This is a genomic window from Stratiformator vulcanicus, from assembly GCF_007744515.1.
GTDB classification, from domain to species: domain Bacteria; phylum Planctomycetota; class Planctomycetia; order Planctomycetales; family Planctomycetaceae; genus Stratiformator; species Stratiformator vulcanicus.
Map to the genome: position 1 here is coordinate 4,295,814 of NZ_CP036268.1, position 57,671 is coordinate 4,353,484.

45 protein-coding genes (1 of these 45 only partly in view) are annotated in these 57,671 nt (G+C 59.9%); 34 read left to right on the plus strand and 11 right to left on the minus strand.

Features of this window, described 5'->3' with window-relative positions:
• Nucleotides 1-725: 725 nt before the first annotated feature.
• The gene (locus Pan189_RS17105) at nt 726-1,937 is read left to right on the plus strand and encodes a CvpA family protein (RefSeq protein ID WP_310820694.1); all 1,212 of its coding nucleotides are present in this window, start codon (nt 726-728) and stop codon (nt 1,935-1,937) included.
• 18 nt (nt 1,938-1,955) lie between these two features.
• Here Pan189_RS17105 and Pan189_RS17110 read toward each other — a convergent pair whose 3' ends face one another.
• From Pan189_RS17110 to Pan189_RS17125, 4 genes are all read right to left on the minus strand, one after another.
• Nucleotides 1,956-2,405: a hypothetical protein gene (locus Pan189_RS17110; protein ID WP_145365305.1), complete on the minus strand. Its 450-nt coding sequence runs from the start codon at nt 2,403-2,405 to the stop codon at nt 1,956-1,958.
• Between the two features lie 41 nt (nt 2,406-2,446).
• Complete coding sequence (locus Pan189_RS17115; RefSeq protein WP_145365306.1) at nt 2,447-3,547, minus strand: acetyl-CoA carboxylase carboxyltransferase subunit alpha; 1,101 nt, start codon at nt 3,545-3,547, stop codon at nt 2,447-2,449.
• Nucleotides 3,548-3,725: 178 nt separating this feature from the next.
• Nucleotides 3,726-5,147, minus strand: a complete 1,422-nt coding sequence (locus Pan189_RS17120) for a serine/threonine protein kinase (RefSeq protein WP_145365307.1) — start codon at nt 5,145-5,147, stop codon at nt 3,726-3,728.
• A gap of 323 nt (nt 5,148-5,470) precedes the next feature.
• Nucleotides 5,471-6,238 (minus strand): YiiX/YebB-like N1pC/P60 family cysteine hydrolase, encoded by a 768-nt coding sequence (locus Pan189_RS17125; RefSeq protein ID WP_310820695.1) that lies wholly within the window; start codon nt 6,236-6,238, stop codon nt 5,471-5,473.
• 611 nt (nt 6,239-6,849) lie between these two features.
• Between Pan189_RS17125 and Pan189_RS17130 the strand changes: the two genes are divergently transcribed.
• From Pan189_RS17130 to Pan189_RS17225, 20 genes are all read left to right on the plus strand, one after another.
• Nucleotides 6,850-7,485: a hypothetical protein gene (locus Pan189_RS17130; protein ID WP_145365309.1), complete on the plus strand. Its 636-nt coding sequence runs from the start codon at nt 6,850-6,852 to the stop codon at nt 7,483-7,485.
• A gap of 355 nt (nt 7,486-7,840) precedes the next feature.
• Entirely contained in the window at nt 7,841-11,443 is a 3,603-nt protein-coding gene (locus Pan189_RS17135; RefSeq protein WP_145365310.1) for a hypothetical protein, read from the plus strand.
• A 98-nt stretch (nt 11,444-11,541) separates the two neighbouring features.
• On the plus strand, nt 11,542-12,594 hold the full coding sequence (locus tag Pan189_RS17140; protein ID WP_145365311.1) for a tetratricopeptide repeat protein: 1,053 nt from the start codon (nt 11,542-11,544) through the stop codon (nt 12,592-12,594).
• Between the two features lie 229 nt (nt 12,595-12,823).
• Entirely contained in the window at nt 12,824-13,705 is an 882-nt protein-coding gene (locus Pan189_RS17145; protein WP_310820697.1) for a MotA/TolQ/ExbB proton channel family protein, read from the plus strand.
• Nucleotides 13,706-13,783: 78 nt separating this feature from the next.
• Nucleotides 13,784-14,254, plus strand: a complete 471-nt coding sequence (locus tag Pan189_RS17150; RefSeq protein ID WP_145365312.1) for an ExbD/TolR family protein — start codon at nt 13,784-13,786, stop codon at nt 14,252-14,254.
• Nucleotides 14,255-14,366: 112 nt separating this feature from the next.
• Nucleotides 14,367-14,873: an ExbD/TolR family protein gene (locus tag Pan189_RS17155; RefSeq protein ID WP_145365313.1), complete on the plus strand. Its 507-nt coding sequence runs from the start codon at nt 14,367-14,369 to the stop codon at nt 14,871-14,873.
• 396 nt (nt 14,874-15,269) lie between these two features.
• A complete protein-coding gene (locus Pan189_RS17160; protein ID WP_145365314.1) occupies nt 15,270-16,259 on the plus strand; it encodes a 3'-5' exoribonuclease YhaM family protein in 990 nt (329 codons plus the stop codon).
• 96 nt (nt 16,260-16,355) lie between these two features.
• Nucleotides 16,356-16,613, plus strand: a complete 258-nt coding sequence (locus Pan189_RS17165) for a hypothetical protein (protein ID WP_145365315.1) — start codon at nt 16,356-16,358, stop codon at nt 16,611-16,613.
• Between the two features lie 6 nt (nt 16,614-16,619).
• Nucleotides 16,620-17,045, plus strand: coding sequence for an HNH endonuclease (locus Pan189_RS17170; protein ID WP_145365316.1), 426 nt, complete (start codon nt 16,620-16,622; stop codon nt 17,043-17,045).
• A 118-nt stretch (nt 17,046-17,163) separates the two neighbouring features.
• Nucleotides 17,164-19,419, plus strand: coding sequence for a ribonuclease R (gene rnr / locus Pan189_RS17175; protein ID WP_145365317.1), 2,256 nt, complete (start codon nt 17,164-17,166; stop codon nt 19,417-19,419).
• 87 nt (nt 19,420-19,506) lie between these two features.
• Nucleotides 19,507-20,082: a Uma2 family endonuclease gene (locus Pan189_RS17180; RefSeq protein ID WP_310820699.1), complete on the plus strand. Its 576-nt coding sequence runs from the start codon at nt 19,507-19,509 to the stop codon at nt 20,080-20,082.
• A gap of 106 nt (nt 20,083-20,188) precedes the next feature.
• Nucleotides 20,189-21,067 carry a succinate dehydrogenase cytochrome b subunit gene (locus Pan189_RS17185; RefSeq protein ID WP_145365319.1) on the plus strand — a complete coding sequence of 293 codons (879 nt, stop codon included), beginning with the start codon at nt 20,189-20,191 and terminating at the stop codon, nt 21,065-21,067.
• Nucleotides 21,068-21,164: 97 nt separating this feature from the next.
• The gene (locus Pan189_RS17190; RefSeq protein ID WP_145365320.1) at nt 21,165-23,111 is read left to right on the plus strand and encodes a fumarate reductase/succinate dehydrogenase flavoprotein subunit; all 1,947 of its coding nucleotides are present in this window, start codon (nt 21,165-21,167) and stop codon (nt 23,109-23,111) included.
• 134 nt (nt 23,112-23,245) lie between these two features.
• Nucleotides 23,246-23,995: a succinate dehydrogenase/fumarate reductase iron-sulfur subunit gene (locus tag Pan189_RS17195; protein WP_145366237.1), complete on the plus strand. Its 750-nt coding sequence runs from the start codon at nt 23,246-23,248 to the stop codon at nt 23,993-23,995.
• A gap of 177 nt (nt 23,996-24,172) precedes the next feature.
• Nucleotides 24,173-25,255 (plus strand): glycine cleavage system aminomethyltransferase GcvT, encoded by a 1,083-nt coding sequence (gene gcvT, locus Pan189_RS17200; protein ID WP_145365321.1) that lies wholly within the window; start codon nt 24,173-24,175, stop codon nt 25,253-25,255.
• Between the two features lie 68 nt (nt 25,256-25,323).
• Complete coding sequence (locus Pan189_RS17205; protein ID WP_145365322.1) at nt 25,324-26,016, plus strand: metallophosphoesterase; 693 nt, start codon at nt 25,324-25,326, stop codon at nt 26,014-26,016.
• A gap of 60 nt (nt 26,017-26,076) precedes the next feature.
• A complete protein-coding gene (locus Pan189_RS17210) occupies nt 26,077-26,439 on the plus strand; it encodes a cupin domain-containing protein (RefSeq protein WP_145365323.1) in 363 nt (120 codons plus the stop codon).
• 631 nt (nt 26,440-27,070) lie between these two features.
• On the plus strand, nt 27,071-27,868 hold the full coding sequence (gene dapB, locus Pan189_RS17215) for a 4-hydroxy-tetrahydrodipicolinate reductase (RefSeq protein WP_145365324.1): 798 nt from the start codon (nt 27,071-27,073) through the stop codon (nt 27,866-27,868).
• 224 nt (nt 27,869-28,092) lie between these two features.
• Nucleotides 28,093-28,542, plus strand: a complete 450-nt coding sequence (locus Pan189_RS17220) for a hypothetical protein (protein WP_145365325.1) — start codon at nt 28,093-28,095, stop codon at nt 28,540-28,542.
• Between the two features lie 60 nt (nt 28,543-28,602).
• Nucleotides 28,603-29,412, plus strand: coding sequence for an ExeA family protein (locus Pan189_RS17225; protein ID WP_145365326.1), 810 nt, complete (start codon nt 28,603-28,605; stop codon nt 29,410-29,412).
• 218 nt (nt 29,413-29,630) lie between these two features.
• On the opposite strand, the gene Pan189_RS17230 is transcribed toward Pan189_RS17225, so the two are convergent.
• From Pan189_RS17230 to Pan189_RS17240, 3 genes are all read right to left on the minus strand, one after another.
• On the minus strand, nt 29,631-30,026 hold the full coding sequence (locus tag Pan189_RS17230; protein ID WP_145365327.1) for a hypothetical protein: 396 nt from the start codon (nt 30,024-30,026) through the stop codon (nt 29,631-29,633).
• A gap of 193 nt (nt 30,027-30,219) precedes the next feature.
• Nucleotides 30,220-31,644, minus strand: a complete 1,425-nt coding sequence (locus tag Pan189_RS17235; RefSeq protein WP_145365328.1) for an SH3 domain-containing protein — start codon at nt 31,642-31,644, stop codon at nt 30,220-30,222.
• Between the two features lie 1,073 nt (nt 31,645-32,717).
• Nucleotides 32,718-34,022, minus strand: coding sequence for an outer membrane protein assembly factor BamB family protein (locus tag Pan189_RS17240; protein ID WP_145365329.1), 1,305 nt, complete (start codon nt 34,020-34,022; stop codon nt 32,718-32,720).
• Nucleotides 34,023-34,173: 151 nt separating this feature from the next.
• Between Pan189_RS17240 and Pan189_RS17245 the strand changes: the two genes are divergently transcribed.
• The 3 genes from Pan189_RS17245 to Pan189_RS17255 all read left to right on the plus strand — a co-directional run bounded on the left by Pan189_RS17245 (nt 34,174) and on the right by Pan189_RS17255 (nt 38,442).
• The gene (locus Pan189_RS17245) at nt 34,174-35,586 is read left to right on the plus strand and encodes an aldehyde dehydrogenase family protein (protein WP_145365330.1); all 1,413 of its coding nucleotides are present in this window, start codon (nt 34,174-34,176) and stop codon (nt 35,584-35,586) included.
• Nucleotides 35,587-35,867: 281 nt separating this feature from the next.
• A complete protein-coding gene (locus Pan189_RS17250; protein ID WP_145365331.1) occupies nt 35,868-36,566 on the plus strand; it encodes a PH domain-containing protein in 699 nt (232 codons plus the stop codon).
• Nucleotides 36,567-36,774: 208 nt separating this feature from the next.
• Nucleotides 36,775-38,442, plus strand: coding sequence for a hypothetical protein (locus Pan189_RS17255; RefSeq protein WP_145365332.1), 1,668 nt, complete (start codon nt 36,775-36,777; stop codon nt 38,440-38,442).
• A gap of 270 nt (nt 38,443-38,712) precedes the next feature.
• Here Pan189_RS17255 and queG read toward each other — a convergent pair whose 3' ends face one another.
• On the minus strand, nt 38,713-39,846 hold the full coding sequence (queG, locus tag Pan189_RS17260) for a tRNA epoxyqueuosine(34) reductase QueG (RefSeq protein ID WP_145365333.1): 1,134 nt from the start codon (nt 39,844-39,846) through the stop codon (nt 38,713-38,715).
• Between the two features lie 200 nt (nt 39,847-40,046).
• Nucleotides 40,047-40,832: a peroxide stress protein YaaA gene (yaaA, locus tag Pan189_RS17265; protein WP_145365334.1), complete on the minus strand. Its 786-nt coding sequence runs from the start codon at nt 40,830-40,832 to the stop codon at nt 40,047-40,049.
• Between the two features lie 158 nt (nt 40,833-40,990).
• Here yaaA and Pan189_RS17270 point away from each other — a divergent pair, with 158 nt between their 5' ends.
• The gene (locus Pan189_RS17270; protein WP_145365335.1) at nt 40,991-42,211 is read left to right on the plus strand and encodes a PP2C family protein-serine/threonine phosphatase; all 1,221 of its coding nucleotides are present in this window, start codon (nt 40,991-40,993) and stop codon (nt 42,209-42,211) included.
• 482 nt (nt 42,212-42,693) lie between these two features.
• On the opposite strand, the gene Pan189_RS17275 is transcribed toward Pan189_RS17270, so the two are convergent.
• Entirely contained in the window at nt 42,694-43,236 is a 543-nt protein-coding gene (locus tag Pan189_RS17275; RefSeq protein WP_145365336.1) for a hypothetical protein, read from the minus strand.
• A 386-nt stretch (nt 43,237-43,622) separates the two neighbouring features.
• Here Pan189_RS17275 and Pan189_RS17280 point away from each other — a divergent pair, with 386 nt between their 5' ends.
• The 9 genes from Pan189_RS17280 to alaS all read left to right on the plus strand — a co-directional run bounded on the left by Pan189_RS17280 (nt 43,623) and on the right by alaS (nt 57,176).
• Nucleotides 43,623-45,173, plus strand: coding sequence for a sulfatase family protein (locus Pan189_RS17280; RefSeq protein WP_145365337.1), 1,551 nt, complete (start codon nt 43,623-43,625; stop codon nt 45,171-45,173).
• A 141-nt stretch (nt 45,174-45,314) separates the two neighbouring features.
• On the plus strand, nt 45,315-46,457 hold the full coding sequence (locus tag Pan189_RS17285; RefSeq protein ID WP_145365338.1) for an MraY family glycosyltransferase: 1,143 nt from the start codon (nt 45,315-45,317) through the stop codon (nt 46,455-46,457).
• A 37-nt stretch (nt 46,458-46,494) separates the two neighbouring features.
• Nucleotides 46,495-48,828 carry an O-antigen ligase family protein gene (locus Pan189_RS17290; protein ID WP_145365339.1) on the plus strand — a complete coding sequence of 778 codons (2,334 nt, stop codon included), beginning with the start codon at nt 46,495-46,497 and terminating at the stop codon, nt 48,826-48,828.
• A 107-nt stretch (nt 48,829-48,935) separates the two neighbouring features.
• The gene (locus Pan189_RS17295) at nt 48,936-50,150 is read left to right on the plus strand and encodes a DUF1573 domain-containing protein (RefSeq protein WP_310820705.1); all 1,215 of its coding nucleotides are present in this window, start codon (nt 48,936-48,938) and stop codon (nt 50,148-50,150) included.
• A gap of 243 nt (nt 50,151-50,393) precedes the next feature.
• Entirely contained in the window at nt 50,394-52,010 is a 1,617-nt protein-coding gene (locus Pan189_RS17300) for a multiheme c-type cytochrome (protein ID WP_145365341.1), read from the plus strand.
• A 52-nt stretch (nt 52,011-52,062) separates the two neighbouring features.
• Nucleotides 52,063-52,371: a DUF971 domain-containing protein gene (locus Pan189_RS17305; protein WP_145365342.1), complete on the plus strand. Its 309-nt coding sequence runs from the start codon at nt 52,063-52,065 to the stop codon at nt 52,369-52,371.
• A gap of 19 nt (nt 52,372-52,390) precedes the next feature.
• A complete protein-coding gene (gene cyaB / locus Pan189_RS17310; RefSeq protein WP_145365343.1) occupies nt 52,391-52,939 on the plus strand; it encodes a class IV adenylate cyclase in 549 nt (182 codons plus the stop codon).
• A gap of 345 nt (nt 52,940-53,284) precedes the next feature.
• Nucleotides 53,285-54,370 (plus strand): recombinase RecA, encoded by a 1,086-nt coding sequence (gene recA / locus Pan189_RS17315; protein WP_145366238.1) that lies wholly within the window; start codon nt 53,285-53,287, stop codon nt 54,368-54,370.
• A gap of 175 nt (nt 54,371-54,545) precedes the next feature.
• A complete protein-coding gene (alaS, locus tag Pan189_RS17320) occupies nt 54,546-57,176 on the plus strand; it encodes an alanine--tRNA ligase (RefSeq protein ID WP_145365344.1) in 2,631 nt (876 codons plus the stop codon).
• Between the two features lie 365 nt (nt 57,177-57,541).
• Here the strand turns inward: alaS and Pan189_RS17325 are convergent, their stop codons facing one another.
• On the minus strand, nt 57,542-57,671 hold the final stretch of the coding sequence (locus Pan189_RS17325) for a TerD family protein (protein WP_145365345.1). Its footprint extends 1,988 nt past the window's final position; the window shows 130 of its 2,118 coding nt (coding positions 1,989-2,118); its start codon lies off the right edge, out of view; the stop codon is at nt 57,542-57,544.

Consider the following 57,671-nt stretch of genomic DNA (forward strand, 5'->3'; position numbering starts at 1 on the left):
GCATCTTGTGCCTGTCGGCACCCGGCCATGAAAGGCCGGGCTACTCGTGTCTTGCTAATAGCTGACAGCCGATAGCCGACAGCCGACAGCTTTAAAAAAATCGGACGCGCGCCCGGCAGTTTTGCCGCGGCAACATCCGCCGCATGGGAAGCTGCAATTAGGTAACTGCACCCACCGGCGGGGCGAACAGAGGCGGTGCGCACCGTGTGTTCCTCCAACCGAGGAAAGATGGTTGCGCCGGACAAAAAATGGGTGGCTGGGGACGGTCTCGAAGAGCCGCCCCCAGCGAGCGCGGGGCGACGCCGACCTGCTGTTATCTATTCGATCGCCCCAGCACTGGGGGCGGGCAATCGGCTATCGGGTACGCCTGCAGAGTTCGAGGAGGACAACTTTCGATCTCGCGCCCGTCCCCAGCCACCCTTCATAGTTCGTGGCACCGATGTTCGGGTGCCGGGGTGCGTCTCGCCCCCGCATCTGAGAGCCCGTCAGGTTCTTGCATCGTTTCGATCGGCCACAGCGCCTGCGAGCAATCGCGGCGACTGAAAAAAAGTGGGCGATCTGACTCCCGCGTGGGCGACACGCCCCGCGCACCGAGTGACCGGAATCCCCTTCAATTGAAGGTCGCCAAAATCGCTCTTTAGCCCGCCCGCCGATTTGTTCTACAACCCACACACCCGGGAACGCTGCTGCGCTCCCATTCCGAATTTCGTGTGCGGATGCGTTCCATGTGGTACGACCTCGTCATTCTCGGCCTGCTTGCGTTCTGCACCATTCGCGGGATGCGGCGGGGTTTCGTGTGGCAGCTCGCTGGCATTGCCGGCTTAGTTCTCGCTTTCCTGTTCGCCGAAACGCTATCCCCTGTGATCGCTCCGATCATCGGTGTGGAGCCGCCGCTGAATCGGTGGATCGCGATGTTCATCATTTACATCGGGGCATCGTTTGTCTCGTTCGCAATCGCGCGATCGATGCACTCGGCTTTGGAAAAGGCGAAGTTCGTCGAGTTTGATCGCCATCTCGGCGGGATATTCGGCTTCGTCAAAGGGACGGCGTTCGCACTCCTGATCACCTTCTTCGCTGTGACCCTTTCGGAAGCGGCACGACCGACGGTTCTCAACAGTAGGGCCGGCTACGTGGCGGCCGTCGTCATGTGGCAGTTGCAGCCGATCATGCCGGAGGGCCTCGCGAACATTCTCGATCCCTATCTCGAAAACTTCGACCGCCCTCCCCGTGCGACCGAGACCGACGGTGAAACGATCATCGCGGACGGAAGCGGTTCGGGCACGCCGGGGAGCGGCTCCTCCGGCGACAACTTCGGCACGCCACCGCAGACTCCGATCGACCGAATACCGGGCGGCAAAGATTCCGATTTCGGAGCATTGCCGGAGGCCAAGCCGTCGCCGGCGAAAAATGATTTGCGGCGCGAGTTCGAATCATACCTCGCGGCGTCGGCGTCTCGCTTCGGCGTGAGAGTTCTTGAAGATTTCCGTGACCGATTCGCACGCAGCGCTCCGACGGAACGTGAGCGACTCGTCCGGGACCTTCGTGCGACGCCGGCGAACGTCGGCTCGGTCGAGTCGATCTTCCGCGCGTGGGCAGGGGTGTCGGAATCGGTCGCTCCGCCGGCGAAGCCGAACTCTGCCTCGATCGCCGAGCAAAACCGAAAGCTGCTCGGCGAAATTGCGGCGGTCTATTCCGACAGTCCGAAGATTCGAGACTCGATCATCAACGAAGCGCAGCAGCGATTCTCTGGCGTCGATCCGTCGGTCGCGCAGACGGTGCTGAAGGACTGGAAATCGGACTTGCTCGACATCCGCCCCGATCCCGATCCGGGAACCGATTTGGCGACGCCGTTGGAAGCCCGGATCACCCGTCACGGCAGGGCAGTGGAGTCGGCCTCGCCGAAGGTCGCCGATGGGAAGCGGAAGCGCCGCACTTAATTCAAAAATCGGGCGCACTCAGGCCGGCAGCAATTGCGCAAGATCGGCCGGATCGTCCACCTCGATTCCAATAACCTCGGTCGTCGGCGCCGCGGTTCTCAGGCACGCGATCGCTGATCGAACGGCTTCATCGAAAGACTCCGCGTCGCGATCGAATGCGACCTCCTCGCGACGGAATCCGCCCCCGACAGAAGCATCGTCGCCCCCGGCTTCGAACACGGCATCAACGAACGCCGGGGAGGAGGTATCGACGCCTCGCAGCGTCAGGATGAACCCGTACGTCCTCGCCATATGCGTCGCCTCATCGCATCGGAATTCGGTGCTTCGCGAAGGATCGATCGGCGTCCCGAAGTCCGCCTCCGAAGCTTCGCCCGCAGCCGGTTCAGGGGACCGGGCTGCCAAACGGGCCGAACCGGAAATCGCAGTATTTCCTGCCTTTTTGACCCGCGAGTTGAACATAAGGGGCATTATCGGACGTTGGAGCGGCCCCTCGAACGGGTGGGCCTGCTCTACGTCGTGCTGCTCGCGGAGGCCGGTTCGGTCGCCTTGTCAGACGTGGACGACGAACCGTTGGAAGGCGAAGTGTCCGTAGCAGCCTCGCCCGCTTCGTCGGCGGCCGAAGCATCGCCCGCAGCAGCGATCTCGGAGGTCGCCCGTTCTTCAAACACACCCATCCGGCGGAAGCGATCGTAGCGTCGATCGACGAGGTCATCCCCCTCTATCGATGCGAGATTATCGAGCGCCGAAATGATCGAGGCGGTCAGCGCATCGGCCGTCGCGCGATGGTCACGGTGCGCTCCGCCGAGAGGCTCTTCGATGACCTCATCGACGACCTTCAAACGCTTAAGATCCTTGCTCGTAAATTTGAGCGCGACGGCGGCCTTGTCGGCGTGCCGAACGTGCTTCCAAAGGATGCCCGCACAGCCCTCGGGACTGATGACCGAGTAGTAGCTGAATTCGAGCATCGCGACGTGGTCGCCGATCCCGATCCCGAGTGCCCCGCCGGAGCCACCTTCGCCGATCACGATGCAGACGATCGGCACTTTGAGCTGGGCCATCTCGCGGAGGTTCAGCGCGATCGTATAGGCTTGGCCGCGCTCCTCGGCTTCGATCCCCGGAAAGGCTCCCGGGGTATCGATGAACGTGACGATCGGCAGGCCGTACTTTTCGGCGAGCTTCATCTTCGCGATCGCCTTGCGATATCCTTCCGGATGAGCGCAGCCGTAGTTGCACTCGTTTCGCTCCTTCAGATTGCGTCCCTTTTTCTGGCCGACGAACATCAACTTGCGGCCGTCGATCTTCGCCAACGCGGTGACGATCGCGCGATCGTCGCCGAAGCCCTTGTCGCCGTGCAGCTCGACGAATTCGTCGAACAGCAACTCGATGTAGTCGGCGGTCTGAGGGCGTTCTTCGTGGCGAGCGACCTTGACGATCTGCCACGCGTCGAGGTTCTTGAAGATCTCGCGGCGCTTCCGCTTGATCTCGACGCGGAGATTGCGGATCGCCTGCTTGATGTTCGACGAGGGCTTCGGCTGCTGCTCGAGTTCGGCGAGCTGCAATTCGAGCTGATGAACGTCGCGTTCGAACGGAAGATGTGGGATGGCGCTCATGACGGGCGGTGCGATCGGTCTTCGTGACCTTCACCGATGCGCGATCGGCTTCGGAAGGAGCCGCCCGTTTCGCAGAAACCACGGTCGGCGATCGGGCGATCGGACTACGCTATAGTAAACCACGCGTCAGTGATCCGAATCAACCGCAACACCGCGTCGGCCCGAGTGTCGACCGCCCCTAAAGTACTTCGGGCAGTTCGTCCATCACCGGCAAATCTTCCTCGGCTTCCTCGCCGCGGCTGGGGTGAACCTCTTGCGGAATCTGCCCCCGCCCAGGCGAAACATGCCCCTGGCCTGGAATGTGAACCGTATGCGACGGCTGCTCGGCTGCCGGTTTTGATTGCGTTTGTGGCTGCGGTGGTGACTGAGGTGGCGGCGCCGATTGCTGGGCCGGAGGACTCTGCGGAGCAGGCGGAGCCGCCGGTGGTTGGGCCGACGCCGCGGGCGCGACCGGTGGCGCGGGAGCCGGTTGTTGCTGCTGCGCCGCCGGGGCCGCCTGAGGTGGTGCGGCAGGCGGCGGAGCCGTCGGTTGCGCTGGTGCGGGAGCGGGTGGCTGACTGGCGACCGCCGGAGGTGTCGGTGGAGCCGCCGGAGGAGGAACCGGTCGGGGTTTCGGCTTCGACTTGGCCCGGGCCGAAGGTGGCGCATTCTTTCCGCCTCGGGCGGCGTCGGTTCGGCTGTCGAGACGAACGCCCAGGTTCTCTCCACCTTCGGCATCCTTGGCGTCTTTCTTGTCCCGCTCGGCGATCAGTTCCGTCGGGTCCTGCAGGAAGACCTTCATGGAGCGGAATTCTGAAGCGACTTCATCCATATCACGCGGACGGTGATCCCGCTTCTTCGCCATCATCTTGACGAGGTAACGGTCGACGTCACCGGTCACGTTGCTGTTGAATTGCGAGGCCATCGGCGGAGCTGAGGCCAGATGCTTTTTCAATAACTCATTCGGATTGTCGGCCGTGAACGGGACCTGGCCGGTCAGCAATTCGTACAGCAATACGCCGAGGCTGTAGATGTCGGTCTGCGGGTTCGGATATTCTTTACGAATCGTCTCCGGTGCGATATATGTCCGCGTTCCACGGATTGCTTTGAGCTTTCCGGCGAACAATGCTCCGACGCCACTCGCTTTTTTCATCGCCAGTGAGAAGTCGACCAGTCTTAACTCGCCCGCTTTGGAGAACAGGATGTTGTCCGGCTTGATATCGTTGTGGATCCAACCCTTGCTATGCACGTAGCCCAAGGCGGGAAACAACTGCTCGCACAGCCGATCGAATCGCGGGTGAAGTTCAAGAACATCCCCCTGCACCGCGATTTTCAGCGACGGAGCGCGAAACAAGTCCATCACGGCGTAGACGTGCTCCTTAGTCTTGACGAACTTGTGAGCGCGCACGAGGTTCGGGTGCTCCATCGACTGCGAGACCTTCACCTCCTGCTTCAGCATCGCGACGACATCCGACTTCTTCGCGGCCTCAGTCGTCAGGCGCTTGATGACATAGGTCTTCGTGCCCTCACGGACTTCGTAGAGTTCGGAGACGGCACTTTTGGCAAGCTGGCCGACGACGTCGTAGTCATCGATCTTCGTCAAGCTTTCGCTTTCAGCCACGATATCCTCGCTAAATCCGAAGTGAGATAGAGATGATCAGAAGATGGGACGGAGTTCTACTTACTATACGTCGCCACCCGACCCTGATGAAGGGTAACCCATCAAGAACCGTGAATTGGTCGCACATAGCTCTCTTGCGATCGGCTACGTAGAGCACCGATCAGCTCGACCGAAGCTGTACGGCGATGCGGAGAAAGTCACCCATGCGCCGGGTTCGAAACTGCTTCAAAAACGCGTCGATCCTTGTGTGGATCAAACGCGAACGATACGCCTCGATCAACACCGTACCGAACAACGGAGTAGATGTCGCGGCCTCGCTCCGCTCATTTGCACAGCACGCAGGAGCGAATTGTTTTCCAGCAGTTTTTCGTGCAGACGACGGTGTCGAGCCACATTTGGTCGCACCAATTTTGACCTTCCACCGCCACCGGTTCGATCTCGGACACGAACACGCTTTGCGCCGCGTCGTAGAGTCCGGTTTCAATCGCCCCCTGCCTCAGGCTTGCCGGCGACACCTTGGGCGGCTTCCGAGCGTGCAGCAGTTTCGCAGACATCAACGCGTCGGTCATGTACTCGGCGCAATGAATGCCGTGCGCTCGATTCCCCGTTAGATGGTGTCGAACGAGATAAGGTCGGCCGAGTTGCGATTCCAGATGCTCGACAAACTCGACCCGCTGCTTGACGTCCATGACACGCGCGGGACGGCAGATCGACAAATCGCAGCCCTCCTGGATTCGCAGGTAAGCTCGCAACGGCATTTTGCGAACACCGACACCGTTCTGACTTTCGTAGACTAAAACCTCGCCGTCATCACCGACGACCAGACCCGCCACATGGGTGAAGGAACTGGCCGAGAACACCTTCACGGCCAGACAATCGCCTTGGGTGAATATCAAGGTGCCGGTGCGGGGCTCACTTTCGATACTGTCTGCGAGTTCGGTCGAAGACACGACGTGCGGCGTGATCTCGTCGTGCTGCACCGTCGCGTTGAGCGATGAATCGTGGGCCGCGGCGGTCTGTATTCCGCCGACCGAGATCACGATTCCAAGTGAGGCGGCAATCACACCGCTGAGGAATTCACTTTTTCGCATCTGCTCCTCCTTACTTTGCCTCGCCGACCCCGATGGCATCCTTACGTTCTCCAGAATGCTTTCTCGATGTCACGAACGCGTCGTGGCGACAGGCGGATTATTCCCTTTCACAAACTGAAAGGTGAGTTGCGCCGGGCCTGCTTTCTGGTCGACACTCCCCCTCCAATTCTCCGCGGGTCGGAATAGTAAGCCTCGAACCTTCGCGAGTCGATGATATTTGTCAGTCGAATCCAGCGTATGAGTACAACGTGGCGCTGGGCCAAGTTCGACCGCGCGGGACCCGACTTCATGCGAACGGAAGCTGGTCGAATATCTTCCATACTTCGCCCGCGAACAATCGCGACGCGAAGTGCCGCTCCGAATGCTCACCTTGGTGAGGCTCGGATGCCGAGAACTTCGCAGAAAACTCAAAGAATTACCGGTTGAGGACCGGTCGGAAGCCGATTAGAGTCACGCAAACTACGCGTTGTGTATGCGTTCGGCATGTCCGAAGTAAAGCTGCGTAGAATGGGCCGAAGAATCTGAGGAATCGCCGTCGTTCGCCGCTGCATGGTCGTCCTGTCCAGCGGCGCGGCAAATCCTTCCGGCCATCAACGTGGGGACGAAGTCTGGTGACCACTTCGCAAACTGAATCGCTTCGCGATTCCGACCTGCATCCGGGGGCCGTCGCGGTTGTGCCGATGCACTCCGTAACCTGCCTAACGCTCGACGAACTTGTCGCCGAAACAGGACCGTTGCCTTGGGATGCCGGTTTGGAGTTGGTGCAGAAACTCGCCGTGCTGCTGGCGAAGGTCGATGCTTCTGAATTAGAGGAACTCGATCTGAGTGAGGCGTCCCGCGTGCTGATCGACGACGACGGAGAAGTTCATCTGGCCGCACCGGCGGTTCGACGGTCGCTCGGCCTCAAGCCTTCGGCGGATCTGTCGGCCATCCTGCGTTACGCCACCGGCGACGAACCGGCACCGACACCCGAGTACCATACACTCGGACGGCTTCTTGAAGAGCGATTTCGTGAGCCGGCTGCCTCCTCTGTTTACATGGGGCTCGCAGAACGCATCGAATCGCACCTGCAGGCGGATGATCGAGGCCATGGAGTGGACGGTCGATCGGTCGTCGCTGAAAACGGTGCCGGACCTCAAAGTCGCCCGGCTCAATCGGGCTTGCCGACCACGATCAAATGGGGTGCGGTGATTGCCGTGCTCGGTTTGGCCGCACTTGCGGCCGTTGCGTTTCTGCAGTTGAACTAAGTGCTGAATTCCGCCCGGCGACAGAATTGTCGGCGGAGGTTGATCTCCGTTTACGGGATTAGCCGTCTGCCTGCTGTCGGATATCTCGACGACATTGCGATTTCGGTCGCAGCATCGATATCGAGCGCGCCCCGGAATCCGATGCTTGCATTTGCTTCTGGTGCGTCCCGCTACGGCACCGCCCTGCCCTGCCCGAACTCGCTCGTTCGGTCTTCCGCAGTCCTCTCGCTCTGAGCCGCTTTGTCACGCGGGCGTTTGCAGTCTCAGACGCCGTGCGTAGACTGAGGACGTTTCGGAGTTCGTCGATTTGTTCGATCGAGTTGTCCGATCGACTTTCTAGTGTTGCAGGCCCCCGATGAGCACTTTGGTCCGAGATCGCCGAACGGCGGATCGTACGAAATCCCACCCGCAGTTCGTGATGCGGGCCGCCCTTGCCCTTGTCGCGCTGATCGTCGGATGGGCGACGTGCGGTTCGATCGCACTGGCCGATCCTCCCTACCTGGAGTTCGTCGACGGACTCCGCGATCGCGGGTATTACGACTACGCCCTGATCTATCTCGATCAGTTGGAGGACGACCGCAGCGTCCCGACCGATATCTCCGTTCTCATCCCTTACGAGAGAGCGACGACGCTTATCCAAAGCGCGCGGTCGAAGCGTGATTTTCAAACACAATTGCGGGAGTTGGAGCAGGCTTCCGAGTCGCTGCAATTGTTTGTCAGCAGGAACCCTGATCATCCCAAAGTGGCGCAAGCCAATTCGGAGCGGGGAAAAATCCTGATGGGGAAGGCGGAAGCTTTACTCCTTCAGGCCAAGAGTCCGTCGAATCGAAGCAAAGCGAAGGAACTCAGGACCGACGCCCGTGACTCTATTCTCGAAGCGCGGCGAATCTTCACCGACGCGAAGGATCGCTACGAGCAGGAGTGGAAGTCATTCGGATTGAACATTCCGGCCGAGGAAAAGGAGAAGCGAGCCGAACGCGATCGAGCAGAGACCCGCTTCATGAGTTCTCAGCTTGATCTGGCTCAGACGATATATCTCGAAGCACAAACCTATCCGGACGACGACGAGAAACGGCGGGGACTTCTGAAAGAGGCGGCCGAGGCGTACGCGGACATCACCGAACGCTATCGCACGATGATCGCCGGTCTGTACGCGAAGCTGTGGCGGGCGAAAGCGTTTGAAGAGATGTCGGCCCGGCCTGACGAGTCGCAACGACTCGACGACAAGATTGCTGAGGAGAGCCGTTCGAACCTGCGACGGGCAGAAGCCCTGTATCGCGAGCTGCTGGAAAACGACGTCAGCCGGTCGTCGACCGCGCAGCAGATTAAAGACACGGCCCGCATGTTCTATCTGATCGTGCGAAACCACCCGCTCAACGGCGACCATGCGATCGTCGTGCAGGAAGCCTCCGACTGGCTCAGCCTGCGTCGCGGCAAAGCGGCCGCCACCAAGACGGCGCTTGGGGTCCGGTGGCAGCGGGCGATCGCATTTGAACGGCTCGCCGAGTCGGCTGAGATATCGCCTTCCGAAAGAACATCTTACCTTCGCAGCGCCCTGCAGGATGCGAGTTTCATCAACTCCTATCCCGGAGAGTACCGCGACGTCTCACGCGAGATGATTCAGCGACTCAAAGCGCTGCTGGGTGATTCCGAAAAGGATCCGGAAGACTTCGACGAGGCCTACGGACTGGCCAACAGTCTCATTAAACAAATCGATCCGCTGCGAAATCAGGTCTCACAGGCGAAGAACAAACAGGATCGCAGCCGATTTCAGGCCTCGTTTCAGGCGCATCTCGATGAGACGGCCCGCATCTTGAAGCTCGCTCTGCTTTTGGCGGGCGAGTCGGTCGACGCGGTGCTGGTCGATCGCACTCGCTATCTGCTCGCCTACGTCGAGTACCTGTCGGGCCGACCGTACGATGCCGCGGTATTGGGCGAGTACGTCGGTCGGCATACGACCGCCGACAAAACGAAGACCGATCTCCCCGCCGATGCGGCCTACCTCGCCCTGCTGGCGTTCGTCAAATTGCTCGATGATGTGCCGAATGGGCAATCCGATGATTTTGAAATCCGGCAGGTCCGCCGCGTCGCCGACTTGATCGTCAGCGAATATCCCACAACGCCCAAAGCCGATGACGCCCGCATGACGCTCGGCGTGTTGTTCAATCAACGCGATGATTCTGTCGAGGCCGCCAAGTGGTTTTCATCGATCCCGAGTTCGTCCGACCGCTTCGCCGAAGGACAGCTCTCCGCCGGGCAGGCCTTCTGGAATGCCTATCTCGACGCACTGGCCGCGCCGAATGAACAACGCATCCCGCAAGGCGAGCTCGATCAACTGCGGCAGAACGCCCGCGATCGATTAACCCGCGGGATCGAAGAGTTGGACAAAACGCTCCCGGCGGGCCGCACCGCGCCGGACAACTTTGTGGCCGCTCAGCTCTCGCTGGTGCAGATCGAAAACTCTGACGGCAACTATCAAAAAGCAGTCGATATATTGACGAAGGGACCGCGACCGATCACCGATGCCGTGGCGATTGAGAAAGGCAAAGATCGGCCGGACAAGGGCATCAAGAGTGTCGCCTTCGCCTCGCTGGCCTACCGGCAGCTCTTGCGAGCGTACGTCGGGCTGCAGCAGATCGACCCGGCCCTCACGGCGATGCGCGAGTTGGAACGCATCGGCGGAGAAGGCAATACCGAAGTATTCGTCGACCTCGGGCGTCAGATCAAAGAAGAGGTCGAACGGCTTCCAGAAGGCGCCGAGCGCGACAGCGTGCTATCGGCCTTCGACCGGTTCCTGTCGAAGTTGTCCGAACTGAAGCAGGGGCAGACTTATTCCTCGCTGATCTGGATCGCCGAGACGTACTTCGGGCTGGCCCGCGCCGTCGAAGGTGACAAGAAGTCTCGCTACTTCGATCAGGCCGCCTCGGCGTATCAGGAGATTCTCACGAAGAGCGGGACCGGAGGCTTTATGCCCGCCGACCGAGAACCGGGCATTCGATTGCGACTGGCCGAAGTCGAACGCGTCCGCAAAAACTATGACATCGCTTACGGACACGCGAAAGCGGTGCTCAAAGCCAATCCGAACGCCCTCAACGGGCAGGTCGAAGCGGCGACGATTCTAATGAACTGGGGCTCGGACAAGGCGTCCGAAAAACTGACTCTCGCGATCCGCGGGGATGACAGCGATCCGCAGGCTGTGGTGTGGGGTTGGGGCCAGATCGCCTCGCGATTGCAGCGAATGATCGAAAGCGGTCGCGGTACGCCCGATTTCGAAGATCAATACTTAGATGCGAGATACAACCTCACCGAGTCGGCCCGACTGGCGGCGACCGCTGCCGGCGATCCGCAGGCCCGCCAGAAGGGCTTGAATCGGGCCAAGCAGCAGCTCCTCACTTTCGTGGCGACCACGCCGCGGTCTGAGATCAGCGACGAATGGTGGGGGAAGCTCGATTCGCTTTACGGATCGATTCAACGAAACCTCGCGGGTGATCCGCCGAACTATCGACCGGAACCTCTGGTCCCCGCACAAGACTTCGCACCGGTCGCCACGACGACTCGCGAGCCGACGGAGTCGGCAACCGGGGCGGCAAACAATCCGCAGACTCCGACCGAGCCAACGGTCGCTCCGATCCCGGAAGGACCGAACTGGCTGCTGGTCAGCTTGGGCGTCCTCGTGGCGTTCGGCGTGACCGGCGGCGTGGTCTTCTCATCGATGAAAGGCGGAAGGCGCGGGCGACGTCGTCGATCGACCGTCGCTTCTGCAGCCAGCACCGTCTCCTCGGGAGCCGGTTCGAAGTCGAAACCGTCACCGAAAAAGCAGGCTCCGCAAAGCGGTCGACCGGCAGGCAAGACTCAACGCCCGGCGAAGCCTTCCGCATCGAAAACCGAAAAGCCGACCGGGCGAACGCAATCCCCCAAACAGGGACGCCCCAAACGGAAGCCCCGGCCCGAATCCTGAAAAATATCTTTCATACGCGAGTTGCGATCGCTTCCGATCGAACAGACGCGAAAAGCATTCGTCGAACATCCATCACCCTGCCCCGCAGGTAAAAACCAATGCGAAATCACATTTTCCCACAGACTCTGCTGCTGACCCTCCTCGCGACCTGTGTCACGTTCGGCCCGGCCTCCTCGGCTTGGGCACTCGACGAGGTCCTTCTTCTCGGCGACAAAGACTCGGTCCGCGGCGAGATCGAAGAAATGTCGGCCGATAAGGTCGTGTTGAAATCGGGGATTCGGACCAAAGAGGTACCGACGAGTGAAATCGAGGTCATCCGCTTCGACGCGGCACCACCGCGACTGAATCTGGTCCGCGTGCGAGAGGAGAACGGCGACCTGGCCGCAGCACTCACCGATTACCTGCAGATGCAAAGCGAAGTCACCGACCGGAACGTGAAGACCGAATTGGAATTTCTGATCGGCCGAACGCTCGCCCGCCAAGGCTTGAGCGATGCGGCCAAGCGGAAGGAAGCGATCGGCAAGTTGGAGACTTTTCGCGTCTCTTACCCCGACTTTTACCGCTATTACGATTCGCTGAACTGGCTCGGCAAGATGTACGAGGCGGACGGCAACTCGACTCAGTTGCAGTCCACGTATGAAGAATTGGGCAAGTCGCCGCTGCCGGAATTCCAACTCTCGGCGAAGCTCGCACTGGCGCGAGCGGCGTTGAAGGCCGGACAACTCGACAAGGCCGTCGCCGATTTCCAATCGGTCGCCCAAGCCCCGGCCGATACCCCGGCCCTAAAGCAGCGCAAATATGAGGCGATGCTCGGCCAGGCCGCCGTCCTGCAGCAGCAGTCGAAACATGACGAAGCCATTGCGAAGGTCGATGAAGTCGTCAGCGCATCATCTCCCAGCGACACGGCGATTCAGGCCGAAGCCTTACTGCGCAAGGGGGACAGCCTGCGATTGATGAACCAGCCGAAGGATGCGTTGCTCGCCTATTTACACGTCGACGTGCTGTTCGCCAAAGAAGCGACGTTTCACTCTGAGGCGTTGTATCGACTGGCCGAACTTTGGAACGCGGTCGGCAATACCGACCGGGCCGTCGAAGCACGGACGCAGTTGGCCGCGCTCTACCCCGACAGCAAATGGCTGAAGCAGCCGTAATTCGGACGGAGCGGAAGGTGGTAAGCGTGGTGACCGTCCGGTTAGACTTCGTTGATGCGTTGGAGAGTCAGTCAATTGTCGCGAACGGGCAATTATCACGAATGTTCGCGCCGATTGGCGGGTTATTGGCTGAATCTCTTCCGACTTTCGCGTTTGAACTACATCCTTCGAATTGTCCTTCACACCTACGAACAGCAAATCGCCTCGCGATTCCTACGGAGTTTCGTCCATGTCGCTGATGTCTCGCCTCTCGGCCGTGTCCTGGCTCGTCCTCCTTGCGACGGTGATCGCTGTCGGCTTCAACGATTTCGCTTGGGCCCAGGACGCCGATGGCGGTGCTGATCCCGGAGCCGCGGCTCCGGCTGAACCTGCCGCGCCGGCAGCCGTTCCTGCCGATGACGGAGCTGGCGGCGAGACGGAAGAAATCACGCAGGAGAGTTTTCTCTCTTGGATGATTCGGGCGTCGGGCGCGTTCGGCTTGGTGCTGCTGATCCTCTCGTTTGTGATGGTGGCCCTCATCATGATGAACATTCTGCAGGTCCGCCGGGCCAACATGCTGCCCGTCGATTTCATTGAAGACTTCGAAGGCAAATTGCAGGGCAAAGACTTTCAGGGCGCCTATGAGCTCGCCCGCACCGATGATTCGGTCATCGCCCGCGTCCTGGCAGCCGGTTTGGGCAAGCTGAACCGCGGCTACGCCGAAGCGGTCGAGGGGATGCAGGAGGTGGGTGAAGACGAGGGCATGGCGATGGAACACCGCTTGAGCTATCTCGCTCTGATTAGCGCGATCGCCCCGATGATCGGCCTGATGGGAACGGTCTGGGGGATGATTCAAAGTTTCCAGACGATCGCCCGCTCGACGACGCAACCAAAACCGGCCGAACTGGCCGACGGTATTTCGACGGCCCTGTTCACAACGCTTGAAGGTCTGATGGTGGCAATCCCCGCGATGGTCGCTTACAGCCTGCTCCGCAACCGCGTGAATCGATTTATGCTCGAGGTCGGAATCGTCAGTGAAGGACTGATGCAGCGGTTGAGCATGGCCGGCAAGGGCCGCCCTGCCTCCGGCGGCACGGCGGCAGCAACGTCGCCCGCAGCACCGCAGTCTTAACCGAGCCGGACAGAGCGTCGTCGACGAGGTCACCCGTCAGAGCATCAGCAATTCCACGTTCGCAAGCCGAATCGATCCATGAGAATTAAGAAGAAAGAAGCCGCGATCGCCGATGTCGATATGACACCGATGATCGACATCGTGTTTCAGTTGATCGCGTTCTTCATGGTGATCACGAACTTCGAAAACACGCGGGCCGATGAACGGGTGAAACTGCCGAAGGACGAACTGGCGAAGCCCCCGGAAATTGCCCGCGAAGATGACCTGTTGCTCAACATCGGATACATCCGCAATCAGCAGGGGGAGAAGCAGTCAGACGCCCTGCTCTTTTACGGCGATGGCGAAACCTACCCGGTGCTCGAAATCGGCCCCGTGTTGGAACGCGAGGTGAAGTACTTTAAAGACCTCGGGACGGAAGCGGACGACGTGACGATCGTGATCCGTTCCGACGCGGAGATTCCGACCGGCCTCGTTCAAGAGACGATTAAATTTTCGCAGGAAGCGGGCTTCTCCAAATTCGCGTTGAAGGCCACGCAAAAAGTCGAGTGACAATCTGACTTAAAACGTAGGGCGGGCTGTGCCCGCCACGTGTTACTTATTAACGGATCGATTCAACCCATCTGATCTCGGCGGGCACAGCCCGCCCTACCAATGCCGCAACATGAAGTTTCGACACTCCAATAAGAAGGCGGAGAAAATCGAGCCGCAGATGGCTCCGATGATCGACGTCGTCTTTCAGCTACTGATTTTCTTCATGCTCACGCTGAAAATCATTGAGCCGGAGGGAGACTTCAATATCAACATGCCGATCGGTCAGTCACAGGAATCGGCGAGCGAGCCGTTGCTGCCCGATATCAAGGTCCGCATGGTCGCGACACCCGACGGTGACTTGGCGAGCCTCGAATTGAACCGCCGGAAGCTGGGCAATGGTCCGGAGGCGTTCGAGCGACTCAACGGCGAAATTCTGCGGATTCTCGGCAATCCGAATGACCCGGCCAATGCCGATATCGAGGTCGAACTCGACGCGGATTATAACCTGAATTACCGCTACACGGTCGAAGCGATTTCCGCCGTGAGGGGCCGGCTCGACCCGTCGTCCGGGCAGGTTGTCTCGTACGTCGAGAAAATCAAATTCGCCCCGCCCCGTCGCCCCGAAGCCGGCGGCTAACGCGCGCCGCGATGACGCTCACCCCATCTCCAAAGCCCACGGGCCACGCCCCGTGGGTCCCACGATTGTGCTCACGCTGCGCGACTCTCCCGTCACGCCGCCCACAGCGCAACCGCATTGCCCACAATCACGACGATCAGCCCGAGCATCAACGCCGGCGTCGCCGTTGAAGCGGACTCGTCCTGCAAAAACCGTTGAAGCATCGAGAAGCGGTGGTCCGGTGGCAATGGTCACTCCGGCAGTGCTGGTTCGTGGGATGCGATCGATTACCGCGATCGAAATGATCGTAAGGGGGAGTCGTACCATTCGCCAGCACTGATCCTGTCGTCTTGTGAGATGGTTTCTCCGGCGTTAAGGTCGCCCGATTCGCTCACCTGTCTGACGATCTGACCTGTCATGTCACGTATCAACGTTACGGACCTCAAGGACGGCGACAACGTCGAAGAGGTCTACCTTCTGGCTGAAAAGTCTCTGCGAGCCAATCGCAATGCGAATCTCTATCTACTCGCTCAACTGCGCGATAAGACCGGCACAATCAGCGGTCTGCAGTGGAACGTGACGGAGGGGTCGACGGACGATTTCTCCGCGGGTGACTTCGTGCGGGCCAAAGGCAAGGTGCAGGTCTATCAGGGCGGCCTGCAGATGATCGTCACGGGGCTTAAGAAGTTCCCGGCCGACGGGCTTGACCCCGCCGACTTCCAACCGGAGCCCGGCGCGGATGTCACCAAGCTGCTGGAACGACTTCGGGAGATCATGCTGGGCGTCGGCGATCCGAACTTGAAGGCGGTGATGGAAGCCTTCCTGGCGGATGAAGAACTGGTCGCGTCGCTGTGCGCTGCGCCCGCGGGTATCAAGGCCCATCATGCCTACACCGGGGGACTGATCGAGCACATGGTCAACATGCTCGAAGTGGCCACGTTGATCGAGCCACGCTACCCAATGCTCAATCACGACGTCCTCAAGCTCGGCGTGTTTCTGCACGATCTCGGCAAAGTTCGGGAACTCGAATACGAAACGTCGTTCGCTTACACCGACGAGGGGCAACTCCTCGGCCATATGCAGATCGGCTGCGAGCTGCTCGATGAGAAGATCGCCGCTGCGGAAACGGCGACCGGCGAATCGTTCCCGAAGCCGCTGCGGCTGCACTTGAAGCATCTGATCCTCAGCCATCACGGCACCGAAGAGTTCGGCAGCCCCAAAGTGCCGATGACCCCCGAAGCCGTCGCCCTGCACCACCTCGACGCGCTCGACGCCAAGGTGAACGAATTCAGCCGAACAATCGAAGAGGACCCCAACTCCGATTCCAACTGGACGCCGTTCAACCCGCGGATGGGTCGGAAGCTTTACAAGGGGTCGAGGGGCGAGAGTCAAGAGTCGAGTACGTAAGCTCATGTCGCGCCGGAAGGGGCGTGTCCGCTGACTCTTGCTGACGAGAGCGATCTTCGGCTTCCATCGACCTGAATCCGGCCATAAGATTCCGGTATGCCAACTGTCTCAGAAGCGGACATCTTGAGTGAAGTCGTCAATCTTGGCGATGACGCTCTGACTCCGGACGCTGCCCGAGCCATCTTGGGCTGGAAGTTCAGCGATAAGGCCACGGGGCGGATGAGGGACCTCGTGCTTAAGGCCAATGCTGGCGATCTGAATGACGAAGAGTCCATGGAACTCGATCGTTACCGTCGCGTCGGCTTGCTGGTCGACATCGCACGCGCGAAAGCGGCATCGACGCTGGCCGAATAGGACGCCATGAATTTGCCTGCGGCAATTCGGCAGCAGGTTGTAGAGCGAGCGAATCAGCAATGCGAGTATTGCGGTATTCCGCAAGAGCAGACAATCGCACCGCATGAGGTCGATCATATCCGCTCGCTGAAGCACGGCGGACGCTCCGAGACCGAAAACTTGTGCCTCGCATGCTTCTACTGCAACTCATTTAAGGGCAGCGATATTGCCACGATTGATCCGTCAACGGATGAATTGGTTCGACTATTCAGTCCACGGCTCGATCGCCGGGATGAACACTTCCGCTGGGAAATGACCGAGTTAGTCGGTCGAACTCCCGTCAGGCGAGGAACCGTCACTCTGCTGCAAATTAATTTGCCAGAGCGTCGCGAGCATCGACGACTTCTCGCTCGATTCGGTGCGTTTCCTTTCTCGCCGCGACCGTCCCTGTAACGATTTCCTATTCTTTTCGTCAATCTTAAGCGTAGAGTGTGCTCAAGACCGCCAATTTGCACTGTGACAAACGCACCAAAAACACCTTTTGATTCCCACCAGTGAGCCCCTCTTCGCGATGGAACGCCGAATTGTTGAACTGCTGCATTCTCCCGGATACAAGCCGGTCAAACCGGCCGCGATTGCCCGCAAACTCGGGCTGACGAAAAAGCATGGCGGGGAGTTCCGAACAGCGCTGGCGAATCTGATGCACGCGGGGACGGTCGTCGAAGATCGCAAAGGGCGACTCCGTCGCATGTCCGAACCGGGACAGTTCGTCGGGATTTACAAGAAGACCCGCAAGGGAGGCTTCGTCACCGAGCGTGCAGAACCGGGCGGCGATTCTAATCACGAGCCGCGGGAAGCCTTTATTCCGCCCGAGGATTCGCTCGACGCCGCCGATCGCGACGAGGTGTCGGTTGAAGTCCGCAATCGTCGCGGCTCCTTCGGCAAGCGATACGGGCGGATCGTCGAGGTGTTACAACGCGCCCGGCACAATTTCGTCGGCACTTATCTTGAAAAAAGCGGCAAGGGTTTTGTGCGGGTCGACGGCAACGCGTTCGACATGTTGGTCGAAGTCGGCGATCCCGGCGCGAAGGGCGCCCGGCAGGAAGACAAAGTCGTCATCGAGATGCTGCGCTTCCCGCGGCATGAGCGCCGCGGCGAAGCGGTGTTGGTCGAGGTCCTGGGTAAAGCGGGTGAGCCGGGCGTCGATACGCAAACGATCATCCACGAATACGGTTTGCCGACCGAGTTCAGCACCGAAGTGCTTGAAGACGCCTCGGAACAAGCCGACCGGTTCGACGAAACCGATCTAAATGGCCGGGTCGACCTGACCAAAGAGACGATCGTCACGATCGATCCCGTCGACGCCCGCGACTTCGACGATGCGATTTCGCTGCGTCGATCCAAAGACGGTCACTGGCACCTCGGCGTGCATATCGCGGATGTCTCGACCTTCGTCCAACCCAATTCGGCTCTCGACCGATCGGCGAAGCAGCGGGGGACCAGCGTCTACCTGCCGGGGCGGGTCATCCCGATGCTGCCGGAGGTGATCTCGAACGGCCTTGCCAGTTTGCAGCAGGGCAAGGTCCGTTACACGAAGTCGGCCCTCATGGAGTTCAATGCCGAAGGCATTCCCGTCGGCATGAGATACGAGAACACCGCGATCAAGGTCACGCGGCGGTTTGCGTATGAAGAGGTCATGCCGATCGTCAATGAGCCGGACAAATACAAGGCGACGGTCTCGGCGAAGATTCGAAAGTTGCTCGTCGAGATGTACGATCTCGCGATGCTGCTGCGGCAGCGCCGGTTCGCCGCCGGGGCCATCGAACTCTTTCTGCCGGAGGTCAAACTCGTTCTCGATCGCGACAGCCAGGTCGAGGGGGCGGAGGAAATCCCGCACGACCCGAGCCATCAGATTATTGAAGAATTCATGTTGGCCGCGAATGTCGCGATCGCGACCGAAATGCACGACAAGGGCATCCCGCTGATCCGGCGGGCCCATCCGGAACCGGACGAGAAAAAGCTGAAGGATTTCGCGGAGTTCGTCGGAACACTCGACTACCGCCTAAAGCAATATCAAAGCCGAGAGGCCCTGCAGGAACTGCTTCAACAGGTCAAAGGGGAACCGCAGGAGCGAGCCGTCAATTACGCGATGCTCCGCAGTTTGAAGCAGGCCGTCTACACCGCGAAGGAAGAGGGCCACTACGCACTCGCGTTCGAGCACTACTGCCACTTCACCAGCCCGATCCGCCGCTACGCCGACCTCGTGGTGCATCGGACGATCAATGAGTTATTGACGCAGGGCAAGTACCGCGGATCGGGTCCGCGGGAGTTAGAGCGGATCGCAACGCATTGCTCTGACATGTCCCGGCGGGCCGAAGCCGCCGAGCGCGATCTCGTCAAACTCAAGCTGCTGCAATTCATGCAGACGCGAGTCGGGCAGACGTTTCACGCGGTCATCACGGGCGTCGAACGCTTCGGCTTCTTCGCCCGGGGAATCGAGATTCCCTTTGAAGGCATGGCTCACATTTCGGCGGTGGAGGACGCGCTCGGCGAGATCGTCGACTACGACTCGTCGGCATTCGCCCTCGTGGCCCGTCGATCGGGCCGCACGTTTCGCCTGGGTGAGCCGATCGAAATCGAAGTCACGCTGGTCGACGTCGCCACACGAAAACTTGACCTGAAGCCGCTGAAGGCATCCGCCGGCGAACGGCCAAAAAAGCGAAAACAGAAAGAACAGACGGACTCCCCGCCAAAGCACGAGAAAAAGGGTCCCCGCAACAAGAACCCGAAGCGAAATCGCAAGAGCAAGCGAAGGGGGCGGAAGTAGTCGATCCGTCGATCCGACTGTCGCAGAGCTAGCGAGTCCTAGTCTATAATTCTCAATTGTGCTGGCCACAAACAGAAGGACGATGCTGTGTCGACCACCGTAACCCTGGTGACCGTTGAAGAGTTCGCGAAATTTGCCGACCGACCGGAGAACGTGGACCGCTTCTTCGAGTTGGACGAAGGGGAGATCGTCGAATTGTCTCGGCCCCAATTAGTACACGGCCTCGTATGTGCCGTTCTTGTGCAAATACTTCGAAACTATGCCGCAAGACGCGAGAATTTACAGGTTTGTTCGAACGATGCGGGGGTTATTCTCTCCCGCGATCCGGGCACCGTGCGCGGCCCCGATGTTTTCGTATTTGAGTCTGAACAATCGCTTGCCGAACTGATGAATCGCACCGGCTGGCTCGAGACGCCTCCACTGCTAGTGGTCGAGGTGCTTTCCCCATCGAACACGCACGGTGAAATCTCTCGGAAAGTCTCTCAATATTTGGCATCCGGCGTACGCTTGGTCTGGGTAATCGATCCGCAAGGCCGCGAATTGACGTCGCACCGAGCGGGGACCGCCCCGGATGTATTCGGCGCTGAGTCGGAAGCCCGCTTCCCGGAACTGCCTGACCTGTGCGTCCGCGTTGCCGAGTTCTTTGGCGGTTTGCCCGAATAAGGCGACAATTGCAGCGTGACCCCGGCTTCCTATAATCGGTGGGACGCTCCTACTTCGCGTCACCTTCCTCCGAATCGTTCACGCCTCCAATCCTCCGGGTCAATCCGTGTCGCGCGTTGCCAAGGTTCTGAGTTCGTCGATCGGCAAGAAGTTCGTGATGGGAATCACGGGCCTGCTCCTGTGCGGGTTCCTTGTCGGGCATCTCGGCGGGAATTTTCTGATTTATCTCGGCCCCGATTGGATCAACGCCTACGCGACCAAACTGCACGCGCTCGGCCCCATCCTGATCCTGATCGAAATCGGCCTCGCGGCGATTTTCGTGGTCCATATCGTGATGGCCTATAAGCTGACCGCGGAATATCGAGCGGCCCGTCCGAAGGAGTACGAGAAAAAAGAAACGAAGCAGGAGAAAAGCGTTTGGTGGAAGGCACCGAACACCTGGATGGTGATCTCCGGGACGATTGCCTTGGCCTTTTTGATCCTGCACATGATTGATATGCGGTACGGCTGGCGGCCCGTCGTTGACCCGACGTTTGGCGGCTATAACGAACACGGCGGTTGGCACAATGAGCCGACCGAAGAACACCCGGTCGTCCACGTTTACAATCGCACGATTTCGATTCTGCAAACGCCGCTGAGCGCGATCCTCTACACACTCGGTGTGATTTTCATCGGATTCCACCTGTCACACGGGTTCCAAAGCGGATTTCGATCCCTTGGTTTTGCGCATCCCGTTTACAGCAAGGCGCTCAGTTGGTTGGGCAACGCGTTCGCGATCGTTGTGACGGTCGGCTTCGCCAGTTTCCCCGTGTGGGTGTGGGCATTCGGGATTGAGCCGATTCCGCTCGAAGAAGGGCCGCACAGCGCAGCGTCCGCATCGGCTGAAGAGATCGAAGAATCGATACTCAGTCGATCGGCCGCAGCAGGCAGCACAATCGCCGACAGTTCACCGGCAGGCAGTACAAGTGACGCAGGTGCCGAATAACCGGTCGACCAAGAGCCGGTTTTCGGAATAATTCATCGCCGGTCGGAAGCACGACCCGATCGGTCGAACAATCATCACGGATCGCAGGATCGTTCAAATGGCGACCGTCAACGAAAATATTGCGACAGGCTCCTCAATCGATGCACGCGTCCCCGAGGGGGCGATGCACGAAAAGTGGGAGACGCGCATCAAGCAGATGAAGCTCGTCAATCCGGCGAATAAACGGAAGTTCGAGATCATCGTGGTCGGGACCGGCTTGGCCGGGGCTTCGGCTTCTGCTGCGTTGGGAGAGCTCGGCTATCACGTCAAAACGTTCTGCATCAATGATTCGCCACGTCGGGCCCACAGCATCGCGGCTCAAGGCGGGATTAACGCGGCAAAGAACTATCCGAACGACGGCGACAGCGTGTGGCGGCTGTTTTACGACACCGTCAAAGGGGGCGACTACCGCTCCCGCGAATCGAACGTCTACCGCCTCGCTCAAGTCAGCAACAAGATCATCGACCACTGCGTGGCCTTAGGAGTCCCATTCGCCCGGGAATACGGGGGAACGCTGACCAACCGCAGCTTCGGCGGTGCGCAGGTCTCGCGGACGTTCTACGCCCGAGGGCAAACCGGTCAGCAGTTGCTGCTCGGGGCCTACGCGGCGATGAATCGCCAAATTCAAACCGGTAAGGTTGAGACCTTTCCGAAGCGGGAGATGATGGACCTGATTGTCGTCGATGGCGTGGCCCGCGGCGTGATCATGCGAAACCTCGTCACGGGCGAGTTCGAAACGCATCTCGGCGACGCCGTCTGCCTGTGCACCGGTGGGTACGGCAATGTCTACTACCTCTCAACAAACGCCAAGAACTGTAACGTCACCGCCGCTTGGCGATGCCATAAGCGCGGGGCTTATTTCGCGAACCCGTGTTACACGCAGATTCACCCGACCTGCATCCCGGCCTCCGGGAGCTATCAGTCAAAACTGACGTTGATGAGCGAAAGCCTTCGCAACGACGGCCGGATCTGGGTACCGAAGGCTAAGGGTGACAAGCGACCGGCGAATCAGATTCCGGAAGACGAACGCGACTACTATCTGGAGGAGCGGTACCCTTCGTTCGGAAACCTGGTCCCGCGCGACGTCGCCAGCCGTGCCGCGAAAGAGCGATGTGATGCCGGATACGGCGTCGGTGCGACCGGTCAAGCGGTCTACCTCGATTTCCGTGACGCCATCGAACGGGACGGCAAGCAGACCGTCGCCGCGAAATACGGCAATCTCTTCCAGATGTATGAGGAGATCACGGCCGAGGACCCCTATCAGGTGCCGATGCGGATTTACCCGGCAGTCCACTACACGATGGGCGGCCTGTGGGTCGACTACGACCTGCAAAGCACGGTCCCCGGTTTGTTCGTGCTCGGCGAAGCGAATTTCTCCGACCACGGAGCGAACAGGCTCGGCGCCAGCGCACTGATGCAGGGACTCTCTGATGGGTACTTCGTGATCCCCTACACGATTGGTAATCATCTGGCGTCTTCGAAGCTCGAGAAAGTCACTGAAGATCACCCGGCCTGCAAAGAAGCGATGGTCGAGGCGCGGAATAAGATCGAGTCGCTGATCAACGTGAACGGCTCGAAAACAGTCGACAGTTTCCACAGACGTCTCGGCGCGATCATGTGGGACTACTGCGGCATGGCGCGGACGGCCGAGGGGCTGCAAACCGCGTCGGAACGCATCCGAGAGTTGCGAGAGGAATTCTGGAACGATGTGAAGGTCCTCGGTTCCGGTGCGGACTTCAATCAGAACCTCGAACATGCCGGTCGGGTGGCCGACTTCCTGGAGTTCGCCGAACTGTTCGCCCACGATGCCCTGCACCGAGAAGAGAGTTGCGGCGGACACTTCCGCGAAGAACATCAGACACCCGAAGGCGAAGCCAAACGCGACGACGAGAACTTCAAGTACGTCGCCGCGTGGGAATTCAAAGGGGTCGGAGAACAAGAAACGTTACACAAAGAAGAGCTCGACTTCGTCGAGTGCAAGCCGTCGACCCGCAGCTACAAGTGACAATGAAAGCGGAGAGCGGAAAGCCGAAAGCGGAACAAGACAGCGAACTGACCATCAACATCCGCGGCTCGCTACTACCTACAATCTCCTAACTCCTGATCCTTCTCATGATCGCTCCCACCGACGACTCGCTGATGCGAATCAAACTCAAGGTCTGGCGACAGGCCGGCCCCGATCAGCCGGGACGGCTCGAAACGCATGAGGTCGAGGACGTCAATCCCGACATGTCGTTTCTCGAGATGCTCGACGTCCTCAACGAAAAACTGATGCTCGAGGGAAAGGAGCCGATCGCCTTCGACCACGACTGCCGCGAGGGAATTTGCGGCACCTGTGGCGTGATGATCGATGGTCAGGCTCACGGCCCGAACAGGAACTCACCGACCTGCCAGCTTCGCATGCGGTCCTACAAGGATGGCGACACCATTTTGGCGGAGCCATTCCGGGCCAAAGCGTTCCCCGTCCTGAAAGACCTGGTCGTCGATCGCAGCTCGTTCGATCGGCTGCAGCAATCGGGCGGGTACGTTTCGGTCAATACCGGCAACGCTCCGGACGCCAACGCGATTCCGGTGCCGCAAAAGATCGCCGAGCACGCGATGAGCAACGCCGCCTGCATCGGGTGCGGCGCGTGCGTGGCGGCGTGCAAGAACGCGTCAGCGGCGCTGTTCGTGGGGGCAAAGGTCTCTCATCTGTCTTTCCTGCCACAGGGCAAAGGCGAGCGACACGAGCGAGTCCTCAACATGGTCGCCAAAATGGATGAAGAAGGTTTCGGAGCTTGCACCAACACGAGTGAATGTCAGGCAGCCTGCCCCGCAGGTATCTCGGTGCAAGCCATCGCGAAGATGAATCGCGAATACATGGCGGCATCGTTGCTCGCCGAAGAGTAGTGCGCACTCGGCTAGGGTTGGCGTTTCCAAACAATCGTGTCGGCCTCAACCGCGGCGCCAGCCACTATCGACAAATTACACTTGGTGTAGCACCCTCGTCGAGAACGCTTATCATCAAAGCCCACGGGTGACCCCCGTGGGCCTTTTTGTGTTCAAACTCTCATTCTGCCGAAGTTCATGCTCGAAACCGCGCTCCACGCCAAGCACGTCGCCTTGGGCGGCACCATGGTCGAATTCGGCGGCTGGTCGATGCCGCTGAAGTATTCATCGATCACTGAGGAACATCATGCCGTCCGCAAAACGTGCGGGTTGTTCGACATTAGCCACATGGGTCGGCTGCTATTCACCGGACCCGATGCCACCGCCTTCATTGATTCGCTCGTGACGATCGACGTGACGAAGCTCGCCGTTGGTCGGATCAAATATGCCCTTGTGTGTAACGAGATCGGCGGGGTTCTTGATGACATCCTCGTCTATCGCGTGGACGAGGGAGCGTACCTGCTGGTGGTCAATGCCTCGAACCGGGAGAAAATCCTCGGCTGGATCGAACGACATCGCCGCGACGCAAATTTTGAAGTCGACGATCGTACTTTTAATACCGTTATGCTTGCTCCGCAGGGTCCGCAAGCAAAGGCGATTGTGACCAAGCTTTTCGGCGAGGATATCGTCGGCGCGATGAGATACTACCGCTGCGCCGAAATCGAATATAAAGGTCAATCGGCCCTGCTGAGCCGAACCGGTTACACCGGCGAAGACGGCTTCGAGATTACGCTTCGCGACGACACTCAGGGCGAGGCGTTGTGGGAGCAATTAATCGATGCCGGGTGCATCCCGGCCGGGCTGGGCTGCCGGGACACGCTCCGCCTCGAAGCCGCGATGCCGCTCTACGGGCACGAGTTGACCGAGGAGATTGATCCGCTGACCGCCGGCCTCGACTTCGCCGTCAATCTCAACGCGGGGGACTTCATCGGCAAAGAGGCCCTCACGAGTATCGAAGCCCGAGAAGACCGCAGGCAACGGGTCGGACTCGAACTTTCCGGTAGACGCATTGCTCGTGAGGGTTGCGTGCTGATTGCCGACGGTCGGCAGATCGGGTTGGTCACCTCGGGCACTTTCTCACCGACGTTGGAGAAGAGCATCGCGATGGGCTACGTCGACGCCGACCACGCGGCCGTCGGGACGCAGCTCGAAGTCGACATCCGCCGCAAACAGGAACCGGCGACAGTGGTCGCGCTGCCCTTCTACCAGCGGCAGCGCTGAAACAGGCCACCGGATTGCGATATCTCGGCTTGGTCTTTCAGGACTCAGTTTGACGGATCGATTGAAGGATGCCCGGACGCACCATCGCCATCGGGGATGTGCATGGCTTTGACCAACCCCTCGAAACACTCATCGATCGGCTCGATCTCGGAGCCGACGACTTTGTCGTCCAACTTGGCGACATCTGTGACCGCGGACCGAATACCCGCCGGTGCATCGATCTGTTGAGGGAACTGTCGGAACATTGCCGCGTCGCAATCGTCTTGGGAAATCATGACGAGATGATGCTGACCGCCTGTGGCCGGATCGACGGACACGGTGGCGACTATTGGCACGAAGTCGGGGGAGCGGAGACGATCTCGTCGTACGGCTCATCCACAAAAGATGTGAGTCCGGCCCATCTCGACTATCTCATGCAAGCGCGACCGTATGTTGAGACCGACTCGCATCTCTTCGTCCATGCCAACTGGGAATTCGATATTCCGGGGGCCTCGCAGCCGGCCGTCATGTTGAGATGGCAGAAGATCGACGGAGCCGAGCCAGCCCTTCCGGACGGCCGGCGCATTGTGTGCGGGCACACCGCTCAAAAGTCGAAGCGGCCGTTGATGTGGCCAGGCTGGGTTTGCATCGACACCCGCGTCTATGCCGAGGATGGCCGATTGACCGCCCTCGATGTCGACAGCGATCTCGTTTATCAGGTCGGAACGAAGGGTCGTGTCTTTGATCCCGTTCCGCTCGACGAAATTGCCTTGGAGCCGTAGGTTGCGGTGATCTGTCGACCGATCGCTCTGCGTGACGGAGTCATTTCTCGCGAGTGCACTATGCCGAACTTGATCAATGCCCCGACCGTCGTCCCCGCTGCGGGAGAGCCTCCGAAGATCATTCGTGAGTTCTTTGGCCGGGTCAATTCCGGCGACTCCGGCGTTAGTATCGCCCGCATGACGAGTCCCGCCGGTTGGGTTGAACCGGGCCAGCGACCGGAGTTCGACGAGTACACGCTCGTCCTCACCGGAATGTTGCGTGTCGAATGCGAGGGCGGACCGTTTGAAGTTCGAGCGGGACAGGCCATTCACACCCGGCCGGGCGAGTGGGTCCGTTACAGCACGCCGGAAGAAGGCGGCGCGGAGTACCTCGCCGTCTGCACGCCCGCGTTTTCGCCGGAAACGGTGCATCGCGACGAATAGATGGTCATTCTAATCCGCTCACGGTAATGTCGGCGGATCGATCGCAGGTTCCTTGCTGATGGTGAAGTCCTTTGCTTACGATCGATCTATTACCCCCAACCCATGATCCAACCGAATTAAAGATTGAGATTGCCTTGGAATTCGCTGCTTGGGCGTTAGGGATAGGGCGTTGATTTCCCCATCTCCCTCGGGAAAAGGGGGCCGACAGGCCGGATGAGGGCACGTCCGTGCCTATGTGCCTGCGGCAGCGTAAATGTGTTCGCTTTAATAATTTGCCCCCCCACCGTCCCTTCTCCCTCGGGAGAAGGTGGCCGATAGGCCGGATGAGGGGCCGCGGGGGCGGTGATCAAACGGCATTGATGAATGTTATTGTGGCTGGCCAGAGAGCGTTGTGAGTGCGGCTTCAATTGGCGCCGCCGCTGCGCTCCCCTCACCCCGACCCTCTCCCAAGGGAGAGGGAGTAGTGGACAACACGGCTCATTCCGGTCCCCGTTCATGTCAAATAGAAGTGGGTAATCAATAGCGCTTGTGCCGCGGGCTTGTGTCCGGTGTCCCTTGTTGGCGCGGCAGGCCGGAGTCGATAAGCCCGGCGTCATCTTCAAGTGACTAAAATTATTCGAAAGCCGATTGAATGTCTGATCTGCGCATTGCCGTCTCCGGAGCCGCGGGCCGCATGGGCCGCCGCGTTATCGCCCAGGTGCTGGGACAAGAAGGGATGACCCTCGCGGCGGCCGTCGACGGACCGAACAGCGAGTTCCTCGATCAGGACGCGGGAACCGTCGCCGGAGTGGGCGAGGCCGGGATTCCAATCACCTCCGAATACGGCGACGGGATCGACGCGATCATCGACTTCTCGACGCCTCCCGGGCTGGAGCAGGCGGCGAATTTCTCGATCGAGCGTGCGGTGCCGCTGGTTGCCGCGACGACCGGTCTTACCGAGTTGCAGATCGCGCTGATCGACGAAGCCGCGAAGAAAACGGCCGTCGTGTTTGCGCCGAATATGAGCCTCGCAGTCAACCTTTGCATGAAGCTGGCCTCTGACGCCGCCGCGGCTCTGAAAGACGCGCCGGGTGGTGCCGACGTCGAAGTCGTCGAAAGGCATCACCGCTATAAAGAAGACGCCCCGAGCGGAACCGCCCTGCACTTCGGCAAACTGGTCGCCGAGCAAATGGGACAATCCAATCACGTCCACGGTCGTGACGGCCGTCCGGGAGCACGGCCCCACGATGAGATCGGCTATCATGCTCTGAGACTGGGCGACACCGTCGGTGAGCACAACGTCACTTTCGGCCTGCTCGGCGAAACGATCGAGTTGACCGTCCGGAGTCACACCCGTGACAGCTATGCAATCGGGGCGGTCGCAGCGGCGAAATTCGTCGCCGGTCGCTCGCCGGGACATTACACAATGAACGATGTCCTCGGCCTTTGATTCGGCCCTCAAGGTTCTCCCCGCTCTCGCAGTCCGCCCAGTCCTCCAAATCCGATCAATCCTTAATCTCGGCGCCATCCGGACCCGATATGAGGAGAGGGATCATCGACAGATTCCCGTTGTCAGGACCGGTCGCGTCGAGGGGAAGTCTGATGGAACAGCCGGAAGCACAACCTGATTCACAACCACTTTGGGTGAGATCGCTTGCCTGCGTGCGGAGGCGAATGCCCGTGATCGCCCTGCTGGGAATGGTCACGATCTTCGGCACCGCGGCCTGGTTATCCTCGACAAGCCAGAAGGAACATGCCGTCGATCTCGAATTGGTCGACGGTTCGGAATTCAATGTCGAAACCGATCTCGTGATCGAGTCGCGTGGTACCGACGACTCCGCAGTCAGTGGTCCGGCGCTGCTTCCGACCGAAGTCGTCGCTCGACCAATCTTTGCCGACTCGGCGATCGCCGACGAGTCGGTGGGCGGGCCGTCGCACGAGTCAATTCAGTTGGCCGTTGCCTACGAAGATGACCTCTCGAATCCTGTCGTTGAATTGATCTCGATCGACGATTCTCCCAGCGACGTTCGGCTTCGACAGGCATCGACGTCGTCTGCCCAAGTCGGCCAGTCATTGGAACAGCGTCCCGCTTGGCTGACCGGCCGGATCGAGTCGATCGATTAACCGCGGCACAGTGCCAGAGGTTTCCAAGCGGCAAGACGGGTTGAACTGGACCGAGGATTGATGGACCTGCACCACTGGCAACTCAAGCGAAACCCCTTCCGCGACGGAGTCGAATCCGACGTGTGGTGCGCGATCGGTGCACACGCCGGGGCATCGCTGAAATTGCGGCATGTGATCGAGTCTCGCGAGGGGGCGGCGGCGCTCATCGGAGAACCGGGCAGCGGCAAATCCCAATTGGTGCATTACACCGCGGATGAATTCTCTGAAACCGAACGCTTAACGCATGTCCTGAATGTCCCTCGCTGCTCCGCAGAAGACTTGCTGGAAGAGATCGTGTTCGCGGTGACCGGGGATGCGGGCCCGGCTCTTCATCCGACCAGAGCGATCCGACGCCTCGCCCGTTGGGCCGAGAATGCGCCGGACGGGGCCGTCGTGATGATTGATGATGCCCAGGAACTCGGCGAAGACGCATTGCGGCGAGCCGTACTGCCGATGCTGCGGGCGACCGAGCGGATTACCGTGATCCTGTCCGGAACTCGCCCCTTGCTCACGTCGCTCCGCAAAATCGAGCCGTTGGCACAACGGATCGCCGTGACGGCATGGCTGACGCCGCTGAACGAGAACGACGTTCGGACCTATATTGAGCAACGGCTGGGCTGCGTCGATTCGAATGCCCAAATATTCTCCGACGACGCCCTTCGCTCGCTATCAGAACTTTCGCGCGGAATTCCGCGGTTAATTAATCGCCTCGCCGCGTTCTCGATGCTGCTCGCCGAAACCGATCAACGTGAAACGGTGCGCGAAAGCGACGTCGAACGCGTAGCGTCCGAACTCATCTGCCTTCCGACGGGTCTCGCCGACGCCGCGTAACGGTACGGAAAAGTTAACGTCCTTCGGGTGGCCGGGGACGGCGTTTTAGACGCCCCCGGAACGCAAACTCTCGAACTCAGGACTGTTTGACATAGGTGACACTAAAGACGAGGTCACTGTGGGCGTCGTAAAGATGCGGTCCGCAGACATCCATGTAAGAAAAGACCCGCTGCCGAGGCAGCGGGTCTTTTTCATTCGATGGCGCAATTGCAGCGCCGCTATTCGACATAGAAGCCGCTGTCGGGGTCAGCCGGGACGCTCGCCTCTTTCAGCTTCACGTCTTTGGGCCGGCGGTCGCCTTTCGCCTTCTTCTGGGCCTCGCGTTCGGCCTTCTTTTCGTAACGGCGCAGTTCGCGGAGCGACTTCTCGACCGGCGGCTGCGTGTAACCGGAAGCCGCGGTCCAAGCGGTGCTCGTCGCGTGTCCCTCGACGTGGTAGCTCTGATCGAGACTCCGGATCGCGAACGCGGTCTCTTTCAATTCCGCATTGATGGAATTCGCCATCATGTTCAGACCGACCGTCGCGCCGACCACGCCGACAGTGCCGAGAACAACGGCTTCCGCAGACAGCAACACGCCGGCATCATCCGACCAGAGGTCTTTCAAAATACGCATCTCTCTCTCCCGTAATAGTTTGTGTCAAACAATCTCTGTGCGTGAGAGACGTCGACCGGGAAACCGTGATGCGGATGAGAGAGCCGCTGCCTGAAAGACCGCCGACCCGATCGACATAACCAGAATGATCGGTGTGACCGGCCGTTGTAAAGGGGCGTGTTTCAGGAAGTTTACAAATTGTGAGAAAGATGCGTCATTTGCTTTGCGCCGAACGCGACTTCATGGCCACAGGAGTCAGTCGTTCCACCGCGATCATCGGAATCGGAAACTGGGGATTGGAGAACCGTTTGCCATCGACCCCCATCGCTTTGCCGATAAACCGCTCCAAATCGATCCCCGGCTGATCCTTGAGATACGAGACAGCTTTCCCGTCCGGACCGACGAGCACGAATTCCGGCGTCTGGGGATCGGAGCCGCTCGACCTCTCAATCCGCCCGACGGCATCAAACCTTCGTGGTCGGGACTTCCCCGATGCCTTCGATTTCTGGCGTCCGCGAGATTTCGAACCCGTCGAGGTGACGTGTCGGGGCTTGGGAAGCCGATTGACCTGCGACGTTCGGGGCGCTTCACGTGTCTCCGCCTCGGCGACCTTTTCGACGGAGATTGCTCCCGCAGCGAGTTTTACCTGCGTGTCGTGCAGAGCCGCATCGCGACGATCGGTTGCCGATGTCAGTTTCACGTATTCACGGTATTCGTTGCGGACCACTTCAAGCCGATCGACCTTCGCGAGACGGACGGCAATGGCGCGGGCGATCGCCGCCGGGGCCTGTGCCTGCAACTGCGTCAGTTCCTCGCGGGCGCTCTCGATATCCCACTTCGACGGCTCCTCGGAGGTCATCGTTTCGAAAGCCGCGTCGATGTCTTTAATGACATCCCAGCCGATCGCCGGACCGCCCGTCGCGGAGTTACCGGCATCGGCAACTTGCGCGGGAACATTGTGGCCGGAGGGCTCGGGACCATCTTCGCCGGTCACCACAGGCGGCTCGATCTCCGCTTTCGCCGTTTGCCACAAGCCGGCGGCATCGGTGAGTTCTTCGACTTCCGCGAATGACTGAGGCCGCTCTGTCGCGGAAGGTACGGCATACGGGTCGCGATCCTGTTGATCGCGGACATGATCGGCCGCGGGCGTGAGGAACTGCCCCGGCACCCAACGATATTCTCCCTGCGGCGGGACAATCGCCGTGTAACCTTCCGGCAATTTGACGCCGACGGGCAAATCGTACGGACGAACCCGCGCCCCGCGATTGAGGCGAATCTGTTCGACATCCAGCTCGTCCGACTCATAACTTCCGACGCGGACGCTCACATTATCGGCCGTGATCTCGGCGAGGCCGCCGCGGAGCGGTTCGACGGAATCGGTCGGGACGAGGCTGAAGCCGCCCTGCGGCACGACGATCATGTACCAGCCGCCCGGATCATGCCGAAAGACGACGACACGCTCGCCCCGCTGAAGTTTCGTGGTGAGGTAGAAATCTTCACCCGGGCCACTGCGAACCGGAAGGCCGTCACTCATGACAACGGCTTCATACGGAAACTCGCGAACCTGCGCGCCAGCAGTGCCGAAGGACAAGCTGAGCAAAACAGCGGCAGCGATCAGAATTTGAACACGAACCGACATGACGGACTCCTTCCGCAACCGAAGTTCGGTCGTTATCGCGGATGAGACGTACGGGTGGGAAGTCGCCTGAAACAGCGAAGGGAACGGCGTTGTAGAAAATCGACAAATTTCACTCAAGATCGGATCAATGGCCGCGCTGCAGCATCCACGGGCCTTCTCCTCCCGGAAGAAGGCGCCCGAAGGCGGATGAGGGCACGTCGTGCCTCTGTGCCTGCGGCAGCGACAATGGGCCTTCTCCCTCGGGAGAAGGTGGCCGATAGGCCGGATGAGGGGTCAGTGGGGCGGTGATCGAACGGCACCGCTGTCTGCTCCTCAGCTCTCCTCAAGAGCAACGCACCGCGGCGGTCTATCGAACCGCCGCTACATCCCCTCACCCCAACCCTCTCCCGAGCGGAGAGGGGGCACTGCGCGCCTTTGTGCCTGCGGCAGCGACCACGGGCCTTCTCCACTCGGGAGAACGTGGCCGATAGGCCGGATGAGGGGATGGTGGGGCACTCACAGGACGCCACCGCTGTTTGCTCTTAATTTCACGCAAGAGAGCATCCTATCGCGGTTGTTCGATATACCTCCGCCGCATCCCCTCACCCCAACCCTCTCCCGAGCGGAGAGGGGGCACTGCGTACCTTCGTGCCTGCGGCAGCATTAGCGAGCCTTCTCCACTCGGGAGAAGGTGGCCGAAGGCCGGATGAGGGGTCAGTGGGGCGGTGATCGAACGGCACCGCTGTTTGCTCTTCATCTCTACCCAAAGAGCAGCGCACCGCGGCGGCCAATCAACCTGCCGCCGAACCCCCTCACCCCAACCCTCTCCCGAGCGGAGAGGGGGCACTTCGTGCCATTTTGCCTGCGGCAGCGACAATGGGCCTTCTCCTCTCGGGAGAAGGTGGCCGAAGGCCGGATGAGGGGTCAGTGGGGCGGTGATCGAACGGCACCGCTGTTTGCTCTTCAACTCTACCCAAAGAGCAGCGCACCGCGGCGGCCAATCAACCCGCCGCCGCACCCCCTCACCCCAACCCTCTCCCGAGCGGAGAGGGGGTACTGCGTACCTGCGGCAGCAACCGCGGGTCGGAACTCGCTTACTCGCGAATCGCCCAGAGTGAGTCGAACGTTCTCAGATAGATCGTTCCGTTCGAGATCGCCGGTGACGACGCGAGGGCCTCATCGATGTCATTTTCCGCGACGACCTCAAAGTCCCGTCCGCTTTTTACGACCGTCACATGTCCATCTCGGGCCGAGAGGTAGATATGACCGTCGGCGTAGACCGGCGAAGCACGATGTCGTTGGTTGTGGGTTCGTTCGTAATAAATCTGCTCACCGGAATCCTGATCAAGGCACAGCAGTTTGCCGTCTTCCCGGCACAGATAGACAACCCCGTCATGCACGAGCGGAGACGGCACATCCGGCGTGTATCTCGGGTAGACCCAGCGGAGCGCTGATTCGTCGGCAGTCACATCCCCATTGACATCGGGCCGAACGGCGAAGATTGGTCCATTCTTGGCCGTCGGTGAGACTACGATCCCCGGTGCCGGACATGGCGAGGAAACGAACCGCAGCGTGCGGTGATAATCCTTGTCCGGATCGTCCTGCGGATTCAGTCCGCCCAGCCGCCAGGCTTCCGACCCGTCAGCGGGATCATACGCGATTGTGTAATCGGCTCCATGGGTCAGCAGCAGCGTCAGGCCGCCGTGATCGTAGAGCATCGGCGAAGCGTACGAGTGCTCGTTCTCGGCATAGGCCCCGGTGATGCGTGGCACATCCCACAATGTCGACCCGGTCGCCGTGTCGATCGCGGCGACACGGGCTTCGGTCGTGTTCGCTTTGCCGTCCCCATGAATGAGTTGCAGCAGCAACCGGTCGTTATAAAGCACCGGAGTCGAGGTCATCCCGAACTGGATGCGGAACTTGCCGAAGCGGTCTTCGACGTCGAACTTCCAGACCTCTTCCCCCTCGTGCGTGTAGCAGGCGAAATCGCCGCTGCCCATCATGACGTAAACATGCTCGGCGTCGCAGGCCGGTGAGGGCGAGGCGGAGTTCCCTTCGTCGCCACGGGCCGTCTTATTTCCTCGAGCCACCTTACGACGCCAAAGCTCCGCGCCGTCCTCGGTGGAAATGCAGATCAGGAGCAGGTCTTGCCCATCGACGCTGGAGACGAAGATCCGCTCGCCCCACACGACGGGAGTCGCTCCGGCCGGTCCCGGCAGATCGACTTTCCAAGCGACGTTTGTGTCGGCATCCCAACGCGTCGGTACGTCGGTCTCAACGGAGATGCCGTTGAACGTCGGCCCTCGCCACTGCGGCCAGTTTTCGGCCCCGCTGATGTCGGCCATCATCCCGCAGCAGACGAACGTGAGGATGCAACCGAAGCTGTAAGAACGCGGCATAGGAGTCTTCCCCGGTGGCGGAAGTTTGGAAGTCGTTACAGTAACTTTGAGAGTCAGCCAGTACTCCCAGTGTGTTCTCGCCGCGACGGCGGGTCAAATATCGAAGGCACCGAGCGGGCCGTTCCGCCGCGACCATCGTAGGAGATTTTCGATGAAGCTCTTTTTCGCCGGCCAATGGCGCGACACCGATGCGACGGTCGAGGTCACGAATCCGTTCGATGATTCCGTGATTGACGAGGTTCCGAAAGCATCAGCCGCGGATGTCGATCAGGCACTTGAGACATTGGTCAACGGTGCGAAAGCGATGCGGGCGATGACGGCCTATCGTCGTGCCGAAATCTTGAGCAAAGCGGCCGACCTGATGCGACAACGGCGGGACGAGTTCGCTGAGACGATCAGCCGTGAAGAAGGGAAGCCGCTTTCGGAAGCAAAGACGGAGGCGAGTCGGTCGATCGAAACGATGACGCTCAGCGCCGAAGAGGCGAAGCGAATCACTGGCGAGACCGTGCCGATGGACGCCGCGTCCAACGGCTCCGGACGGATGGGCTTCACGATTCGCGTCCCGTGCGGTGTCGTCGCCGCGATCACGCCCTTTAATTTCCCGCTCAATCTCGTGGTCCATAAGGTGGGTCCCGCACTCGCGGCCGGAAATGCGATTCTGGTCAAGCCTGCGAGCGACACGCCGCTCTCCGCTCTCAAGTTGATCGAAGTGCTCCTTGAAGCCGGTGTGCCCGACGAAGCAATGGCCTGCCTTGTCGGGCCGGGCAGCGAACTTGGCGAAGCGATCTGCACCGATGAGCGGGTTCGCAAAATCTCGTTTACCGGCAGTGACGAGGTCGGTGCGAAAATCTGCAAGATGGCCGGCATCAAGAAGGTGACGATGGAACTCGGGGGCAATGCACCGGTGATCGTGATGGACGATGCCGATGTCGACGCCGTCGCCGCGGCGATTGCCCGCGGCGGGTACGCGAACGCCGGTCAAACCTGCATCTCGGCTCAGCGAATCTATACGAGTCGCAAAATTCACGGCGATGCGATCGATGCACTCAAGTCGCAAGTCGCGCAACTAAAAGTTGGAGATCAGCTTCAGCCGGAGACGAAGGTCGGCCCGCTCGTTCGAACACACGATGCGGAGCGGGTCGAATCGTGGATCGACGATGCCATCGCAGCCGGAGCACAGAAAATTCTCGGCGGGCAGCGCGACGGCTCGATCTACCAGCCGACGATTCTCGATCAGGTCACCGCCGATATGCGGGTCAGTTGCGATGAATTATTCGGTCCGGCCGTTGTCACCCAAGCGGTTGACGGCATCGATGAAGCCATCGAATTGGCGACCGACACCCGCTACGGACTCGCGGCCGGGATATTCACGCAGAACATCGCGCACGCTTTGCGGTTCGCCAGAGAAGTCGACTGCGGCGTGCTCAACATCAACGGAACCTCGACCTACCGCGCCGACCTCATGCCCTACGGCGGGCTCAAGGAAAGCGGTCTCGGCAAAGAGGGCCCCAAGTACACGGTTCGCGAGATGACCGAGGAAAAGATGGTCGTCTTTCACCCGTAGGCCGCCGCGACAACGCGTTGGCTGACCGCTCATCGTTCCGAGTGGCGGCTGATCACACGTGATGACAAAGTATTCGATCGGCAAGAGCGACATTTCCGCCCCGTGCCCCTCCCTTCGCGACAGGAATGCAAGTTGCACAACCGAAAGTTCACGATGAATTGGTCAGTTGTCAGTCACGAAAAGCAATCAGCAATTTGACCGCCCTCTAACTGTCAATTCCTGCCGATTCTTGGTTTGCTGTGCGAAAGCCGCAGCGTCGATCCAACCGAATAAAAAACACCATGAGCACCGAAAACGACGGCACAATCATCCCGAAATCGGACAAGCTCTTTTACCGCTGTCCGAACTGCACAGAAAAGGTCGTGATCGACGAGTCGCTCGTGGGCGAGGTCGTCGACTGCCCCATCGAATCGTGCAGCACGCCCTTCCTCGCCGTTGCCCCCAAGGGCGAAATTATCGGCCGCGTGAAGAAGGGCGAAGACGTTACGAATCTGCCCTTGGTCGCCACGACGATGGATCGCTCGGCTGCGGCTTCGGAAAGCCGACTGACCGCGGTCCACCCGGCCATGCTGCGGGCGAACCCGATTCTCTTCGTGATCTACGTCATCGCGATCGTCGGCGGACTGATCGCAGCGGTCGGCTTGTTCGCGACCGGGGGTGCGGTTCTGGCGGTGATCCCGCTGGGCATTGCCGTGGCCGCCGCGATCGCGTGGGGAGTTTGGTACCTCAAAGTGATCAGCACCACGCTCATTGTCACGACCAAGCGAACGGTGCTGAGACACGGCATTTTGAAGCGGGATATCAACGAGGTTCAGCACGACGACGTCCGCAACATCCAAGTGAATCAGAACATGATTCAACGGCTGTTCGACATCGGCGACATCGCGATCTCAAGCTCCGGTCAGGACGACCTCGAAATCATGGTCACCGGCATCGCCGACCCGGACGAAATCACCGAGGTCATTCGGCGGTACCAGTGATGTCTTCACCGGTCATTGAGTAAACCGGTCAATGAGTAAATCGGCGTGCTCGCCAATCAACTGTTACAAAGACGGAGCGAACCGGCTCTCTCCATCTTGCATCGGCATGACCCTGACGTGTCGTCGACCGCCGCCTGACTTGCAATAGCACCGCTTCGCATCAACGCTGGTTAATTGGTTCCAGCGTTCAACTATGCGAGGTGTCGGGATGCAACGGCGGGAATTCATGCAGTGGTCGGCAGCCGCGAGCGGCGCAGCTGCAATCGGTAGCGCAGCGACAGAGTCAGCCGCTCAGTCAGTCACTCCAGCGAATCAAGCGGACGATCTGACGGCGTACGACGATCCGGGATTCCGCGGGCCTCGCACTCTGCTCTTTCTCGATTATTTCCCGCTGACGCGCACTGATAACGTTTCAATTAAGCAGTCGACGGCCAGCTATGTGCCGGAGGGCGATTTCGTCGACCCGCTCGTCGGTCGAATGACCTATCACGATGGAGGCAGTCAGCCCTATTGGGATGATGACGCCCAGTTATGGCGACGAATCGAGGGGTATCCCGATATCTATCGATACGAGAGCGAAGACGGCATCCGCTGGCGCATCTCACCGGAACCTGACGCCCAGCCGCCGGGGGGACAGAAGCACCCACACCACCTCACGACCGCGAAACACGGCGGGTTGCCGTGCGGCACTTTCGTCGACCCACAGAAGGTTGACGGCTATCGGTTTAAAATCCCCGTTCTCGAAGGAAACGGACCGGCCTATCGGTCGGCCGTGGCGGATGAGACATCGTTCTGGCATCGGCACGCGCTGGAAGCAAAGTCGAAGGGAGGAGCTAAATTTTTTCGGCCCCGTAAGCACTCCTTTTTATGTTCGCCTGACGGAGTCAACTGGGAATACCGGCCCGATTATAACTGGGGCCAGCCGAACCTAATCACCGAAGAACACTTCACAATATTTTTTAATCATCACACGGGGCTTTACACCATTGCGATGCGAGCGCGCTGGGGCGATCGCCGCATCTTCTTTACGACGAGCGCCGACTTTAAAACCTGGACGCCCCCACGGATGGCCCTGCATCCCGATGTCATGGATCAAGGGCGGATCGAGTTTCACGGCTCATCGATTTCCCGGTACGACTCTTATTATATCGCGCTCGTCTGGTACGGGAATTACTCATCGGCCGACAACCCGCACTGGACCGGAAAAGGAACCGATCAAACCCACCTCGCCCACAGCTACGATGGGCAACACTTTATCCGTGGTCTGAGGAAGCCACTGATTCCCCTGACGCAGCCCGGACAACCGGAATTCAACGGCTTATGGACCCGGGGTCTCATTCGTCGCGATGAAGATATTTTGATCTATTCCGATACCTGGGAACGTGAATTTGCCGAGCCCGTTCAGAATGAATCGCGGTCGGATGCGATTACGCGACAACGAAGTTCCAAGCCGTTTCGGCGGCACGTCATTCACAGACTGCGGCGAGACGGGTTCACCTACCTCGAAGCGGAAGGGCACATCGGGACATTCCAAACGCACTGGATCGTTCTGCACGACGGCGAGGTCTGTTTGAATGCCGATGCGTCGCACGGCGTTATTTCCTACGAGGTGGCAAAGCTGAGGTCGGGAGACCCCATCGAAGGCTTCAGCTTCGACGAATGTGTTCCTCTCATCGGCCGGGACGAGGTCAGATTTCAATTGCGCTTCAAGGAGCATCCCAATCTGCAGGCGGCGACCAACCGGCAAATTTACATCCGCTTCCGTATTGAGCGGGCCAAAGTCTATTCCCTCACGATGAACTTCGGCACCGACCCGACGCATCGTGACCGAATCGAACTCGACATGCCTATTCATGATCCGAGTTGGATTTATTAAACACAGCAATATAGCCCCGACCGGGAGGGAGGGGACGAGGTTCCTTCGATTCAAGAGTGGCCCGGACACCGTCCGGGTCGAGCAGCGACAAGAGCATTCGGGAAACCTTTCCCTGCGAAACCGGCATCGAATATTCTCAGTGATCGGCAGCTGAATGCTCTGGCGGCTGCGCCGCACGGACGTTGTCCGTGCCACTCCGGACTTGGCTCGCAGTTAAGAGAACAACCTACTATTAGGTTTGTGATACAGCCCCGACCGGTAGGGAGGGGGTCAGGGTTGGGTGGCCTTAACGTCATCCCCTCCCTCCCGGTCGGGGCTGCAAGGGTTGGCTATTCGTGACTGAATCCGCTCAATTGCCCAAGCGGCGGCTTCTCGAATTAAGGGCTCTTCATCACTCGTCGCGTGCTCCAAGGCAGCGAGATGTGATCGTTCGCCCGTGTTGCCAAGGACGATGGCGGCATTGCGGAGCAAACCCGCACGTTTGGGCCGATTGAGTGGGGACTTCTTAAATCGCTTGCGGAATTCGTCAGGAGCCATTCTAAGAAGCTCGACGCAATCGGCCGGATTGAGATCATCCTTGGGCTCAAATTCGCCAGAGCGTGAAAGGCGTTTGCGTTCGTCTTCGGGCTGATGAATTGCCCGCGCGCCATCGCGGTTCCAGGGGCAGACCTCTTGGCAAATGTCGCAGCCGAACATCCAATCGCCGATGCCGTCGCGCAGCTCAATTGGAATTTCGGCTTTCAACTCGATCGTGAGGTAGGAAATGCATTTGCGGGCGTCGAGTTCATAGGGACCGACCAAGGCGTCCGTCGGACAGGCTTCTAAGCAACGGGTGCAGGTACCGCAATGGCCGGAAAGATGCGGCTGGTCGACGGGTAATTCAATGTCGGTGAGCAGCGCCCCGAGAAAAAGATAGCTCCCCTTCCATTTATTAATGAGAACAGTGTTCTTACCAAACCAACCGAGGCCGGCCAGGCGGGCGAAGTCGCGTTCCAACAGGGGCGCCGTATCAACGATCGGTCGGGTGTGGCAGCCGGGGACGGCGTCATGCAACACATTCGCAAGTTTCTTCAGCCGCGACTTAATCACGTCGTGGTAGTCGGCTTCGCCCCAGGCGTACCGGGCCACCCTCCCCTGCCCCGGTGCGGTCGGCTGCGGTTCCTCGGTGCGATAGTTAAGCGCGACCATGATCACGCTTTTCACGTCGGGCAGCACGTGTCGCGGGTGCTCATAGGCCTCCCGGCGATTCGGTAGATAGTGCATCTCGCCGGCATGCCCGCGATGAAGCCATTCAAGAAACGACGGGTACCCTGGCGGCGTCACAGCCGGGGCGATCCCGCAGAGGTCAAACCCGAGGGCTGCGGCTTTGGTTTTCATCGTGTCAGAGAGGTCTGAGCGTGACATTCAAAGTAAACCCAGACGTGTTGCGCTCGGAACGGTTTCTATTCAGCTAAGATACAAGCCCGAGGCGCAAGCCGTCGGGAGAATCGCTGGCGGACCGTCCATTAGCTTGCACCTTTGGTTGGCACTTTAATCGCTTCTATTTAATTGCTGCTGCGCTCAGGTCGTCTCCCGACGGCTTGCGCCTCGGGCTTGTAAGCGACTCACCCGTTCGGATACGGCCGAGAAAAGACCGGCTTAGCATCGCTCGACGCTTCGGCATTGTAACAGTATCCGTCGGCACTGAAGTCTTTAAGGTCGTCGGGACTTTTCGCCCGGCTTTCGACGATATAGCGCGCCATCAGGCCGCGGGCTTTTTTGGCGTAGAAGCTCATCATGACGAGCTTGCCCTCTTTCTTTTCTTTGAAGGCGGGGATGACGACCGGCAGGTCGAGCGACTTCGCATCGATCGCTTTGAAATATTCGTTCGACGCGAGATTGACGAGCGCCTTGGAGGCTCGTCGACCGGCCGTCAGATCCTCGCGGAGCGTCTCGGTCAGCCGGTCGCCCCAGAAATCGTAGAGCGTCGCCGGTTTGCCCTTGGTGAACTTCGTTCCCATTTCGAGTCGGTACGGCTGGATCAAATCGAGCGGCCTCAGAAGGCCGTAAAGACCGGAGAGAATGCGGACATGATTCTGGGCATAGTCGAGATCGCGCTTCGTGAGGGAGTCGGCGTCGAAGCCGTCGTAGACGTCGCCGCGAAAGTAGAGTGCCGCCGGGACCGAATTACCGGCGTCGTGTGGACGAGACCAGTCGCTGAAGCGTTCGCGATTGAGGTCGGCGAGGTCTTCGCTGATCCCCATCAAATTCTGCAATTGCTTCGAAGAAAATTTCCGCAGCCGTTCAACGAGTTTTTGTGATTCGTCGAGGAGTCGCGGCTCTGTGAGATCGAGCGATCGTGATTTCGAGGGCGGTTCCATCGTCTTGGACGGCGACAGCACGCAGAGCATCGGGGGAACGCTTTCAAAAATTCGGGGATCGACTGGCTTGCCGATGATAGTCCGGGGGCGGTACCAATCAACGCGTCAAATACAGACCGACTTCGACCGACCGAGGCCACACGCTCGGTGGTGCGGACGAGTCAGAGTTGCGAGCGGGCCGAAATTCTATGCGGATTCTGGTGGGTTGGGACAACGCCGAGCAGGCCGAGCTCGTCGGACAGTTCCTCAATATTGACGAGCAGTCGGCCGATGTCGTCATCGGTCCGGAGCCCTTTGCGGCGAAGATCGACGCCGAGCAGTGGCCGTACGATGCCGTGCTGATGACGCTGACGCTACCCGATCATGAGTCGGCGAGCGTACTGTTCACGCGGCTGCGGCAACGGTTCCCGAGATGCCCGGTCATCGCGGCCTGTTCTTCGGAAGAGGTCTATCGCCTTGCCGGTTATCTGCGGCACGGCTTGCGATCCTACGTGCTCAGAGACTTTGGCGGGGACTTTATCTTTCTGCTCAAGACGACTTTGCAAAGCACGCTCGAAGCCGTGCAGGCGGAAGTCGCGCAGCAGGCGTCCGAACAGATGCGGGCGGAGATCGACGCCGCCCACCGGTTCCAGCAGTCGGTCATCCCGAAGTTCCTGCCTCAACCGGACGGCTACGAAATTGCCGCTCGATACGAACCGGCCGAGATCCGGGTCGAGGGAACCTCTCACATCCGGTTGGCGGGTGGCGATTACTACGATGCGTGGCAGATGCAGATTCCGGGGCAGATGCCCTTCTCTCGCACTAAAGCGACCTGCTTGTTACTGGCCGATGCCGCCGGACATGGGATGAGGGCATGCCTGTCGATCACGGCGCTCGACGCGGTCATGCGGTTTACGGCCCCTCGGCTGCACCGAGACCCCGGCAGTCTGATGGGTTCGCTGAACCGTTCCTATTGCCGCCAACGCGTGAATCAACATGGCGGCAGTCTCGTGACGGCTGTCTATGCGGTGCTCGACGCATCGAAGCACCGCGTCACCTGGACCTCGGCGGGACATCCTTTGCCGCTACTGCACGATGTCAAACGCGGAAAAGTCGGCTCGCTGCGAAAGGCCGGGCCGAATTCCTCTCCGTTGGGCACTGATCGCGACAGCATCTACCAAAAGAACGTCGCCGAGTTGCCCCGCGACGGTCGATTGCTCCTCTACACCGACGGCCTGACCGAAGCCGGTCCGCCCGATCGAAAGCAGGATCAGTTCGGGACGGACGGCATCTCCAAAGTCCTGCGTGAGACGACCGAAGCCTCGCCGGCTGAGACGCTTGAAGCGTTGTTCAAAGCAGCGTCCGACTTCACCGAGGGTGCCGGGCGGGACGACGATACGTCGGCGCTTTTGATCGCGAGAAAAGATTGAGCAGTAAGCTTGGTCGATTGCCCTATCAACGTAATCGGGCGAGCAAGGGCGTCATCAAGATGGCGTCCCTTGCTTGCGCTGCGGGCTTGTTGATCAGTTTCCTCGAGCTGCTTCGGCTTTGCTTAGCGGGGGTCGCACGGTGTCATCTGCGAAGGGCTGTGCTTTCGCCAGGTCGTGATCGAGATTTCGGTAGAGTGTGTAGTGGGTTCCAGCGTTGAGTCTGGCGATACGTCAACGTGCTTCGTTAATCCAGGCCTCAGCGATCACGAAAAAGTTCTGCGCCGCTCAAACACTCATTCGCACAAGCCGCGCACGAAGTAAGCGGATCAAGGTGGCGGTCGCGATCGATCCGCTTACTTCGTGCGCGGCTTGTTGTGAGGCGGCACAAAAAAAGCCGCCCCCTGGTGGGGGCGGCTTTCTGGGTCGATCCTCCGGCGGACCGGATTTTCATCAGTGCGTTGCGGGCTCACAAAGCGGGTCTCTTAGCGGTCGAACTTCGGCAGTCGATTGGTTCGCGAGCCTCTTCCTACTTCGTCCTGCGGCGCGGGTTGCCACGAGTCGAATTCGTCGACTTCGACATTGAAACCTTCGAATGACATCTCTTCGCTGAACGCCGCTTCTTCAGTGAAGTTTGAAGCGGTCGATGCCGAGTCGCCGTCGTCCCAGTCATCGGGGATGCCGGAGGTCTCGGCGAACATCAATGCGACTTCAGCCAACTCGTGCTGACCTTCGGCTTCAAAGCATTCGCCGAGGGCGGCCCAGGCACCACGATTGAACGGCGCGGAAATCGATTCGGCGGCATTCTGAAGACGATCGATCGCTTCGATAAATCGGCTTTGCTTTTGGAACGCCTGGCCGAACAGAAAGTCGACGGCGGGCTGCAATTCACCGCAGTCACCGAGTTGGTCGAGCTCGCGTTCGGCTTGCGCTGGCATGCCGAGTTCGAGATACCCATCCGCCGCCATGACCTGACGAAGGACGCGGTTGTGTTCGGCTTGGGCTGCTGCGAGGCGGTTGTCGTTCATCTCGGATTCCCTCTTCGTCGGATGCGGCGTTGCGTTGCCGATTGATGTTTGCCGTTGTCGCAAAGGACTAAGGCAACCGGCGTGCCAAAACTGCGTCGGACGGGGGTTCAATTGGTGACAATCAATGCGGGTAAAGGTTTACGTCGACTCATCGCGACCGATGGAACTCGCGGAATTGCAAAAGGTGCGATTCTTCGGGTCTTCGCGTCTGTAAAAGCGGGGAATGTTTTGTGTGAGTTGCGGATGACCCGTCCCCGACGCATCATAAGTTTCCGATTCGAGCCTCGTGCCTTCGCGGAACGAGACGGCCCGGATGTCATTTCGGCTTCGCGGTGATCGACGTCGGCCGCGTCACGACAGCTATTGTCCCACCTGCAGGATTTCACATGTTGCGATACTTCACCCGAATCTTGATTTTGCTCGCCGTCATCGCAGCGGTCGTGCCGACCGCCGCGGCGGAGCGACCGAACGTCCTCTTTATCTTTACGGACGACCACGCGGCGCATGCGTTGTCCTGTTACGGCTCGAAGATCAACGAGACGCCAAATCTCGATCGCATCGCCAACGAGGGCATGCGATTCGACAACTGCTTCTGCACGAATTCGATCTGCGGGCCGAGTCGGGCGGTGATCCTGACCGGCAAGCACAGCCACCTCAACGGCTTCATGACGAACGGGCAGCGGTTCGATGGTTCGCAACAGACTTTTCCGAAATTGTTAGGGGCGTCCGGGTATCAGACGGCGATGATCGGCAAGTGGCATTTGAAATCGAACCCGACGGGATTCGACCACTACGAAGTGCTGATCGGTCAGGGGCCTTACTACAATCCACCGATGCTCAGGAACGGCGAGAAGGTCAAACACACCGGATACACCACCGACGTTATTACCGACATCACCCTCGATTGGCTGAAGAATGGACGCGACCCTTCCAAACCCTTCATGCTGATGTCGCAGCACAAGGCTCCCCATAGAAATTGGCAACCGGGGCCGAAATACCTCACGAAGTACGACGACGTCGACATCCCCGAGCCGCACGATTTGTTCGACGACTACGAAGGCATGGGGACCGCGGCCCGCACGCAAGACATGTCGATCGAAAGGACGCTGAATAAAGGCGACCTTAAATTGAACGCGCCCGGCAACCTTACGCCGGAACAGAAACAGAAGTGGCAAGACGCTTACGACGCGAAGAACGAGGCGTTCCGGAAGTCTGATCTCAAGGGCGACGATTTGATTCGCTGGAAGTACCAGCGTTACATCAAGGACTACCTGCGAACGATCGACTCGGTCGATGAAAATGTCGGGCGAGTACTCGATTACCTTGAAGAAGCAGGACTGGCCGAGAACACGGTCGTGATCTACTCCTCCGATCAGGGCTTCTACCTCGGCGACCACGGTTGGTTCGACAAGCGATTCATGTACGAAGAATCGCTGCGGATGCCGCTGATGGTCCGCTGGCCGGGTGTGGTCAAAGCGGGCAGCGTGTCAAACGCACTGGTTCAGAACCTCGACTTCGCTGAGACTTTTCTGAACATCGCCCAAACCGAGATCCCCGCCGACATGCAGGGGCGGAGCATCGTTCCGATTCTCGAGACCGGCAAGACCCCCGGCGATTGGCGTGACGCGATCTACTATCAGTACTACGAATTTTTCGAGAATCGCAAAGCGGCTCACGATGTCCGGCGTCACTACGGCGTTCGGACCGACCGCTACAAGTTGATCCACTTCTACAACATTGACGAGTGGGAGCTATACGACCTCAAGACCGACCCAGACGAACACAACAGTGTCTATGGGGACGAGGAGTTCGCCGAAGTGGTCGACCGGCTCAAGCATCGGCTGACCGAATTGCAGGAGCAATATCAAGTGCCGGACGACCGCGGATCGGTGTCGAAGGAACCGAAATGGCGACGGGAGCGACGCCGCGGCGTGTAACGTTCTATTCGTTCATGTTTCGAACATTATCTTTTAGCCGCGACCGCCAGGGAGCGTTCCGCTGCATGCCACGCTTCTTGGCGATCGCGGCTAAACACATTTTGATGTCTTCTCATCCGATACCGGATCGCCCTGCGTCACATGCTCGCCTTCGTCGCCGTCTGTATTTTGCCCGCGTTTGTGCTTTCGGCGGCGCTGACGGAAATCGTGCGACGGCTGGCACCGCGCGTGGGGCTGCTCGATAAGCCGGCCGCGCGGAAGGTGCATCAAACGCCGACGCCGTTGGGAGGCGGCATTGCCGTCTTTCTGGCTGTGATGATCCCGATGGTCGGGGCCCTCGTCGCCGCGGTATTAGCCAATGGCGGGTATTTACCGGAATGGTTGGTGCCGGCGACATTGGCTCCCCATGCCGAAGGCGCGGCCGGCAAAGTCGGACAGGTGATTGCGATCTTCGTCTCAGGGACGATCCTTGCCGCGACCGGTTTAGTTGATGATTTTCGACCGGTTCCCTGGCAGCCCCGGCTGGCGATTCAGATCGTTGCCGCCGCGATCCTCGCCATCTTCGGACCGCGAATCAGTGCATTCATCGATACGCCCGCGGTCGGCATGTTGATCACCGGCGTCTGGGTGCTTGTGCTGGTGAATGCCTTCAATTTTCTGGACAACATGAACGGACTGTCGGGCGGGGTGGCGATGATCTGCGCGATTGCGACCGCGCTAATCATGTTGACCACGTTCGAGCGTCCGCACTTTTTCGTCGGCGGCGTGATGATGATGCTCGCAGCGGCACTGGCGGGATTTCTCATCCAGAACTGGCAGGGCCGCATCTTTATGGGGGATGCAGGCAGCTATTTCGTCGGGCTGCTAATGGCGACCTTCACCGCCGCGGCGACCTTCTACGAAACCGACGTCAACAGCGACCACGTGATCCTCGCTCCGCTGTGCGTCCTCGCCGTGCCGCTTTACGATTTGTGCTCCGTCGTCCTGATTCGGCTCCGAGAACGCCGCAGCCCGTTCCACCCGGACAAGAGCCACTTTTCGCACCGGCTCGTTCAACTGGGGATGAGGACGACTTCGGCGGTGCTGCTGATCTACCTCGCCACAATCACGACGGGATTGGCCGGCCTGCTGCTGTACGAAGTCGAAGATTGGTACGGTGCGTCGCTGATCGTCCTGCTCGTCGTTTGCGTGCTGGCCATCATCGCCGTTCTTGAAACGGTCGGAGTCGCGAGGGCAAAGGTCCTCGCTGCGGCGAAAGAGGCCGACGGCGCCCGGTCGCCATAAGCTTCTTCATTTTAACGGACGAGGAGACGTACGGCTGATGGCGAAGTCAGAACGGAAACGAACGACTGACTCGCCGGAACCGGCACGGCACCGCTGGCCACTCTGCCTCTTCATCGGCATTGCGACGTGTCGCTTTCTGATCCCGACCGAAGCCGCGGCACAGGGAGAGACGTTGTGGATCGCCCTGCTCGCCTGGGCCGGCCTGGGATGGGTCAACTGGACCGAGCGGCACGCCAGCCCGCAACGTGGAACGGTCACATTCGACCTCGTTGACGTCGCCCTGCTTCTGCTGATCGCGGGGCATGTCTTCTCATCGTGGGTCGTCTTCGACGGAGGCGGCGATCGCCGAGTCGCGATCACGATGTGTTGGGAATGGGCCGGCCTGTGGGCCACGTGGCGGATCGGACGTCGCATCACCGGTCCGCTTCGCGTCAACGCGCTTCGCGATTGGTTCTTCGCCCTGACCGTCGGACTTGCTGCGCTCGGCGTATGGCAGCACTACGTCTTTTATCCGACCGAATCGGCCCACTACCGCGAGTTGCGGCAGGCCGAATCGCAACTGAGCGAGCCGGGAGGCGACCGCGACGAACTGCTGGAGATTCGTCGAGAGCTGGCGGCGATGGGAGTTCCGAACGAAGAACCGGCGCGAACGCTTTGGGAAAATCGCCTGCTCAACAGCAGCGAACCGTTCGGGCTCTACGGTCTGGCCAACACGTTCGGCGGACATCTGGCATTTGCGCTGCTCATCTCCGCCCCGATTTTCGTCGCCATGATCCGGGGCAATCGCTCGATCGGTCCGGCGGCCATTGTCGCTGCTGGCGGGTTGCTGATCGTTTTGAGTCTGGTGCTGACGAAAAGCCGAACCGCGTGGGTCGGATCGGGCGTGGGGCTGGGTGTGCTGCTGGTCGGTCTACGGTTTCGCGTCGCGGCGCTAGCTCCCTGGAAAGCTGTAGCGGCAACGATCGGAGGACTCGCGTTGCTCAGCGCGTTGGCGGTCGGTGCCACTGTTTCCGGGGCATTGGACGACGAGGTGATCGGCGAGGCACCGAAGTCGGTCGCGGTGCGACTGAACTATTGGGCCGGGGCGTTGCGAGTTTTGTCCGAACGACCGGTACTCGGGACAGGCCCGGCCAATTTTCGTTCGTACTATCGCCAAGTGAAATCCCCCGACGCCAGTGAGGACATCGCCTCGCCCCACAATCTGCTGCTCGATGTCTGGGTTTCCGGCGGAATGCTCTCCGCGCTCGGATTGTTCCTGCTCGTTTCCGCATTGGCGGCCGTGGTGGTTCGAATCGCCTCGGATGCGAAGTCCGATGCCAGAACGCCGTCAGACAATGCACCTCCACCCGATGGGAAGGAGTCCCCGGAAAATTATGCCCCGCTCACCGGTTCCCTGCTCATCTATGGGATTGGCGTACCGGCAGCCGTAACAGCCGGGGGTGGCTTGCTGCTGACGACCTCACTCGACAGTCGCATCATCGCGGTCGGCTTCCTTGCTGCCGCGATGCTGTTGGTATTGAGGGGAGCGAACGTTCCACTGAGCGATTCTCGCAGCCTGTGGCCTTGGGTCGCCGGCACGGTCGCCCTGCTGATTCACCTCCTCGGTGCCGACGGCATCGAGTTCCCGGCGGTCGTGCAGACGATGTTGATCGGCCTCGTGGCCGTGGGGGCGGCTTCGAACGTGAAATGGGAACTCCGAACTCCCCGAATTTTCCCCAAAGCCGCGGCTGCAACAGCCGCGGCAATTGCATTGGCAGGCGTTGTCTTCGCCCTGCGACCAATCGTGACCGGTACGGTTGCCACCGCACACGCGCGAAATCTGATCGCAATCGGTTCCCCGCCGGCTCGCGTGCTTGAGTCCTACGATGATGCGGCCGCAGCCGATCCGCTGTCGCTCGCGCCGCTGTTGGATACGGCCCGGTATTCGACGACTCTGGCCCAATCGCGACCGAACGAGAAGCGGTGGAGTGCAGAGGCTCGTCAACGCTGGCAAATGTATTTGCAGGCCGACCCTCGCAGCGCTGCCGGATGGCTCGAGTACGCCGAATTGCTCATCGCCTCCCGACTGTGGACCAAAGAATCGGATCGCTTGAAAGCCGCTGGAGCATATCGGGAAGTCGGAGAAGCTCTTGAAAACGCGGTCTCTCTGGACCCGACGGACGCTCGGTTCCGGGCTCGGATCGCATTCGCCTGGGATGATTTCGGCTCGGCGAAGCAAGCGGGCAAACACGCCGCGGCGGCTCTGGCGCAGGACGAACGAAACCGGGCAAACGGGCACCTCGAACAGTACCTTCCGGACGGTATCCTGTCGCGGCTCAAAGATTTCGTTCAGCCTGCACTGGATTCATTGCCGCCCTCCGGCCAAGAATGAGCCAACAGGGAACCGACTTCTCGCGTAATCTTGGACGGGTTCTGTAGAGGCTCGTGTTCCCGTTTCCTGTCATGACCTGTCGCAACGCTCGCCATCGGCTCTTGAAAATGCATCGTTCGTTATCGTTTCTGACACTCCGTTCGCGTTTCTCGATCATTCCTTCACCAATCGTCGCGTCGGTCGCGCTCGCACTCAGTCTTGCCCTCCTCGGCTGCACTGCGGATCGCCCCGCCGAGGAGGCCGGATCATCCGCAGGAGCGACCGAACGTGAAGCAGGCTCGTCCGTCGCCGCCAACCCGGACCTACCGCCGACGACCTACGAACTACCCGAAGACAATTTCGACTTCGGCGAGATGCGCCTGGGCGAGACGGGAACCCACAAATTTGTCATTCGCAATACAGGACCAAATCCGCTGAAACTCGGAGAGCCTGTCACGACATGCAAATGCACCATCGCCGACACGCTCGACGATGCGATTCCTCCGGGGGAGCAGGCCAACATCACTTTGGAGTGGACGCCGAAGGCGGTGTCGGAGGAGTTCTTCCAGCAAGCGAAAATCCCGGTCTATAACGTCGAAGGTAAGTCGTCGATTTTGCTGGCCGTGCATGGTCGCGTCGACGAACTTCTCCACATCGAGCCGCCGGGGATTTGGGCGGCCGGCGAAATCCCCGCGGGGCAGGAACTCGACGTTTCGGGGCGCGTCTATTCCACGCTGACGGATGGGTTCGAGATTCAATCGATCGAAGCTGAATCGGATAGCGTCTCGGCATCAGTTGAACCGCTCGATGAGCAAACGCTCACAGAGCTCAATGCGAAGTCCGGTTTTGCCATTCGCATCAAATTAGCGGCCGTAAAAGAAGTGGGCACTTTTCGCGAGCGACTGACGGTCAAAACAAATCTTGAAGAGGAGGGAGCGCCGGAAATCCAACTCTTGGTCGAAGGGCGACGCAGCGGTCCGATTCGATTCATCGCCGGTCGAGGGGTCGAATGGGAACCGGAGCCGATGGCGATTGATCTCGGCTCCTTTTCGCAATCCGAAGGCTCATCGGCATCCCTAATCATGTTTGTTGGGGGGATGGAGGAACCGTTTGAGTTCACAGAGGTCTCGCCGACAGCCGACTATGTCGATCTGGCGATCGAGCCGATCGAAAGCTCTGGTTCGTCGAACCGCCAGAAGTTCCGACTGACGTTCTCCGTACCGCCCGGCGAAGCGCCGGTCATTGTGCATCGCCTGAAAACGTCGGTTCGCGCACATGTGACGACCAACCATCCGCTCGTAGGGAAGCTCAAGTTCTACGTCCAGATGCGCGTGACACCTTAGCCAAAGTCGATTATCGGCTGCCGTGCCAAGTCGGTGACGGTGGAGTCTTGTTTCATGGTGGAACCGATAGAGTTTTCAGCCGCGGAAAACAGGCTCCCCGGATATCGTTGAATGCCGTAGAATCACGGGTGGAGCAGTCGTCCGGTCGGAACAAACGTCGTTTGCCGATCGGCCGGTCCCGCATACAGCTCAGCCACGGATGGAATTCGTCGGCTCGTCTCGAAACTGCATGGATGATTCTTCATGGCTCGCGACAAAATTCTGATCCTATTCGCCCTGCTGGGCTGCGTGTTGATGGTCGCGGCGGTGGTCTATCGCGGTATCGCTTCAACCCGCCCGATGCAGCCCGGCGTCGACGGTGGAAGTGATCCCGGTCAAGGCGGAATCGCCGTACCGGAAGCGGGTCCGCCGTTTGCCGACTGGGAACAGCCCGACGCGGTTCTGCTAATCTCGAGTGAGCAGTTCGGTTACCTCGAGCCGTGCGGTTGTTCGGCCAGTCAGGCCGGGGGCATGGCCCGGCGGGCCGGTCTATTTCGCATGATCAAAGAGAAAGGCTGGCCGCTTGCCGCGATCGATTTGGGTGGCACCGTCAAGCGGCACCGTCGACAGTCGCAATTCAAATTCAGCAGCAATCTCGAGGCGCTGAAGCTCCTCGATTACGCCGCGCTGGGCGTTGGTCCCGAAGAGTTGAAACTGCGCCCCGACTATTTGCTCTCCCAGAATGTCATCGACCCCGAGACCGGCCAGGCTGCCCTGCCCTTTCTCGGAGCGAACCAGATGTTCTTTGACATCCCTGATCTCGATGGCGGGCCGATCAAGACGAAAGTGTTCGAGGCCGGTCCCGTTCGCTTCGGCGTGGCGCAAATTCTCGGCGATTCGATTCGGGACTCGATCGTGCCGGGAGGATCGACCGCCGACTTTTCGACCACCGCCCCGACCGACGTGCTACCAGATGTCATCGAATCGCTGGAGGCGGCCGAAGTCGATGTGATGGTCCTCCTCTCATACGCGACCCCTTCCGAGTCGACCGAACTCGCCGCGGCGTATCCTCAATTCGATATCGTGGTGACCGCTCGTGGGCCGGAAGACCCGCCGGAAAAAGCAGAACAGATCGGCGACACGCTGCTGCTCCGTGTCGGCCAGAAAGGCAAGCACATCGGCGCCGTCGGCGTAACGAAAGCCGAGGAATCGGGCATCGACCTGAAATTTGAACTCGTCGAACTCGATGCCGCTCGGTTTGACCACGTCACCGCCATGGACGAGGTCATGGCCTCCTACCAAACGCTGTTGGAAGACTACGAGTCGGAAGTCTTCGCCGACATTCCCGAAGGCGATGCCCCGCCCGGCGGGACCTACGTGGGAGCCGACCGCTGTGGGAAATGCCACACCAAAGCCTTTGCAAAGTGGAGCAAGTCTCGCCACGCGAAAGCGTATCATTCCCTCATCGAAGGGCGGGAAAACTTTGAAGGCGACTGGGTGCCACGGAACCACGACCCGGAATGTCTCTCCTGCCACGTGACCGGTTGGGACGCCCAGGATGTGTTCCCGTTCAAGTCTGGCTTTCTCCCGGAAGCGATCGCGTCGCAAAAGGGAGACCCCGACCGATACCATTTGCTGAAGGGCCAACAATGCGAAAACTGCCACGGCCCCGGCAGTCATCACTCAGAGGTCATGCAAACCTGGCTCGACGACAAGAATGCGGTCCCGCAGCCGGAGTTCCGGGCTGCCGCGAAAGAAATGAAAATCGAACTTACGGAGGCCCGTGACAATCTCTGCATCAAATGTCACGATCACGAAAATAGTCCGAAGTTCAATTTCGCCGAATACTGGTCTAAGGTGAAACACTCCGGGCTCGATTAAACCAGACCCCAGCCGCAGGCGTGAGCCGCGGCAAAAAGAGTTTCAACTTCCCATGGCTTCGGCTCCCACCGATATTCGCGCCGTCACCGATCGAGCGACTTTCGAAATCGATTGGCCCGATCGTAAGACTTCAAAATTGCCGTTTCGCTTCTTGAGGGGCCGGTGCCCCTGCGCGAGTTGCGTCAACGAATTTACTGGCGAGCGGGTCGTCGGGCCGAAGAATGTGGCCGAGGACATCGCGCCGTATGGTCTTGATCTCGCGGGCAACTACGCCCTGAAGATTCGCTGGAACGACGGGCACGACACCGGGCTGTTCACGTGGACCTACCTCCGCGAATTGTCTGACGAATCCGCAGATTGACGCTCCGGAGGACGGGACGATGGCGTATGAGGTCGAATCCAAGTTTCCCGTCGATTCGCACGACACCATTAAGGCCGAATTAGCCGACCTCGGTGCGACGGCCGGCGTGTCGATACGGCAGGCCGATCAATATCTCCGACATCCTTGCCGCGACTTCGCCTCGACCGACGAGGCCCTGCGGATCCGGCGGGTCAACGACTCCGCAGTCCTAACCTACAAAGGGCCGCGACTGGCTGGCGCAACTAAAGCGCGGTTTGAGGCCGAATACTCTCTCGATGCCGATGGTCGATCGGGCGACGGTTTCGCCGAAATCTTCACTCGCCTCGGCTTTGAACCGGTGCTGATCGTGCGAAAAGAACGGCAGCCGTTCACGCTCGAATTCGAAGGCCACCATTTCGAAATTGCTCTCGACCGTGTCGAGAGTCTCGGCTGCTACGTCGAGTTGGAACTGACCGCTGAAGACGACTCGCTCGAAGCCGCGCGATCCGCCGTCACCGCCCTCGCTGCCCGCCTCCACCTCGGCACGCCCGAGCCACGCAGCTATCTCGAAATGCTCCTCACCAAGTAACCCTCATTTTACCCAAATCGACCCCAAGCCCACGGGCACCGCCCCATGGGTCCATAGGCGGCTCTCCCGCCTCTCCCAGAAAACGTGACAAACTTCCACCTTTCCCGTTGACCCGAACAGGTGGCCACTATTATATTATTCGCGTGTCCACTATCGGCAATGTCGCCCGTTGGACAAACCGGTTCGGGAGTAACATCATGGTCACGCCGGAGGAACTGCGGTTCGACTTTCGCGGCTGGGCTCAAGAGCATCTCGGACCACCCACGAAGTCTCGGACGCCCCGTAAACGGGCGGTCGTCTCAGGTCGAGGTACGCATCATGGTCGCAGTGAGTGGGAACGGAGTCATGGCGAAGAAGGCATCCACCAAAGCCCTATCGAAATCAAAGAAGTCGTCGGAGTCGGATGATATCGACTCGGTCCTGTCGAACGCCGTCGGTCAAATCGAAAAGGCGTTCGGTCGCGGCTCAATCATGCGACTCGATTCCGACGCCGCCGCAGCCGGTATTCCCGGCATTGCGACGGGGGCTTTGTCGCTCGACCTCGCCCTTGGCGGGCGCGGTATTCCGCGCGGTCGGATCGTCGAAATCTACGGCCCGGAATCGAGCGGTAAGACGACCCTCGCACTGCACGTGATTGCCAGCGCGCAAAAAGCCGGTGGGATTGCCGCATTCATCGACGCAGAGCACGCCCTCGACCCATCGTGGGCGAAGCGTCTTGGCGTGAATCTCGAGGAACTGCTCGTCAGCCAGCCGTCCTACGGCGAAGAGGCTCTGCAGATTGCCGAAATGCTGATCAAGTCGAATGCGGTCGACGTAATCGTAATCGACTCGGTGGCGGCCCTCGTGCCGAAGGCAGAGCTTGATGGCGAAATTGGGGATACGCACGTCGGTCTGCAGGCTCGCATGATGAGTCAGGCGATGAGGAAACTGACCGGGGCGATCTCCCGCTCAAAGACGACGGTGATCTTCATCAACCAGATTCGCGAGAAGATCGGCGTGATGTTCGGCAGCCCAGAGACCACCCCCGGCGGCCGGGCCCTCAAGTTTTACTCCTCTGTCCGTCTGGATGTCCGCCGCATCAGCACCCTGAAAGATGGTGATCAGACCGTCGGCATGCGAATGAAGGTTAAGGTCGTCAAGAACAAGGTCGCCCCGCCGTTCCGCATCGCGGAGTTCGACATGCTCAGCGAGTGCGGCATTAGCGCCTCGGGCGACGTGCTCGACATGGCCGTCGAAGACCGGGTCGTCAACAAGAGCGGTGCCTGGTTCAGCTACGGCGACACCCGCATCGGCCAGGGCCGAGACAAGTCGCGAACTTTTCTCGAGGAAAACCCCGACATGCTCGAGGAAATCCGCAACAAAGTCCTCGAAGCCCGCGGCATCCTCCCCCCCGCAGCGGCCAATGCCGACGCCGAGTCCGAAGAGGAATAAGCGGTCGGCCTCAAAAGGTCGCAATGTGCTGCGCTTCGAGTGACATGTGAACCCGACGCAACCGAATCGGCTCTTACGGTGGAGCGATTCTCCGCAACCGGTCACAATGCTCGCGTCGTCCACGCTGCCGCAGGCACATTGGGGCCTTTGGCCCCCGCAACCAGTTGATTGATCTATGAAGACCGACGAACTCCGCGAGAAGTACCTCAGCTTTTTTGAGCAGAAGGGCTGCACCCGCCGACCGAGCGATGTCCTCGTCCCCAAAGACGACCCGACCGTGCTATTTACCCCCGCGGGGATGAACCAGTTCAAAAACGAGTTCCTCGGCCTCGGCCGCCCCGACTTCAAAAGCGCGACCACGTCGCAAAAGTGTTTGAGGACGGGGGATATTGAGAACGTTGGCGTCACGCCTTTTCATCACACATTTTTCGAGATGTTGGGAAACTTCTCGTTCGGCGATTACTTTAAGACTGAAGCCATTCACTGGGCCTGGGAGTTCCTCACCGACAAGAAATGGCTCGGCCTCCCGCCGGAAACCCTTACCGCCACCGTCTATCTGGACGACGAAGAGGCCTACAGCATCTGGGCGAACGACGTCGGCCTGCCCGCCAAACGCATCCGTCGGCACGATGAGTACGAAAACTTCTGGCCTGCCGGTGCCCCCACCAACGGACCCGACGGCGTCTGCGGCCCCTGCAGCGAAATCTACTACTCGTCCGACGGCGGCAAGAGCGAAGTCGAGATCTGGAACCTCGTCTTCACGCAGTTCAACCGGACCGGCAGCCCTCCCGACAACCTCAAGCCCCTCCCCAAGAAAAATATCGACACCGGGATGGGCCTCGAGCGGACCGCCTCCGTCCTGCAGGGCGTCGTCAGCAACTTCGAGATCGACACCCTCCGCCCCCTTTGCGTCGCCGCCGGGGAGACCGTCGGCAAAGAGTACTCCTTCGACGCCCCCGACGGCCGGGCCATCCGCCGCATCGCCGACCACGCCCGCGCCATCACGATGTGCATCCACGAAGGCACCGCCCCGGGCAACAAAGAGGAGAACTACGTCGTCCGGCAGCTCCTGCGCCGCGCCGTCCTCGAAGGCTTCCTGCTCGGCCGCCGCGACCCGTTCGTCTTCTCGCTCGTCGACTCCGTCGTCGACGTGATGAAGGTCCCCTACCCCGAAGTCGCCAAGACCGTCCAGAGCGTCAAAGACACCATCAAGTCGGAAGAGGCCCGCTTCCTCGACACGATCGAACGCGGCCTCGACAAGTTCAACCGCTGCGTCGACGACGCCCGCAAGTCCGGAGCGTCCCTCCTCCCCGGCGACGAAATCTGGGACCTGCACTCCACCTACGGCTTCCTCGTCGAACTGACCGAAGCCCTCGCCGCTGAGCACAACCTCGCCGTCGACCGTGCCCGCTTTAATGAACTCGAAGGCGAGCACGAAGAGACCAGTAAGGGCGGCAAGACTTACGGCGTCATGGCTGCCGGTCCGCTCCACGCCCTCCACGAAACCCACGGCGGCTCCGAATTTCTCGGCTACGACTCCACCGCATCCGAAAGTGAGATCATCGGCCTCATCGCCGAAGGCCGGCTCGTGGAGCATGTTGATGAAGTCGGCCACGCCGAGCCCATCGGCGTCGTGCTCGATCGCTCCCCCTTCTACGCCGAAGCCGGTGGTCAGGTCGGCGACGTCGGCACCCTCACCGGCGACGGCTTCGAATTCCGCGTCACCGACACGCAAAAGGAACGCGACCTCATCGTGCACCTGGGCCATCTGCAGCAGGGCGAACTCAAAGTCGGAGCAAAGATCAACGCCGAAGTCGATGCCGGTCGCCGTAGCGGCATCCGCCGGGCCCACAGCGCCACGCACATCCTGCATCACGCCTTGCATGAGGTGATCGGCAAAGACGCCACGCAGCGCGGTTCCAAGGTCGAAGCCGACCACCTTCGCTTCGACTTCAACCACCGCCAGGCCCTCACGCCCGACGAACTCAGTCGCGTCGAGGACATTATGAACGAGCTCGTCGCCTCCGGGGCCGACGTCACCACGAACGTGCTGCCGATCGAAGAGGCCAAAAAGCTGGGGGCGATGGCCCTGTTCGGCGAGAAGTACCCCGACTTCGTTCGCGTCGTCTCGATGGGAGACTTCAGCCTCGAATTCTGCGGCGGCACGCACCTGACCAACACCGGGCAGGTCGGCTTCTGCAAGATCGTCTCCGAAGACGCCGTCGGCACCGGCATCCGCCGCATCTCCGCCGTCACCGGCCAGGCCGCCTTAAATCGCATGCGGGAAGCCGAGCAACTCTTAAAAGAAGCTCAGGCCGCCCTGAAAGCCCCCCGGCCCGAAGACCTGCCGCAGCGTATTAATGTCTTACAGGAAGAATTAAAGACCCTCCGCAAACAGCTTGCGCAGCAAAGTCAGCAGAACGTCGCCGGCGAGATCGACGAACTGCTCGCCAAGGCCGAAGAGGTGGACGGCGTCAAACTCATCGCCCACCAACCCACCACCGGTGATCGCGACATCCTTAAGAAATACGCCGACCTGCTCCGCAATCAAAAGGAGCCGGTCGCCTTAATTTTAGGGATGGAAGTCGACGGCAAAGCCGCCCTGCTCGCCGCCGTCAGCAAGGAACTCGTTAAGCGTGGTGTGAAGGCCGGCGACTGCGTGAAAGCCGCGGCCAAAGAAGTCTCCGGCGGCGGCGGAGGCCGCCCCGACCTCGCCGAAGCCGGCGGCAAAGACCCGTCCAAACTGCCCCAAGCCTTAGAAGCTGGGTTGGCCTACTACAAGTCAGCTCTGTCGAGCGGAAGTTGAGGGTTGAAGGAGTAGGGACGAGAGAGTAGGGACGAAAGTTTAGCCGCGCACGGCAGTAAGCGGATCAGGGAGCGGCATCGATCCGCCAGCCCCATTTCCGTCGCACGTGGATGTCGCCATCAAGCGTGCGCCGCCACGGCTCCGGTCCGCTCCTGACCAGTCGCGGCTGCATTGGGTCGCGTTTCGACGAATCTCGTCCACGAATCACAGCCGCCCGACTTCGATGCGAAAGTGATCAATATGGGGGTGTAGAGTCCACACAATGAACCCAACTGGATGAGAGAAGATGGCCGAGGAACGAGCAGTCGGTCAGCCGAGAGTGTCAACCCGCGGGTCCGAACGATTGCCCGCTACGTACCAAAGCCTCAAGCAAGAAATTCACTTAGTATGCGGTCCGAGTCGAAGGCTGTCAGGTCGCCTTCATGCAAGCCGAAGACCGTTTCGGCGGATTGCATGTTTTGCACCACTTCTCCGCGAGCCTCTGCATGCATTTCG

What these genes read in the sequence shown, in the direction of transcription:
- Pan189_RS17105 (WP_310820694.1), top strand. Translation starts at nt 726, where the DNA reads ATGTGGTACGACCTCGTCATTCTCGGCCTGCTTGCGTTCTGCACCATT.
- Pan189_RS17110 (WP_145365305.1), bottom strand. Translation starts at nt 2,405, where the DNA reads ATGCCCCTTATGTTCAACTCGCGGGTCAAAAAGGCAGGAAATACTGCG.
- Pan189_RS17115 (WP_145365306.1), bottom strand. Translation starts at nt 3,547, where the DNA reads ATGAGCGCCATCCCACATCTTCCGTTCGAACGCGACGTTCATCAGCTC.
- Pan189_RS17125 (WP_310820695.1), bottom strand. Translation starts at nt 6,238, where the DNA reads ATGCGAAAAAGTGAATTCCTCAGCGGTGTGATTGCCGCCTCACTTGGA.
- Pan189_RS17135 (WP_145365310.1), top strand. Translation starts at nt 7,841, where the DNA reads ATGAGCACTTTGGTCCGAGATCGCCGAACGGCGGATCGTACGAAATCC.
- Pan189_RS17140 (WP_145365311.1), top strand. Translation starts at nt 11,542, where the DNA reads ATGCGAAATCACATTTTCCCACAGACTCTGCTGCTGACCCTCCTCGCG.
- Pan189_RS17145 (WP_310820697.1), top strand. Translation starts at nt 12,824, where the DNA reads ATGTCGCTGATGTCTCGCCTCTCGGCCGTGTCCTGGCTCGTCCTCCTT.
- Pan189_RS17150 (WP_145365312.1), top strand. Translation starts at nt 13,784, where the DNA reads ATGAGAATTAAGAAGAAAGAAGCCGCGATCGCCGATGTCGATATGACA.
- Pan189_RS17155 (WP_145365313.1), top strand. Translation starts at nt 14,367, where the DNA reads ATGAAGTTTCGACACTCCAATAAGAAGGCGGAGAAAATCGAGCCGCAG.
- Pan189_RS17160 (WP_145365314.1), top strand. Translation starts at nt 15,270, where the DNA reads ATGTCACGTATCAACGTTACGGACCTCAAGGACGGCGACAACGTCGAA.
- Pan189_RS17165 (WP_145365315.1), top strand. Translation starts at nt 16,356, where the DNA reads ATGCCAACTGTCTCAGAAGCGGACATCTTGAGTGAAGTCGTCAATCTT.
- Pan189_RS17170 (WP_145365316.1), top strand. Translation starts at nt 16,620, where the DNA reads ATGAATTTGCCTGCGGCAATTCGGCAGCAGGTTGTAGAGCGAGCGAAT.
- rnr (WP_145365317.1), top strand. Translation starts at nt 17,164, where the DNA reads ATGGAACGCCGAATTGTTGAACTGCTGCATTCTCCCGGATACAAGCCG.
- Pan189_RS17190 (WP_145365320.1), top strand. Translation starts at nt 21,165, where the DNA reads ATGGCGACCGTCAACGAAAATATTGCGACAGGCTCCTCAATCGATGCA.
- Pan189_RS17195 (WP_145366237.1), top strand. Translation starts at nt 23,246, where the DNA reads ATGCGAATCAAACTCAAGGTCTGGCGACAGGCCGGCCCCGATCAGCCG.
- gcvT (WP_145365321.1), top strand. Translation starts at nt 24,173, where the DNA reads ATGCTCGAAACCGCGCTCCACGCCAAGCACGTCGCCTTGGGCGGCACC.
- Pan189_RS17205 (WP_145365322.1), top strand. Translation starts at nt 25,324, where the DNA reads ATGCCCGGACGCACCATCGCCATCGGGGATGTGCATGGCTTTGACCAA.
- Pan189_RS17210 (WP_145365323.1), top strand. Translation starts at nt 26,077, where the DNA reads ATGCCGAACTTGATCAATGCCCCGACCGTCGTCCCCGCTGCGGGAGAG.
- dapB (WP_145365324.1), top strand. Translation starts at nt 27,071, where the DNA reads ATGTCTGATCTGCGCATTGCCGTCTCCGGAGCCGCGGGCCGCATGGGC.
- Pan189_RS17220 (WP_145365325.1), top strand. Translation starts at nt 28,093, where the DNA reads ATGCCCGTGATCGCCCTGCTGGGAATGGTCACGATCTTCGGCACCGCG.
- Pan189_RS17225 (WP_145365326.1), top strand. Translation starts at nt 28,603, where the DNA reads ATGGACCTGCACCACTGGCAACTCAAGCGAAACCCCTTCCGCGACGGA.
- Pan189_RS17230 (WP_145365327.1), bottom strand. Translation starts at nt 30,026, where the DNA reads ATGCGTATTTTGAAAGACCTCTGGTCGGATGATGCCGGCGTGTTGCTG.
- Pan189_RS17235 (WP_145365328.1), bottom strand. Translation starts at nt 31,644, where the DNA reads ATGTCGGTTCGTGTTCAAATTCTGATCGCTGCCGCTGTTTTGCTCAGC.
- Pan189_RS17240 (WP_145365329.1), bottom strand. Translation starts at nt 34,022, where the DNA reads ATGCCGCGTTCTTACAGCTTCGGTTGCATCCTCACGTTCGTCTGCTGC.
- Pan189_RS17245 (WP_145365330.1), top strand. Translation starts at nt 34,174, where the DNA reads ATGAAGCTCTTTTTCGCCGGCCAATGGCGCGACACCGATGCGACGGTC.
- Pan189_RS17250 (WP_145365331.1), top strand. Translation starts at nt 35,868, where the DNA reads ATGAGCACCGAAAACGACGGCACAATCATCCCGAAATCGGACAAGCTC.
- Pan189_RS17255 (WP_145365332.1), top strand. Translation starts at nt 36,775, where the DNA reads ATGCAACGGCGGGAATTCATGCAGTGGTCGGCAGCCGCGAGCGGCGCA.
- queG (WP_145365333.1), bottom strand. Translation starts at nt 39,846, where the DNA reads ATGTCACGCTCAGACCTCTCTGACACGATGAAAACCAAAGCCGCAGCC.
- yaaA (WP_145365334.1), bottom strand. Translation starts at nt 40,832, where the DNA reads ATGCTCTGCGTGCTGTCGCCGTCCAAGACGATGGAACCGCCCTCGAAA.
- Pan189_RS17270 (WP_145365335.1), top strand. Translation starts at nt 40,991, where the DNA reads ATGCGGATTCTGGTGGGTTGGGACAACGCCGAGCAGGCCGAGCTCGTC.
- Pan189_RS17275 (WP_145365336.1), bottom strand. Translation starts at nt 43,236, where the DNA reads ATGAACGACAACCGCCTCGCAGCAGCCCAAGCCGAACACAACCGCGTC.
- Pan189_RS17280 (WP_145365337.1), top strand. Translation starts at nt 43,623, where the DNA reads ATGTTGCGATACTTCACCCGAATCTTGATTTTGCTCGCCGTCATCGCA.
- Pan189_RS17285 (WP_145365338.1), top strand. Translation starts at nt 45,315, where the DNA reads ATGCTCGCCTTCGTCGCCGTCTGTATTTTGCCCGCGTTTGTGCTTTCG.
- Pan189_RS17290 (WP_145365339.1), top strand. Translation starts at nt 46,495, where the DNA reads ATGGCGAAGTCAGAACGGAAACGAACGACTGACTCGCCGGAACCGGCA.
- Pan189_RS17295 (WP_310820705.1), top strand. Translation starts at nt 48,936, where the DNA reads ATGCATCGTTCGTTATCGTTTCTGACACTCCGTTCGCGTTTCTCGATC.
- Pan189_RS17300 (WP_145365341.1), top strand. Translation starts at nt 50,394, where the DNA reads ATGGCTCGCGACAAAATTCTGATCCTATTCGCCCTGCTGGGCTGCGTG.
- Pan189_RS17305 (WP_145365342.1), top strand. Translation starts at nt 52,063, where the DNA reads ATGGCTTCGGCTCCCACCGATATTCGCGCCGTCACCGATCGAGCGACT.
- cyaB (WP_145365343.1), top strand. Translation starts at nt 52,391, where the DNA reads ATGGCGTATGAGGTCGAATCCAAGTTTCCCGTCGATTCGCACGACACC.
- recA (WP_145366238.1), top strand. Translation starts at nt 53,285, where the DNA reads ATGGCGAAGAAGGCATCCACCAAAGCCCTATCGAAATCAAAGAAGTCG.
- alaS (WP_145365344.1), top strand. Translation starts at nt 54,546, where the DNA reads ATGAAGACCGACGAACTCCGCGAGAAGTACCTCAGCTTTTTTGAGCAG.